This is a genomic window from Streptomyces sp. NPDC005263 (assembly GCF_042872365.1).
Lineage (GTDB): Bacteria > Actinomycetota > Actinomycetes > Streptomycetales > Streptomycetaceae > Streptomyces.
Genome location: NZ_JBIAKJ010000019.1, coordinates 1 through 54,934, shown reverse-complemented (window position 1 = coordinate 54,934; position 54,934 = coordinate 1). Strand labels below are relative to the sequence as shown.

Annotated in this window: 50 protein-coding genes and 18 pseudogenes (1 of these 68 cut by a window edge); 40 read left to right on the top strand and 28 right to left on the bottom strand. The window is 69.1% G+C overall.

All coding sequences use genetic code 11. The annotated features are described in order from the left end of the window. Together ACFYRY_RS41365 and ACFYRY_RS41360 are read left to right on the top strand one after the other, a co-directional pair. Window positions 1–565, top strand: the end of a protein-coding gene (locus tag ACFYRY_RS41365) for a hypothetical protein (protein ID WP_389158190.1). Its footprint begins 575 nt before the window's first position; the window shows 565 of its 1,140 coding nt (coding positions 576–1,140); its start codon lies off the left edge, out of view; it ends in the stop codon at window positions 563–565. Between the two features lie 567 nt (window positions 566–1,132). Next, entirely contained in the window at window positions 1,133–2,140 is a 1,008-nt protein-coding gene (locus tag ACFYRY_RS41360; protein ID WP_389158189.1) for a YdcF family protein, read from the top strand. Window positions 2,141–2,156: 16 nt separating this feature from the next. Here ACFYRY_RS41360 and ACFYRY_RS41355 read toward each other — a convergent pair whose 3' ends face one another. Continuing rightward, window positions 2,157–2,360 (bottom strand): hypothetical protein, encoded by a 204-nt coding sequence (locus ACFYRY_RS41355; RefSeq protein ID WP_389158186.1) that lies wholly within the window; start codon window positions 2,358–2,360, stop codon window positions 2,157–2,159. A 464-nt stretch (window positions 2,361–2,824) separates the two neighbouring features. Between ACFYRY_RS41355 and ACFYRY_RS41350 the strand changes: the two genes are divergently transcribed. The 3 genes from ACFYRY_RS41350 to ACFYRY_RS41340 all read left to right on the top strand — a co-directional run bounded on the left by ACFYRY_RS41350 (window position 2,825) and on the right by ACFYRY_RS41340 (window position 5,806). Then, the gene (locus tag ACFYRY_RS41350) at window positions 2,825–3,034 is read left to right on the top strand and encodes a DUF6207 family protein (protein WP_389158183.1); all 210 of its coding nucleotides are present in this window, start codon (window positions 2,825–2,827) and stop codon (window positions 3,032–3,034) included. Between the two features lie 347 nt (window positions 3,035–3,381). Further along, the gene (locus ACFYRY_RS41345) at window positions 3,382–4,494 is read left to right on the top strand and encodes a DUF5937 family protein (RefSeq protein ID WP_389158180.1); all 1,113 of its coding nucleotides are present in this window, start codon (window positions 3,382–3,384) and stop codon (window positions 4,492–4,494) included. 52 nt (window positions 4,495–4,546) lie between these two features. Beyond that, entirely contained in the window at window positions 4,547–5,806 is a 1,260-nt protein-coding gene (locus tag ACFYRY_RS41340) for an MFS transporter (RefSeq protein WP_389158177.1), read from the top strand. Window positions 5,807–6,264: 458 nt separating this feature from the next. Here the strand turns inward: ACFYRY_RS41340 and ACFYRY_RS41335 are convergent, their stop codons facing one another. Next, the gene (locus tag ACFYRY_RS41335) at window positions 6,265–6,735 is read right to left on the bottom strand and encodes a phosphatase PAP2 family protein (RefSeq protein ID WP_389158174.1); all 471 of its coding nucleotides are present in this window, start codon (window positions 6,733–6,735) and stop codon (window positions 6,265–6,267) included. Window positions 6,736–6,790: 55 nt separating this feature from the next. After that, window positions 6,791–7,087: pseudogene (locus ACFYRY_RS41330) on the bottom strand (YihY/virulence factor BrkB family protein); the annotation flags it as partial. On the opposite strand from ACFYRY_RS41330, the pseudogene ACFYRY_RS41325 reads away from it, so the two are divergent. Further along, window positions 7,062–7,383, top strand: a pseudogene (locus ACFYRY_RS41325) (IS630 family transposase); the annotation flags it as partial. The pseudogenes ACFYRY_RS41330 and ACFYRY_RS41325 sit on opposite strands and share 26 nt — an antisense overlap. Before the next feature lie 203 nt (window positions 7,384–7,586). Here the strand turns inward: ACFYRY_RS41325 and ACFYRY_RS41320 are convergent. Further along, complete coding sequence (locus ACFYRY_RS41320) at window positions 7,587–11,648, bottom strand: hypothetical protein (protein WP_389158171.1); 4,062 nt, start codon at window positions 11,646–11,648, stop codon at window positions 7,587–7,589. 9 nt (window positions 11,649–11,657) lie between these two features. After that, window positions 11,658–12,446: a caspase domain-containing protein gene (locus tag ACFYRY_RS41315; RefSeq protein ID WP_389158170.1), complete on the bottom strand. Its 789-nt coding sequence runs from the start codon at window positions 12,444–12,446 to the stop codon at window positions 11,658–11,660. A 226-nt stretch (window positions 12,447–12,672) separates the two neighbouring features. On the opposite strand from ACFYRY_RS41315, the gene ACFYRY_RS41310 reads away from it, so the two are divergent. After that, window positions 12,673–12,981, top strand: coding sequence for a hypothetical protein (locus ACFYRY_RS41310; protein ID WP_389158167.1), 309 nt, complete (start codon window positions 12,673–12,675; stop codon window positions 12,979–12,981). 21 nt (window positions 12,982–13,002) lie between these two features. Next, window positions 13,003–13,650, top strand: coding sequence for a transposase (locus ACFYRY_RS41305; RefSeq protein ID WP_389158229.1), 648 nt, complete (start codon window positions 13,003–13,005; stop codon window positions 13,648–13,650). Here the strand turns inward: ACFYRY_RS41305 and ACFYRY_RS41300 are convergent. Continuing rightward, window positions 13,539–13,778 (bottom strand): annotated as a pseudogene (locus ACFYRY_RS41300) (MerR family transcriptional regulator); the annotation flags it as partial. The gene ACFYRY_RS41305 and the pseudogene ACFYRY_RS41300 sit on opposite strands and share 112 nt — an antisense overlap. Before the next feature lie 54 nt (window positions 13,779–13,832). On the opposite strand from ACFYRY_RS41300, the gene ACFYRY_RS41295 reads away from it, so the two are divergent. Continuing rightward, window positions 13,833–14,717 (top strand): alpha/beta fold hydrolase, encoded by an 885-nt coding sequence (locus tag ACFYRY_RS41295; RefSeq protein WP_389158164.1) that lies wholly within the window; start codon window positions 13,833–13,835, stop codon window positions 14,715–14,717. Beyond that, window positions 14,714–15,717: pseudogene (locus ACFYRY_RS41290) on the top strand (IS481 family transposase). The gene ACFYRY_RS41295 and the pseudogene ACFYRY_RS41290 overlap by 4 nt, the downstream one beginning before the upstream one ends. Before the next feature lie 15 nt (window positions 15,718–15,732). Here the strand turns inward: ACFYRY_RS41290 and ACFYRY_RS41285 are convergent. Both ACFYRY_RS41285 and ACFYRY_RS41280 read right to left on the bottom strand, forming a co-directional pair. Further along, window positions 15,733–16,538 (bottom strand): IS5 family transposase gene (locus ACFYRY_RS41285; RefSeq protein ID WP_389158162.1). Its coding sequence is split into 2 segments (ribosomal slippage): window positions 15,733–16,221 and window positions 16,224–16,538, totalling 804 coding nucleotides; the frame shifts between segments, so codons are not numbered across the junction. A gap of 91 nt (window positions 16,539–16,629) precedes the next feature. After that, window positions 16,630–18,849, bottom strand: a complete 2,220-nt coding sequence (locus ACFYRY_RS41280) for a GDSL-type esterase/lipase family protein (RefSeq protein ID WP_389158226.1) — start codon at window positions 18,847–18,849, stop codon at window positions 16,630–16,632. 266 nt (window positions 18,850–19,115) lie between these two features. On the opposite strand from ACFYRY_RS41280, the pseudogene ACFYRY_RS41275 reads away from it, so the two are divergent. The 4 genes and pseudogenes from ACFYRY_RS41275 to ACFYRY_RS41260 form a co-directional block, all read left to right on the top strand. After that, window positions 19,116–19,267: pseudogene (locus tag ACFYRY_RS41275) on the top strand (IS701 family transposase); the annotation flags it as partial. Beyond that, window positions 19,241–19,444: a transposase gene (locus ACFYRY_RS41270; protein ID WP_389158223.1), complete on the top strand. Its 204-nt coding sequence runs from the start codon at window positions 19,241–19,243 to the stop codon at window positions 19,442–19,444. The pseudogene ACFYRY_RS41275 and the gene ACFYRY_RS41270, both read left to right, overlap by 27 nt. 30 nt (window positions 19,445–19,474) lie before the next feature. Continuing rightward, window positions 19,475–19,666 carry a hypothetical protein gene (locus ACFYRY_RS41265; protein WP_389158159.1) on the top strand — a complete coding sequence of 64 codons (192 nt, stop codon included), beginning with the start codon at window positions 19,475–19,477 and terminating at the stop codon, window positions 19,664–19,666. 86 nt (window positions 19,667–19,752) lie between these two features. After that, window positions 19,753–20,207, top strand: a pseudogene (locus ACFYRY_RS41260) (nuclear transport factor 2 family protein). Between the two features lie 21 nt (window positions 20,208–20,228). On the opposite strand, the gene ACFYRY_RS41255 reads toward ACFYRY_RS41260, so the two are convergent. The 6 genes from ACFYRY_RS41255 to ACFYRY_RS41230 form a co-directional block, all read right to left on the bottom strand. Next, window positions 20,229–21,100, bottom strand: a protein-coding gene (locus ACFYRY_RS41255; RefSeq protein ID WP_389158157.1) for an IS5 family transposase whose coding sequence is annotated in 2 segments (ribosomal slippage) — window positions 20,229–20,753 and window positions 20,756–21,100 — 870 coding nt in all. Because the reading frame shifts where the segments join, the coding sequence is not laid out codon by codon here. Window positions 21,101–21,144: 44 nt separating this feature from the next. Continuing rightward, window positions 21,145–21,312, bottom strand: coding sequence for a hypothetical protein (locus ACFYRY_RS41250; RefSeq protein WP_389158154.1), 168 nt, complete (start codon window positions 21,310–21,312; stop codon window positions 21,145–21,147). Window positions 21,313–21,383: 71 nt separating this feature from the next. Further along, entirely contained in the window at window positions 21,384–22,094 is a 711-nt protein-coding gene (locus ACFYRY_RS41245; protein WP_389158151.1) for a hypothetical protein, read from the bottom strand. After that, window positions 22,091–22,642 carry an RNA polymerase sigma factor gene (locus ACFYRY_RS41240; RefSeq protein WP_389158148.1) on the bottom strand — a complete coding sequence of 184 codons (552 nt, stop codon included), beginning with the start codon at window positions 22,640–22,642 and terminating at the stop codon, window positions 22,091–22,093. The genes ACFYRY_RS41245 and ACFYRY_RS41240 overlap by 4 nt, the downstream gene beginning before the upstream one ends. A 37-nt stretch (window positions 22,643–22,679) precedes the next feature. After that, window positions 22,680–23,708 (bottom strand): serine/threonine-protein kinase, encoded by a 1,029-nt coding sequence (locus tag ACFYRY_RS41235; RefSeq protein ID WP_389158145.1) that lies wholly within the window; start codon window positions 23,706–23,708, stop codon window positions 22,680–22,682. After that, entirely contained in the window at window positions 23,705–25,579 is a 1,875-nt protein-coding gene (locus tag ACFYRY_RS41230) for an ABC transporter ATP-binding protein (RefSeq protein WP_389158142.1), read from the bottom strand. Before ACFYRY_RS41230 ends, ACFYRY_RS41235 begins: the two co-directional genes overlap by 4 nt. Before the next feature lie 442 nt (window positions 25,580–26,021). On the opposite strand from ACFYRY_RS41230, the gene ACFYRY_RS41225 reads away from it, so the two are divergent. Continuing rightward, window positions 26,022–26,384: an STAS domain-containing protein gene (locus ACFYRY_RS41225; protein WP_389158139.1), complete on the top strand. Its 363-nt coding sequence runs from the start codon at window positions 26,022–26,024 to the stop codon at window positions 26,382–26,384. A gap of 55 nt (window positions 26,385–26,439) precedes the next feature. Here ACFYRY_RS41225 and ACFYRY_RS41220 read toward each other — a convergent pair whose 3' ends face one another. After that, on the bottom strand, window positions 26,440–26,628 hold the full coding sequence (locus tag ACFYRY_RS41220) for a hypothetical protein (RefSeq protein ID WP_389158136.1): 189 nt from the start codon (window positions 26,626–26,628) through the stop codon (window positions 26,440–26,442). Between the two features lie 1,005 nt (window positions 26,629–27,633). Next, window positions 27,634–28,700 (bottom strand): annotated as a pseudogene (locus ACFYRY_RS41215) (sensor histidine kinase). Between ACFYRY_RS41215 and ACFYRY_RS41210 the strand changes: the two are divergent. The 7 genes and pseudogenes from ACFYRY_RS41210 to ACFYRY_RS41180 all read left to right on the top strand — a co-directional run. Continuing rightward, window positions 28,701–29,162: pseudogene (locus ACFYRY_RS41210) on the top strand (IS5 family transposase); the annotation flags it as partial. A 587-nt stretch (window positions 29,163–29,749) separates the two neighbouring features. Further along, complete coding sequence (locus ACFYRY_RS41205) at window positions 29,750–31,333, top strand: ABC transporter substrate-binding protein (protein ID WP_389158134.1); 1,584 nt, start codon at window positions 29,750–29,752, stop codon at window positions 31,331–31,333. 2 nt (window positions 31,334–31,335) lie between these two features. Beyond that, window positions 31,336–32,292: an ABC transporter permease gene (locus ACFYRY_RS41200; RefSeq protein WP_389158131.1), complete on the top strand. Its 957-nt coding sequence runs from the start codon at window positions 31,336–31,338 to the stop codon at window positions 32,290–32,292. After that, window positions 32,289–33,173 carry an ABC transporter permease gene (locus ACFYRY_RS41195; protein ID WP_389158128.1) on the top strand — a complete coding sequence of 295 codons (885 nt, stop codon included), beginning with the start codon at window positions 32,289–32,291 and terminating at the stop codon, window positions 33,171–33,173. Before ACFYRY_RS41200 ends, ACFYRY_RS41195 begins: the two co-directional genes overlap by 4 nt. Further along, the gene (locus ACFYRY_RS41190; protein WP_389158125.1) at window positions 33,173–34,921 is read left to right on the top strand and encodes a dipeptide ABC transporter ATP-binding protein; all 1,749 of its coding nucleotides are present in this window, start codon (window positions 33,173–33,175) and stop codon (window positions 34,919–34,921) included. The genes ACFYRY_RS41195 and ACFYRY_RS41190 overlap by 1 nt, the downstream gene beginning before the upstream one ends. Beyond that, complete coding sequence (locus tag ACFYRY_RS41185) at window positions 34,918–36,924, top strand: CocE/NonD family hydrolase (protein WP_389158123.1); 2,007 nt, start codon at window positions 34,918–34,920, stop codon at window positions 36,922–36,924. The genes ACFYRY_RS41190 and ACFYRY_RS41185 overlap by 4 nt, the downstream gene beginning before the upstream one ends. Beyond that, window positions 36,891–37,592 (top strand): TetR/AcrR family transcriptional regulator, encoded by a 702-nt coding sequence (locus ACFYRY_RS41180; protein ID WP_389158120.1) that lies wholly within the window; start codon window positions 36,891–36,893, stop codon window positions 37,590–37,592. Before ACFYRY_RS41185 ends, ACFYRY_RS41180 begins: the two co-directional genes overlap by 34 nt. Before the next feature lie 244 nt (window positions 37,593–37,836). Here ACFYRY_RS41180 and ACFYRY_RS41175 read toward each other — a convergent pair whose 3' ends face one another. Further along, a complete protein-coding gene (locus ACFYRY_RS41175; RefSeq protein WP_389158117.1) occupies window positions 37,837–38,814 on the bottom strand; it encodes a macrolide 2'-phosphotransferase in 978 nt (325 codons plus the stop codon). 98 nt (window positions 38,815–38,912) lie between these two features. Here ACFYRY_RS41175 and ACFYRY_RS41170 point away from each other — a divergent pair, with 98 nt between their 5' ends. Next, window positions 38,913–39,116 carry a cold-shock protein gene (locus ACFYRY_RS41170; RefSeq protein WP_151476138.1) on the top strand — a complete coding sequence of 68 codons (204 nt, stop codon included), beginning with the start codon at window positions 38,913–38,915 and terminating at the stop codon, window positions 39,114–39,116. A gap of 694 nt (window positions 39,117–39,810) precedes the next feature. Here ACFYRY_RS41170 and ACFYRY_RS41165 read toward each other — a convergent pair. Continuing rightward, window positions 39,811–40,377 carry a TetR/AcrR family transcriptional regulator gene (locus ACFYRY_RS41165; protein ID WP_389158114.1) on the bottom strand — a complete coding sequence of 189 codons (567 nt, stop codon included), beginning with the start codon at window positions 40,375–40,377 and terminating at the stop codon, window positions 39,811–39,813. A gap of 173 nt (window positions 40,378–40,550) precedes the next feature. Here ACFYRY_RS41165 and ACFYRY_RS41160 point away from each other — a divergent pair. The 3 genes and pseudogenes from ACFYRY_RS41160 to ACFYRY_RS41150 form a co-directional block, all read left to right on the top strand. Further along, window positions 40,551–41,214: pseudogene (locus ACFYRY_RS41160) on the top strand (SDR family NAD(P)-dependent oxidoreductase). A 71-nt stretch (window positions 41,215–41,285) separates the two neighbouring features. Then, entirely contained in the window at window positions 41,286–42,350 is a 1,065-nt protein-coding gene (locus tag ACFYRY_RS41155) for an aldo/keto reductase (protein WP_389158111.1), read from the top strand. Window positions 42,351–42,647: 297 nt separating this feature from the next. Further along, window positions 42,648–42,998, top strand: a pseudogene (locus tag ACFYRY_RS41150) (aldo/keto reductase); the annotation flags it as partial. Here ACFYRY_RS41150 and ACFYRY_RS41145 read toward each other — a convergent pair. Beyond that, window positions 42,930–43,904 (bottom strand): helix-turn-helix transcriptional regulator, encoded by a 975-nt coding sequence (locus ACFYRY_RS41145; protein WP_389158108.1) that lies wholly within the window; start codon window positions 43,902–43,904, stop codon window positions 42,930–42,932. The pseudogene ACFYRY_RS41150 and the gene ACFYRY_RS41145 overlap by 69 nt on opposite strands. 105 nt (window positions 43,905–44,009) lie before the next feature. Here ACFYRY_RS41145 and ACFYRY_RS41140 point away from each other — a divergent pair, with 105 nt between their 5' ends. Continuing rightward, on the top strand, window positions 44,010–44,477 hold the full coding sequence (locus ACFYRY_RS41140) for a VOC family protein (protein WP_389158105.1): 468 nt from the start codon (window positions 44,010–44,012) through the stop codon (window positions 44,475–44,477). Window positions 44,478–44,579: 102 nt separating this feature from the next. Continuing rightward, complete coding sequence (locus ACFYRY_RS41135) at window positions 44,580–44,999, top strand: DUF1761 domain-containing protein (RefSeq protein WP_389158102.1); 420 nt, start codon at window positions 44,580–44,582, stop codon at window positions 44,997–44,999. 198 nt (window positions 45,000–45,197) lie between these two features. Here ACFYRY_RS41135 and ACFYRY_RS41130 read toward each other — a convergent pair whose 3' ends face one another. Then, window positions 45,198–45,794, bottom strand: coding sequence for a TetR/AcrR family transcriptional regulator (locus tag ACFYRY_RS41130; protein ID WP_389158099.1), 597 nt, complete (start codon window positions 45,792–45,794; stop codon window positions 45,198–45,200). Between the two features lie 87 nt (window positions 45,795–45,881). Between ACFYRY_RS41130 and ACFYRY_RS41125 the strand changes: the two genes are divergently transcribed. The 3 genes and pseudogenes from ACFYRY_RS41125 to ACFYRY_RS41115 form a co-directional block, all read left to right on the top strand. Further along, window positions 45,882–46,613 (top strand): SDR family NAD(P)-dependent oxidoreductase, encoded by a 732-nt coding sequence (locus ACFYRY_RS41125; protein ID WP_389158096.1) that lies wholly within the window; start codon window positions 45,882–45,884, stop codon window positions 46,611–46,613. Window positions 46,614–46,669: 56 nt separating this feature from the next. Next, window positions 46,670–47,128: a nuclear transport factor 2 family protein gene (locus tag ACFYRY_RS41120; protein WP_389158093.1), complete on the top strand. Its 459-nt coding sequence runs from the start codon at window positions 46,670–46,672 to the stop codon at window positions 47,126–47,128. 89 nt (window positions 47,129–47,217) lie between these two features. Continuing rightward, window positions 47,218–47,319, top strand: a pseudogene (locus ACFYRY_RS41115) (IS5/IS1182 family transposase); the annotation flags it as partial. A gap of 6 nt (window positions 47,320–47,325) precedes the next feature. Here the strand turns inward: ACFYRY_RS41115 and ACFYRY_RS41110 are convergent. Further along, a pseudogene (locus ACFYRY_RS41110) lies at window positions 47,326–47,538 on the bottom strand (hypothetical protein); the annotation flags it as partial. A 48-nt stretch (window positions 47,539–47,586) separates the two neighbouring features. Here ACFYRY_RS41110 and ACFYRY_RS41105 point away from each other — a divergent pair. Beyond that, a complete protein-coding gene (locus tag ACFYRY_RS41105) occupies window positions 47,587–48,030 on the top strand; it encodes a hypothetical protein (protein WP_389158090.1) in 444 nt (147 codons plus the stop codon). 330 nt (window positions 48,031–48,360) lie between these two features. Here the strand turns inward: ACFYRY_RS41105 and ACFYRY_RS41100 are convergent, their stop codons facing one another. Then, complete coding sequence (locus ACFYRY_RS41100) at window positions 48,361–48,543, bottom strand: hypothetical protein (protein WP_389158220.1); 183 nt, start codon at window positions 48,541–48,543, stop codon at window positions 48,361–48,363. Here ACFYRY_RS41100 and ACFYRY_RS41095 point away from each other — a divergent pair. The 4 genes and pseudogenes from ACFYRY_RS41095 to ACFYRY_RS41080 form a co-directional block, all read left to right on the top strand. After that, window positions 48,475–49,075, top strand: a pseudogene (locus tag ACFYRY_RS41095) (transposase); the annotation flags it as partial. The gene ACFYRY_RS41100 and the pseudogene ACFYRY_RS41095 sit on opposite strands and share 69 nt — an antisense overlap. Before the next feature lie 96 nt (window positions 49,076–49,171). Beyond that, window positions 49,172–49,279, top strand: a pseudogene (locus ACFYRY_RS41090) (IS5/IS1182 family transposase); the annotation flags it as partial. Further along, window positions 49,277–49,501, top strand: coding sequence for an alpha-L-fucosidase C-terminal domain-containing protein (locus ACFYRY_RS41085; RefSeq protein ID WP_389158217.1), 225 nt, complete (start codon window positions 49,277–49,279; stop codon window positions 49,499–49,501). The pseudogene ACFYRY_RS41090 and the gene ACFYRY_RS41085, both read left to right, overlap by 3 nt. Before the next feature lie 108 nt (window positions 49,502–49,609). Next, complete coding sequence (locus ACFYRY_RS41080; RefSeq protein WP_389158088.1) at window positions 49,610–50,158, top strand: carboxymuconolactone decarboxylase family protein; 549 nt, start codon at window positions 49,610–49,612, stop codon at window positions 50,156–50,158. 76 nt (window positions 50,159–50,234) lie between these two features. Here ACFYRY_RS41080 and ACFYRY_RS41075 read toward each other — a convergent pair. Beyond that, window positions 50,235–50,312: pseudogene (locus ACFYRY_RS41075) on the bottom strand (PPOX class F420-dependent oxidoreductase); the annotation flags it as partial. A gap of 372 nt (window positions 50,313–50,684) precedes the next feature. Here ACFYRY_RS41075 and ACFYRY_RS41070 point away from each other — a divergent pair. Then, window positions 50,685–50,945: a DUF6233 domain-containing protein gene (locus tag ACFYRY_RS41070; RefSeq protein WP_389158085.1), complete on the top strand. Its 261-nt coding sequence runs from the start codon at window positions 50,685–50,687 to the stop codon at window positions 50,943–50,945. Between the two features lie 306 nt (window positions 50,946–51,251). Here ACFYRY_RS41070 and ACFYRY_RS41065 read toward each other — a convergent pair whose 3' ends face one another. Beyond that, entirely contained in the window at window positions 51,252–51,989 is a 738-nt protein-coding gene (locus ACFYRY_RS41065) for a transposase (RefSeq protein WP_389158214.1), read from the bottom strand. 240 nt (window positions 51,990–52,229) lie between these two features. On the opposite strand from ACFYRY_RS41065, the gene ACFYRY_RS41060 reads away from it, so the two are divergent. From ACFYRY_RS41060 to ACFYRY_RS41050, 3 genes and pseudogenes are all read left to right on the top strand, one after another. Beyond that, window positions 52,230–52,595 (top strand): hypothetical protein, encoded by a 366-nt coding sequence (locus ACFYRY_RS41060; protein WP_329296748.1) that lies wholly within the window; start codon window positions 52,230–52,232, stop codon window positions 52,593–52,595. Between the two features lie 31 nt (window positions 52,596–52,626). Further along, a pseudogene (locus tag ACFYRY_RS41055) lies at window positions 52,627–52,722 on the top strand (IS5/IS1182 family transposase); the annotation flags it as partial. An 88-nt stretch (window positions 52,723–52,810) separates the two neighbouring features. Then, window positions 52,811–52,918, top strand: a pseudogene (locus ACFYRY_RS41050) (TetR/AcrR family transcriptional regulator); the annotation flags it as partial. A 389-nt stretch (window positions 52,919–53,307) separates the two neighbouring features. Here the strand turns inward: ACFYRY_RS41050 and ACFYRY_RS41045 are convergent. From ACFYRY_RS41045 to ACFYRY_RS41030, 4 genes and pseudogenes are all read right to left on the bottom strand, one after another. Then, window positions 53,308–53,700, bottom strand: a complete 393-nt coding sequence (locus tag ACFYRY_RS41045) for a hypothetical protein (protein ID WP_389158082.1) — start codon at window positions 53,698–53,700, stop codon at window positions 53,308–53,310. 453 nt (window positions 53,701–54,153) lie between these two features. Continuing rightward, window positions 54,154–54,609 (bottom strand): hypothetical protein, encoded by a 456-nt coding sequence (locus ACFYRY_RS41040; RefSeq protein ID WP_389158080.1) that lies wholly within the window; start codon window positions 54,607–54,609, stop codon window positions 54,154–54,156. Between the two features lie 15 nt (window positions 54,610–54,624). Beyond that, window positions 54,625–54,798, bottom strand: a complete 174-nt coding sequence (locus ACFYRY_RS41035) for a restriction endonuclease fold toxin-2 domain-containing protein (protein ID WP_389158077.1) — start codon at window positions 54,796–54,798, stop codon at window positions 54,625–54,627. A gap of 34 nt (window positions 54,799–54,832) precedes the next feature. Then, a pseudogene (locus ACFYRY_RS41030) lies at window positions 54,833–54,934 on the bottom strand (IS5/IS1182 family transposase); the annotation flags it as partial.

Genomic DNA, 54,934 nt, shown 5'->3' with positions numbered 1-54,934 from the left:
GGAGGGCCAGTGCAGCCAGAACGGCGCTCTCACACGGTGCCCGGAGAAGCCCTACGACCCGGAGAACCCCACCGACGCCGGGTATTGCGGGGGCTGGCACCGCGTCCTCATGCCCGCCCATCAGTCGAGCGCCTTCACAGGGGAAGGTGGCCTGACCCTTACCCGGTTCATCGTGGAAGCTGCGGCCGGTGAGCGGGTCCCGTTCCAGCGGGGCGGCCACCACGGTTGGCTCCCCGCTCAGCAATGGCAGCAGTACCTCGAGGCGAACGGGCCCGCACTGGACGACAGGGAGCGCCAGCCATCCGTACGACAGGGGGGCCGGCGCGACAGGTGCACCGAGGACCGTCCGGCTTCAGAGGTGCGGGCTGAACCGAAGCAGAGACGTGGCAGCCGCGCGATCGTCCTTGAGTCCCGCCCCCGAGAAACCGAGACCGCCAGGGTTCCGGTCGACGCGTCGGGTCAAGCGATCCCGCTCTGCCGCTTCGGCTGCGGTCAGCCCGCAAGCCTTCAAGGACCCGAAGGGCTGCCCGAACACTTCTCGTGCCGCAGGAAGCATGAGGCGTGATCTATCGGCCACCGCTGACCGCCCTCGCTGCGTCACCTGATGCCAGAGCCCACTGCCCGGTTCGGGTGGGGGGATGCCGTGTTTCCGCCTGACACGTCAGTCCCCGGCGCCACAGGACGACGCCTACCGGTCCTCGGTGCGGGGCTGAATACAAGGTCCGCGAGAGGAGCGGTGCGGGCGGCCCCCCCCCCCCCCGGACAGGTGGCCGCCCGCGCGCTGTCACAAGCTGAGGTAAAGCGCACGGCGCACCAGGTCGGCCACGTAGTGGACCAGCATCAGGCCCCGGCCGCCCAACTAGCCGCGCTCCGGCGGGCGGCGGCCGGCCAGCGGATCGGCCAGCCGGCCCGCATCGCGGACCTCACACACCAGCTGCCCCTGGGCGGCCGCCGGGCAGCACACCGGCACGACATGCCGGTCCCGCCGAACGCACCACTGCCCGCCCGCGTTCGGCGCACCACAGCATGTCTGGGAGGATGGCCGGCAGCCGTCCATACCGGGTGCAGAACCTGCGGGCGGCGAGAGGCGGGCGGGTACGGGCAGCGGCCCGGCGGGCGGGAGAGCGGAGCGGTGCGGCACATACCGGAGTACCCGGAGTACCTCGCCGCGGTCGTGTTCGCCGCGGGCGGCGTCGTCAACGCCCTGCTGGCACCGCACCGGTTCTCCACCGCCGTCCTGTTCTGCCTCGCGGTGACCTCTGCCGGACTCGGCGTGGCCGGTCGCAGTGCGGCAGCCCACCCGACCATCACCACCGTCCTCGCCGTCGCCGCCCTGCTCCTGGCACTCGCGCTGGGCCTGCTGCTGCTGGCCGACGGCGTCCTCCTGACCCGGCGCCACGGACCGCAGGCAGCCCTGCTGGCGACCGGGGCCGCCGGCTGCGCGGTGCTGGCGGTGCTCGGCCTCGACGCGGTCTTCCACGCGGTCGGCGGCGAGGCGTTCGGTGCCCTCGTGGTCGCGGTGAACGCGGCCGCGGGATACCTCACTCTGCTCTTCCTCGTCTTCGCCGGCTACGTGTTCGTCCGGGGCCGTAGCACCCCCCTGCCGGAAACCACCCATGTCGTCATCCTGGGTGCCGGGCTCGACGGCGACCGGCCCGGCCCGCTGCTGACCCGCAGGCTGGAGCGCGCCCTCGCGATCGACGCCGCCCGCGCACCGGACACGCCTCGTGTGGTGTTCGTCGTCTCGGGCGGCCAAGGCGACGACGAGATCCACTCCGAGGCGGACACGATGGCCGACTATCTGCGCGGACGCGGAGTTCCCGCCGACCAGATCGTGCGGGAAGACCGCTCCGTCAATACCGGTCAGAACCTCCGCTTCAGCGCGGCCCTCGTGGACGGCACCGCTCCCGGCCACCGTGCCACGGTGGTCACCAGCTGCTTCCACGTCTACCGCACCACCCTGCTGGCCCGCCGCATCGGCGTGCCCGTGCACGTCGTGGGCACGCCGACCTCCCCCGCCTACTGGCTGGCCGCGACACTGCGCGAATTCGCCGCCATCCTGTGGCTGGACCGCCTCCCCCTGGTCGGACTCAGCCTGCTGCTGGCAGTGCCGGTGGCGACGGCGGTCTTCGATCACTGAAGCGCCGGCGCCCCGATCAGGCGCCGGCCCAGCGGTTCGCCGCCGTCGAGGTCCGTTCCCGGAGTCTTGCTCGCGTCAGGACGCCTCGGCGTGCGCGGCGATCGTCGACAGCCTCGATCAGCACCGCGTCGGTCAGCCCTAGGTGCCGCTTCAACTCGCCGTCACCGGCCCGCCCCAGCACGCGACCGGCGAGCGGGCCACCCAGGAGTCGGACGATCACAGCGGCACTTCCAGCCGGCGAGACCTTCCAGCCAATGATGGGGCTCGGCACCGGAAGGACAGCACCGGGGCGTCGGCAACTTCCGTCCCTGCCTCCGCGGCCGGGCTGACGGCGGCCAGGCGCGGCGGTCCCGGCCGACGGGCAACCGGCTGAGCGCGCCCCGATCCCCGGCCGCGTCCGCCCACCCACTCCTGCCATCCCTCTCCTCCCACTCCAGCAAGGTCATGGGCAAAAGCGGCCGCAACGGGGATGTCAGAGGCCCGACCATGCCCGTACGGCGGGGGGTGACCTGCACGAATGCGGCGGCGTCGGTAAGGCTCGCACAAGAGATGTCGCGAGAGTTGTTGTGAGGGTTGTTGCAAGGGATGTTGCCGCGCGGCAGAGCGGAGGGCGGGGCCCTACTCGGTCGGGTGAAGACGCCGGGATCGGAGAACTTCTGTGGGCGCCGGTGCGTAGTGCCGGGCATGAGGCAGATTACTGACGCGCATGTGGCAGAGCCGGGGCTGGCCGTGGTGGAGGTCGCGGCCGCTGATGACGAGACCGCTTTCGCCATCCAGGAGCTGCTCGCCGCACAGTGCGCGATCGCAGCGGCGGACCGTACGACCCGGGAGCCCGGCGAGCCCGGTGTACGGCTGTGCTGCTCCCTGGACCTGCGCCAGGAACCCGGCTCGTAGCGCTGCAGGCGGGGCGGTCGCGTCCCAGCTGACCAGCCGTGGTCGGGCCGGTGGTCGGGTGTGCCCGCGCCGCCCGGTTTGCGGACGGATGGGCCGGGTGGAAGGCATGGGGCTGTGACGTGGACGCTGCCGGAACCGATGCTCGCCGCCCCCGTGTCCGACCCGACGCTGCGGCCCGGGTGGGTGGCAGAGCCGAAGTTATGGACAGGGTTTGTTGTTGTCCGTTGTCCAGTGCTAACGGCCCACGGCGAGAACGACGCACAGGTCTTCGTCAAGTCAGCATCACCGACCACCGTCTCGCGCGGCAGGCTCCCTCCGGGGACGCCGGACGGCGAGGATGACGAGTCATGACGATCGTGTTCCGGGTGCCCGCTGGTGGTGCTGATCGGGTGGGGTTCGCCTACTCGCCGACGATGGAAGCCGTACTGAGCCTTCATGTGCTGGTGGAGCCCAAGCACCACCCCGTCCAGCACGGCTGGGTACGCGCGATGCGCAAGCTGTCGCCGGCGCTGAAGCGGGAGATCGAGGCGTTCTCCTACGCGGTGCGCTCGTACTTTCCCGAGTTCCTCTTCCCGCGGCCGACCGGCGGCCTGGCGGACTTCGGCAGCGAGCTGGCCGGCCTGCGTACGGCGGACCCGGAGCTGGTCCGGCTGGAGTTCGCCGTCCCGCTGCTTGCGCCGTGGCCGGGCGGCGGCGAGGGCAGGGATCCACACGCGCTGCGGGAACCGGAGGTACGCGCCCTGCTGCGGGAGCGTGTCACACGTGAGAGCGACGAAGCGATGGCCGCGATGCTCCTGGACGACCCCCGCGCACTCCTCGAAAGGTTCCTGAGCATGCTGGAACGCTACTGGCGGGAAGCGTTCGAGGAGGAATGGGCCCGGATCGAACCGGAACTGGCCGCCGGGGTGAGCGAGGCCGGGCACCAGATCGAACAGCGCGGACTGTACGGCATGCTCCGCGGCCTGTGGCCGGAGGTGCGCAGCGACCGGCAGGCCGAACGCTTCTGGCTGGAGCGCCCGCACGACCACGAGGTCGCCATCGGCCCGGACGACACCCTGCTGCTCGCCCCCAGCGCCTACGTGTGGCCGCACGTACGGGTCAACTGCGACGGCCCCTGGCCGCTTGGCCTCGTCTTTCCCGTCTCGTCGATCGCCCGGGAAGCCCGCCCCAGGATTCCTCCCACACAGCTCCTCGCCATGCTCCGCGCGCTCGCCGACGACACCCGCCTGCGCGCCCTCCGACTGATCGCCGAACGCCCGCGCAGCACCCAGGAGTTGGCCCCGCTCGTCGGCGTCAGCGAGGCCGCCCTGTCCAAACACTTGCGGGTCCTGGCGGACGCGGGCCTGCTCGAACGCCGCCGTGAGGGCTACTACGTCCTCTACCGGCTCCTGCCCGGACAGGTGGCAAGTCTCGCTCCCAGCCTGGAGAGCTTCCTGCACGCCAGCGACCCCATTGATTAGCCATCTGCCTAATAAGTGGATCAGGTGTGGGAGGGGATCCGACAGTGGCGGCATGTCACTGCTCAGGGACCGCGATTTCCTGCTTCTCTTCGTCGGCCAGGCCGTCTCACGCTTCGGCGACGGCCTGTACACCGCCGCGACCGCCTGGCTGGCCTGGTCGCTGACGAAAAACCCGACGGCCGTCGCCGTGGTCAGCGTTTCCGCGTTCGCGCCCGCGTTCCTGGCCACGTTCGTGTCCGCCTCGTACGCCGACCGTTACGACCGCCGCAAGCTGATGATCGCCTCCGATCTGGCCCGGGTCGCCGTGGTGGCGGTAGCCGCGGTGCTGCTGTCCTTCGGCCTGCTGGACCTGCCCCTGCTCGTGGCGACCACGGCGCTGCTGGCCCTGATCGGCGCCCCGTTCGCCCCGGCCCGCAACGCCATCGTCACGCAGATCGTCCCGGCCGACCGTCTGCAGCAGGCCAACGGGCTGCTGCAAGTCGCCTTCCGGGCCGCCTTCTTCGTCGGCCCGCTCATGCTCGCGCCGCTGCTGGCCTACGGCTCCATGCGGGCGGCGCTGGTGGTCAACGGACTGACCTTCCTCGGTTCGGCGGGCGCCGTGGCCGCCCTCCGCGTGACCCGCCCCGTCCCGGCCGCCGGCCAGGCGGGCCTGTGGGCCGATCTCGCCGCCGGGCTCAAGGCCGTGCGGGCCGCTCCCGACGTCCTCGTGGTCATCGTGACCTTCGTGCTCGCCCTCGCTCTGACCAGCGGTTTCCTGACGGTGGGGCTGGTCGCCGTCGTGGGGCAGGGCGGCCGCTACGGCCTGCTGCTGGGCGTCGCCGGGGTCGCCGAAGTGGCGGGGGCGCTCCTGCTGGCCGGCCTGCGGATGCGCAGACTCGCCCTGGCGGCGGTGCTGGCCTGGGCCCTGCTCGGAATCTTCCGTGCGCCGCTCGGAATCGTCACCTCCACAGCCGGGGCCGCAGTGCTCCTGATCGCCACCGGGCTGGCCTCAGCCCTCACAGACATCCCGCTGATCGCGCTGGTGCAGCAGCGCATACCGAGCCACCATCTGGCGAAGGCGTTGGGTCTGTGGGAGGCCGGAGTGGCAGGAGCCCTGGCCGTTTCCCCCTTCGTGGCCTCGACCACCATCGCACTCACCGGAGTCCAGGACGCCTTCCTCCTCTCGGGCGCCGCCCTCGTCGTTCTGGCCATGAGTGCCGCGCTCACCCTGGCCCGCACAGCCAGAGCACAGCGGCCCGGGCATTTGCGCATCGGCGTCCCGTCTGGTTCCGAGGCCGAACAACCGGCAGTCGCGCCGGAGTCCGCCCAGTGACTGACCCCCTGCTGTCCTCCAACCAGCCCCGATCCCGGACGGAGCGCCGTGAGCGAGGCTCGCCGCACCCGTCGTGAGCCGCCCGCGCTGAACCAGACTTCCGCGCCGCCGCCTTTTCTGGTGCATGCGAAGACGGTGCCGCCGTGCGACGTCGCGACATCCCGCACGATGGCCAGGCCGAGGCCAGAGCCCGCCCGACCTCCTGGCAGACCCGCACATCCCCTGCCGTCAGCAGTTTTCGGATCACGGTGCCGGGGACAGGGACCGGCCTGGGCCTGACGATCGCGGCCGGCCAGACACGCCTCCTGGGCGCCCGCCTGACCGTCACCGCCCTCGCCAAGCGGCCGACGACACTCGCCGGCTGCTGGACGATCTTGAAAGGAGCCAGTGGCGGCGGATCAGGCGGGGGGCGTGGCGGGTGAGCCAGGCGCTGGCCAGGCCGATGGCGGCGCCGGTGGCTACGTCACTTGGGTAGTGGGCGCCGCTTTGCACGCGCCCTCGAGCGCCACCATGGCGGCGAATACGGCGCACGCTGCTCCGGCGGCCGGCCACGCGGGTGCGACAGCGGCGGTGAATGCCACTGCCGCGGCGGTGTGTCCGGAGGGGAAGGAGGAGGAGTCGGGGCGGTCCTCGACCTCGTCGTGGGGGAACCACTCCTTCGGCGGCCGGGGCCGGTCGGCCAGCTGCTTGCACAGACCGTTCGAGATCAGCTGTGCCATCACCAGGGCACCCAGTCCGGCCACCGCCGCCTTACGGCCGCGCCACCCGCCCGCCCACGCCATCGCGGCACCGGCGCCACACCACAGCTTCGTGCTCTCAGCCGTCTCCTCCACCGCCGAGAGCACCTTGCCGACGCCGGGCGGGACGCGGAAGGCCGCCTGTTTGGTCAGCGACCGATCAGCGTCACGCAACCCCGCCAGAAGCCTCATGGGAGGCGAGTATCCCGAGGTCACCGACCCACACCCAAGATCATCAGGTGGCGGGTCACGTCTCGCCCAGGCGGCGCCGATCCTCCTCGTCCCATTTCCGGGTGTCGCGGGGCTGGGTGTACGGCTCCGCCTCGGCCGGGTGGCCGCCCGCGATGGCCCGCTGGCGTACGGTCTCGGCGTCGAACTCCAGCCCCAGCAGAATGGCCAGGTTGGTGATCCACAGCCACAGGAGGAAGACGATGACGCCGGACATGGTGCCGTAGGTCTTGTTGTAGGAGGCGAAGTTCGCGACGTAGAACGCGAAGGCGGCGGAGGCGATCATCCAGATGACCAGGGCGAGGAAGCTGCCCGGGATACGGGTCCGTGAGATCGACAGCTATGAGGGGCGGCGCCTGCTGAGGATCGTCCGCAAGGGCACCCGGCTCGGTGGTGACCTGGCGGCCAGCCCAGATGATTTTGCTCTCCGCGCAGGGCATGCCCGCTGCGAGGATCGCCGAGGTGACGTTCACCAGAGACGACCGGGTCCGCAATGTGATCCACAACTTCAACACCGACGGCTTCAATGTCCTCCATCCGAAGGGCAGAGGCGGCAGGCCGAAGACGTTCACGCTGCCCGAACGCCGCGAGATCAAGAAGATCGCGAGTGCTGCGGGAGACGCCCAGGTCCACGGCCAGGGCATTCGTGGAGCCCTGGCGCGCGTGCGAAGGAATTTCATCTGGGCTCGGTAGCCGAGACCAGCACGGTTATCGATGGACGTCTTCACAGAGGCGGAACGCGACCGGCTGGTGACGGCCGCGGTGGAACGGATCGTGGCGGCGCAGTAGATGCGCGGCGGTGCGGAGCCGTGCCGTTATGAGGCCGGGCCGCTGCCATCATCGACTGCCACGCTGATGTGGGACAGCCACGGGCGTTCGGCGGTCACGTAAACGCGGGTGCCGGTCGGCTCCCTCACCTTACGGACCTGCGGATCGGCTCCCGCGACACGGAAGCAGCGGACATCGATTGCCCCGATGGGGGCCGGGACGGTGATGACGAGGCTGTACGTGAAGATCCGGCTTCCCCACAGGCCCCGATAGAGGGAGCCGCCGTGCACGCCGGATACAACGGCCTCGACCCCGTGCTCCGACACCGCCGCGTATTCCCCCGGCCCGAGGCGGAAGACGACGCCCCTGCCGACCTGCCGGACGTTGTCCGTGCCCGCCAGGCGTCCCGTGCCGTGCAACGGCATCGTCGCGTACACCCCGGGACGTCCGGAGGACGGGGAGTCGGACCTGCGCGTCACCGTTGACACGGTGGCGTGCGGCCCCGGCCCCAATCGCACGGTGGCGTCCCTGCGCAGCAGACCCTGGGCGGCGAGCTCGTGCACGGTGACGACGTTGCGGCGATGGAAGGCGTGCGCGAGCGTCTCCCACGACTCGTGCACCTCACCGTCGGGCCACGCTCTCTGCGCCTCGTACGCGAGCAGCGCCAGCCGACGCAGGCCCAGGCTCTGCAACTGGCACCAGATTCCACGGGTGTTCTCCAGAGTTTGACCGAGCCGTTCCTCCTCGCTGCGGGCTACCTCCGGATCAATCCGGGAGAGCTCCCCCAGCCTCCGCGAGCACTGCAGGAAGCGCCGCAGGTACCGCTTCCGCCATACATTGCCAGGCGCCAGCAGCACGCAGTTCGCGACCTGGAGATAGGAGAGCGCGGCCTCCACCGGCAGCTTCGCCCGGTCCAGGGCCTGGGCGGTGCGGAAGCCCTGCTCCACGCCTCGGGCGTGGTCGTCCTGCTGGTAATACCACTCGGCCAGGTCATTGAGGTGGCACACGGTCTCCCGCTGGGACCGGTTCAGCAGGGGGACCAGATCGGCGTACACCTCGGCGGCCCGCGCGTGGTCGCCGACCGAGGCGTGGTAGACGGAAAGGGCGCCCAGCACAGCTGATCTGTGCGCCGTGCGCAGTACCGGCGATGCGATGCGCTCGGTCAGCGGCAGGATTCGGGCGAGGAACGCCTCGTCGACCCGGCGGCCGCCCAGCGCCGCGTGGAGCAGCAGATTGGTTGCGGTGACAAGCGCGTTGTCCACGTCTCCCGCGGCCAGTTGGACGGTGAAGGAGCGACTGTGCTGGTCCGTGACGGACCGGTCACCGGTGAGCCCGCGTGCCGTGGCGAGATTGGACGCCGCGTTGACCGCGACAGGCGATCCCGCCGTCGCGAGTTCGCCCGCGGCCTCGAAGAATGCGACGGCGGCGTCGAATTCCTGGAGTCGGAGACGGACGACCCCGAACCTGTTGGCGAGTTCACCCTTGTCCTGGACCGCGAAGGCAAGTAGATCGACGGTCTCATGGCCGGTGCCGCTGCCGTCCCGGCTCCATACCGTCGTGCTGTGCATGGGATTTCCGGTGCGGATCCGCTGGATGAGGGCCTTGTCGGTGACAGAGCCGTCCGGCTCCAGATCGCTCGGAACGGTCACCAGCTTGGCCGCCAGTTCGAACATGGTCACGGCGTCGCGGCACGGCTCCGGCTCCGCGACCTGGGCCAGGGAAGCGGCCAGCGGCAGAAGGTCGTTGAGGGCGAACTTGGAGCCGAGATTGTAGAATCCGTGATCGCCGAGGGCGGCGAGCTGAATCGGAGAGGCAGCCTGCTCGGCCTCGGTGAAAGGGCGCCCCCGATGCCGGTCGTGCCTCTCCTCCCATTCGAGTAGTTCTCGCAACACCCCCATGGCCAGACCGGTCATCTGCGCGAGCACGGGCCGCTGCCGGGATCTGGGCAATGCCTGCAACAGGTGCCTGCCGAAGTCGAGATGGGCCAGTCCGATCAGGAAGCCGACGTCCAGCGTCGTGAGCTGGGTCCACGGCGAGGGAAGATGCAACGGCATCTCGCCAGGCCGGACGAGCGCGGAGAACCGGCGGTGGAGACTGGCCGTGACAACCGGGTGGAGTTCCAGTGCCGTGCCGGTGTCGCCCTCGACCAGGAGCTGCTTCAGGCAGTCGAAAAGGGTATTGAACATGTTGGCCAGGAGCTCGATCGTCTCCTGGTCGTTCAGTGCCGGCACCGCGAGAGAAGTGACACCGGGAAGGCCTACATAGACGTAGGCGGCGGCTGCCTCGAAGGAGCGCTCCGGCGCTTCCCGGATCGCGGTGGCGAGCAGATCGGGAACCGGCGTCTCGGGCCGGGAGTGCAGCAGTTCGCCTAAACCGCCACCGACGGACGCCGCGTCGGCGTTGGTGACCGGCCAGAGCGTGGCGATCACGGCCCGGGCGCCCGCCGTGATAAACGCTTCGCCCGAAGTAGCCCAGCTGGAACAGGAGTTGTTGAAGACCACGGGCATTCCGCGCAGTTTCCAGGTTTTGATCAGCCCGCTGGAGATCTCGTCGTTGTCGTGATCGTCGAAGTGATCGCCCTCGCCGTGGGCGATGAGCACCACCAGGTCGGTCTCCACTCGGCGGAGGATCTCTTCGAGCACCTTCCGGCGTGCCCGCGGTCCGGCGAGCACCAGGGGATGTGACAGCCCCTCGGCGAGCCGGCGCGAATAGACCTCGCCTTCGGTCGAGGCGCAGGCTTGCAGAGCGTCGAACACGACGCTGACGGGGGCGTCCGGGGCGCGCTCGGTCGGCCCGCGCAGGGCACGTGGCACGAGAACGGCACCCGTGCGCCCCGGAAGGTGCGCGATCGTGTGGTGATCCTTCCAGTGCCCCAGGCCGGGATCGGTGTCCGACACGGGTGTCAGGTGGAGGGGCAGGTCCCGCGTGAAGATCGTGAGGGTGTGGGCGTGGGGACGCCGGAGCGAGCCGGGTACCACGCGTGCCGCCCGGCGTACCAGTTCCGCCGGGTCGCCGACGGCTCCGGCGAACCCGATACCCGGTTCGAACGGCGGTAGGAATGCCACCGGATGTGCGCAAGCGTCCGCGTAGCCGACCGCTTGACAGACCAGGAGGTCCTCCAAGGTGCTCTCGCATACGACGAGTTCGGGCCCCTCTCCTGGTCCCGGGAGCGGCACCCCCGTGAGTTCACCGGGCTGCCACTCCGCCAGAACGGTGCCGTCGTCGTGGGCAAGGTGCAGACCGGGGCCGGTACTCGGGTCGAGGACCAGACGCGCCCCGTGCTGTATCGCGAGATACAGCGCAGGACCGTGCGTGTCCGGCCGGTCGGGTGCCGTCAGCGTCGCCGTGAGCGGCGGACAGCCGGGCCAGGTACCGGTGCTGGGGTCCGCCGCCACGAAGCGTGGTTCGTTCCCAGGGTCGGCCAGTCCCACGCCGATCACGAGAGAACACTCGACGCCGTCGAGCAGGCGCCGCCGCGTGGCGGGGTCCGCCCACTCCTCCGCGCCGACCACGAAGGCGGGAACCATTCCCCGGCCGCACATGGCCCGTGCCCGGAGTGCTGCGCGCTCGTACCCGCGGGCCACGACGATGACCCGGTCCTGGACACCCCTGTCCGGTGCTCGGCTGTCGACGACGAAGACGACCTCTCCTTCGGCCCCGGCGGTTTCCACGGAGAAGCAGCCGTCTCGGTAGTCCCAGTCGAGGGCGGTGTGCACGGTCAGGGTGATGCCCTGCCCGAGTCCGAACACCGCGCCGTGCCGGTCCGTGCTCTGCCAGCGGACGCGGTAGCGTGCCAGGGCGGGCAGGGAGATCCGGAGCAGTACCGAAGCGTGCCCCGGCTCCGTGGAACCCTGGCGCGAGTACGCCAGCCCTCGCCCGAAGCCGCCCGGCATCTGGTGGTGCACACCGTCCATGACGATCTGGGAAACGAGGCGCCGCTCGTACGAGGACCCTGGCTCCTCCCTTGGTTCAGGCGCGAGATCCTCCAGGGGCTCCTCGGCGAAGGCGACCGTGGCGCCACGGCGCGCGCGGTCGCGGATGCCGCACAGCCCGTCGGCTCCCTCGAGGAAGTAGATGTGGTTGTACTCGCCGAAGTACGCCTGAGCCACGCCGCTCACCTACCACAGGTACGGAAGCCGGGCGAACTCCGACCGCCCGTTGATGACCGGGGTCTGCCGTCCGTCGGTGTGCGCCCGCACGGATCGGGCTAGTTCCTCGTAGAGCGTGTGGATCCCGACGGTGGTCGGCTCCCCGTCGGCGGCGGGCCCCCGCAACAGGTAGTGGGTGAAGACGCCGTGTCCGATGGCCGCGTCCTCCCGTGCCACCTGCAGGTCTGTGCAGGCGGACAGCATGAGCCTGCCTTCGCCGAGATCGAGCCGGCTCAGCACCACCGGTTCCTGGCCACGTATCTCTGCCCGGTTCCGGCGCAGTGCGGGCCCCTCGAAAGTGCGGCCCCCGGCGCGTCCGCTGAAGCAGGCGTCGACGACGAGCAGCAACAACCGTGCGTGCCCGAGCCGTTCGAACCATCTGGGCAGATCGCGTTCCATGTCGATGCCAGTGGCGTAGACGTTGTCGTAGTCGGTGTCGTGCACGACCAGATAGCGTCCGGCATCGTCCTGGAACCCGTCCGTCTCGGGACTGCCGTGGCCCGCGAAGTAGAGCAGGACGACGTCGTCCTCGCCGACGATGCGAGGGAGTGTCTCACCGATCGCGACCATGACGTTCTTCTTGGTGGCGTCCTCGTCGAGGAGCAGGTGGACGCTGCGTTCGTCCGGGAGGACCTTCTCCACGAGTTGGGCCACGGCCTCGGCGTCCGCGCGGGCGCAAGACAAATCCCTGATCCGGGCGTCGCGGTAGCGGTCGACTCCGACGGCGACGAGATGCAGCTTCGTCGCTCTCGGGCCCACGCGCGCTGCCGACGTCCCGCATTCCCCGCGCCGGCGCGGGGCCGCGTGCCTCATGTGTGCACCCACCTCCGATGTCAACACCCACACGGTCCCGGGTGCTTCGTCAGGTTAGCGGGGCGCTCACACCATCTGCGGTGCATTTACCGACTTTCAGCCCCTCTTTGGAAAGGGGCCCGCTAACTGCGCTCCAGCACGGTCACCAGTTGCGGGAGGCTTGCCGCCGACGATGGCGAGCCGCGGCTGCCTGGAGGGGCAGACCCTGCCCGGCCGGTTCCACGTCGACATCGTCCAGAAGCATCTGGAGTCGACCGAGCGGCACCGCCTCCGCAGCCGCCCCTGCCGACGCAAGCCGTGGGCCTCGCACATGGAACTCGCCCACGGGGCACACCGCTTCGAGCTGGAATGCTGCCAGCACAACACCACGTGGACGAAGGACGTCACCGTGCCCTACGCTCTGGCGCTCTTGCGCGCCTTCGTCGACCAAGCGCTCGCCGCGCATCCGGGCACCGTAGCCGTGTCCGTGCAAACGGAGTAGGGCACACAGACGCGTGCATGAATGTCCCGCCCCTCGCGGATACGCGTGTGGGAGGCCCCAGACCGGCGCTGCAGCGCGGTGCGAGGCCTCACATTGTCAATCCTTTCGAAGCGCGTAGACGATCTATGCGGCCAGTCCCTCGGCGAGGGTGGCTCGCTAGCCACGGGGCGGCCGCGGATAGAGGATAGGCAGGTCATCAACGGCATGGTCTACAAGATCCGTACGGGGATCTCCTGGCGTGAGCTGCCGGAGCCCTACGGGTCGTGGAAGACGGTCTACACCCACTTCCGGCGTTACGCCCTGGACGGGGTGTTCACGCGAGCCCTTCAGCAGGTCCAGGACCACGCGGACGCGGCCGGCGACATCGACTGGCTAGTTGTTGCGGGTCAGGGCGTTGTTGACGGCGTCACGTGCTCGTCCTCGTTCAGGGGGACGCTTGCGGCATATCTCGTGCACGCATCGCACCTTGTGAGTAGGTCGTGCTCGCAGTTGATCACGTGCACGAGGAATCGTTCGGCATCCTCGAGTTGTGCTCGCTGCGTCCGGATCCTGTGGAGTTGCCGCTCGATCACGCCCGTTCTCTCGGGTTCACCTCGGTGCAGAACCTGCCGGATCTCCGGCAGGCTCATGCCGACGCCCTGGCATGCCCGCAGAACCCGCAAGCGGTGAAGGTGCTCCTCGCTGTAGTCGCGCTGGCCTGACGGTGTGCGGTCGGGCACGACGACACCTACGTCGTCCCAGTGCCTCAGCACATGCACCGCTACTCCAAGACGGTGAGCGACCTCTCCGATCTTCATGGGGCCATTATCCCTGCTTGACCTCAGGTCGACCTGAGGTTCTAGCTTCATCCCATGAGTACGAGGGAATCGCGGCTGCCGGATCCTGTCCACGTCACCGTCGACGGGGCAAGCGTCGCAACATACGTACTGGTCCCCGAGCGGGGGACTCCGCTGGGAGATGTGGTGTTCTGCCATGGCACGCCGTGGTCGTCACAGGTATGGGCGGAGGCTGCACGGCACCTGAGCAGCAGGTATCGGGTGTTCCTGTGGGACATGCCCGGCTACGGCAGATCACCGAAGGATCCGGCAGTACCGATCGATCTTGCCTCCCAGATGTCACGATTCGCTCAGCTGCTCCCGTACTGGCGCCTGGACAGACCATACGTCGTCGCGCACGACATCGGAGGAGCCGTGACACTGGGGGCTCACCTGCTTCACGACAGTGAGTACGCGGGTCTGTTCCTCTGGGACGTGGTGACACTCGATCCGTGGGGATCGCCCTTCTTCCGGCTGGTCGCCGACCATGCCGACGTGTTCGCGGAACTCCCAGCCACGCTCCACACGGCCTTGGTCAAGGAGTACATCGCCGGTGCGGCACGCCACCAGTTGACAACCGGTTGGGTAGGTACTTTGAGTCAGCCGTGGTTGGGGACGTCGGGTCAGCCGGCCTTCTACCGTCAGATCGCTGCGCTCCGGCCTGAAGACACCAGGCCGGTCGCGGAACGCCTGCAACAGGTGAGCTGCGCGGTGACGATCGGCTGGGGCGAGCAGGACCCCTGGATTCCTGTCAACCAGGCAGCTCAACTGCAAGACCAGCTCCCCGGGAATCCACGCGTGACCGTGCTGGGCGAGGTTGGGCACCTTGCCCCTGTCGAAACGCCGTCGCGTGTGTCTCGCGCTCTCAGCGACTGGCTCGCCCAATCCGTAACGTGCCACGGCAAGGGTACGGACAGGTGAGAACTCATGCCAATGCATCGCTGTCTATCGAGGGGCGTCGCCGTCTGATCGAACGGTGCAAGACTCGTCCGATCTCGCACGTCGCAGGGGAGATGGGTATCTCGCGGGCGTGCGCGTCGAAGTGGGTGAACCGGTGGCGCAAGCACGGCGACATCGGCCTCCTCGACCGTTCGTCGACCCCGCACCACCAACCGACCGCGACGCCGCCCGATGTCGTGGAGCAGATTGAGTCGATGCGGCGGGAGCACAAATGGTCCGCGGCGCGGATCGCGTTCGAACTCAACCAGACTGGCGTCACGATCAGCCGCCGTACTGTCACTCGGGTACTGGGGCAGCTCGGGTTGAACCAGCGAAGATTCATCGACCCCGACGGTGACTCCAACCGCAAACCACGCGCGATCATTGCAAAGCGGCCCGGGCACATGGTGCACGTCGACGTCAAGAAAGTCGGGCGCATCCCCGACGGCGGCGGCTGGCGCGCCCAGGGCCACGACTCCGACCGAGCCCGCGCCGCAGCCCGCACCAAGACCAGGACCGGAAAACGTGGATACGTGTACCTGCACTCCGTCGTCGACGGGCGCACCCGTCTCGCGTACACCGAACCACTGCCGGACGAGAAAGCCGCAACAGCAGTCGGATTCCTGCACCGCGCACGGGCGTGGTTCGCCATGCACGGCATCACCCACATCGAACGAATCGTCACCGACAACGGTGCCTGCTGCCGCGCCGACGCCTTCACCAGAGCCTTGCTCGGTGCCAAACACAAGCGCACCAAGCCCTACACACCGAAGCACAACGGGAAGGTGGAGAGGTACAACCGCATCCTGGCCGAAGAGTTCCTCTATGCCCGCACCTGGACCTCCGAACAACAACGCTCCGCGCTCTCGCCACCTGGAACGTTCACTACAACTACCACCGCCCTCACGGAGCAATCGGCGGTCGACCACCCGCCGCAGCCCTCGACCGAGGTGTCACCAACGTCACGGCCTCATACAGCTAGGTTCTGTCTCTTTGGTCAGCGCCGGATCCATATGAGGATGCCCGCGAGGTGAAGTGCGGCCTGGTAGTCGATCGCCAGCTTGTCGGTGCGGGTGGCCAGGCCGCGCCACTGCTTCAGGCGGTTGATGCACCGCTCGACGGTGTTCCGCTGCTTGTAGGCCTCGCTGTCGAAGGCCGGCGGACGGCCACCGAGTCGGCCTCGCCGCAGTCGGTGGCCGACCTGGTCGTAAGGCTGGGGGATGACCGCACGGATGCCCCGGCGCCGCAGGTGACTGCGGATGGCGCGTGAGGAATAAGCCCGGTCGGCCAGAACCGTCAGGGGTCGGGTCCTGGGCCGGCCCGGGCCGGTGCGGGGCACGCGGATGCGGGACATCACCGTCTCGAAGGCGGGTGCATCACCTGCCTGGCCTGCGGTGACGGTGAAGGCCAGGGGCCGAGCGCGGCCGTCTGCGGCCAGGTGGACCTTGGTGCTCAGCCCGCCGCGGGAGCGTCCCAGCGCGTGATCGGCGGGCTCTTCCGGGCGGGCCGCCCCCCTTTGCGTGCTCCGGCAGCGTGCTGGTGGGCCCGGACGACCGTGGAGTCCACTGACACCGTCCAGTCGAGGTCGTCGTCGGCGTCCGCTGCCGCCAGGACGGCGGCGAGGATCATCTCCCAAGTGCCGTCGACCGCCCATCTGATCAGCCGTTCGTGAGCGGTCTGGAAGGAGCCGAGCTCGTCGGGAAGGTCTCGCCAGGGCGAGTTGGTGCGGTACTTCCACGCGATGGCCTCGAGCGTGCGACGGTGGTCGGCCCATCGCCGTCCGCGGACCGGATCGGCCGGCATTTGCGGCTCGATCCGGTCCCACCTCGCATCGGTGATCACTAATCGGACAGACACATCCGATCAACGGATCAACCCGTCAAAGAGACACGCTCTAGTCGAAGGTGATGGTGTCGCTGAGGGCGATCTTGCCCTCGCCCGACTGGTTCCACGCCGCGACCATCACGATGTAGTCACCCGCTGGCATCCTCGGGAAGCCGGCGATGGTCGCGGTCCCGGAGACGCTGAAGTTTTTGACGATGCCGATCGTCGCGTCCTGGCTCCACAGGTAGATCGCGTATGCGGTGATCCCGTCGCTGTGGTCCCCGGTTGGCGGGTCCCACTGCACGACGCCACCGCCGGGACCTGCCCCGGCATCCACGTTCCTCGGATAACCGGGCGTTGTCGGCCGGGCGGTGCCACCGGTGATGGCCGACCAGGCCGACTTGACGGTGTCCCCGGAGGCCGCGCGGACGCGTAGTTCGTACCGGTGGCCCGCGAAGATCTGGCCGTAGTACTGGCGGCTCATGTCCCACCGGTTGGTCACCGGGAAGGCCCACCGCCACTCCCCGTCCGGGGCCGCGGTGATGTCGCGCCACTGCACCTGGTAGCCGTGCACGCCGAACACCTTGTCCCAGGTGAGGGTGACGCCCTGCTGGGTGCCGTCGAACTTCAGGTTCTCCGGGGTGTCGACGACCCGCTCGGCCACCTCGACCGGGTCGGCCGGCAGTGCGGTGCCGATACCGAACTCGCGGTGCAGAGTGGTGGCGAAGGCACGCGCGATGCGGTACTCCCCCAGGTTGTTGGGGTGCAGCCCGTCGTAGGCGGTGTCACAGGAGGTGGCGGAGGGGTCACAGCCCATCGCTTTGTCGATGTCGGCGATGGCCACCGGGGAGGCGGGGGTACTCCACTCCTTCACCTGCTCGCTGAGCGCGGCGTTGTAGGCGCGGGTCCGCTTCCCGAGTTCCGGGTTGGCGCTGCCCAGGGTGGTGCGCTGAGGGACGTTGGCGAGCACGAGATGGACGTCGGGGTTGGCCTTGCGGGCATTGTCGATGAATTGCTTCATCCTCTCGGTCAGGTCGGCTCCCGCGCCGAGCCAGCCGATGTCATTGAAGCCCAGCTCGACCAGGAGTACATCTGGGAGCTGCCCTCGGGCCTTCATGTCCTCCATGACCGGTTTGATGGTCGGGACGTTCTGCTCCAGCCGACGGCCCCACATCGCGTAGTGCCCCGTACCGCTGTTCAGGAAGGCCGCCTCCACGCCCCGGGCATACTCACCCCGGGGGGCCCTTGGGGCCGTACCTGAGGGCGGCTCGTCCTCCAGTGGTGGGGGCGGCTTGGGTGCCTCGGGTTTGTCCGGCTCCGTGGTGCCGTTCAGCGGCCCGACGAACTGCGCGCCCCAGTCCTGGTCCCGGGACCACTGCCACAGGCGGTAGCGCCAGGTGTAGTCGCCCTCGAAGCCGTTGCTGATCGAGTCGCCGACCACCATGACCGTGCTCAGCGCGCTCACCGGCGGCGGACCCCACTCGGCGATGCCGTCCGGCAGCAGTGAGGCGATCTCCTCCGCCCGATCGGCGACCCAGTTGGCGGCGGTCCGCGCCCAGGAGATCACCACGTTCCGCAGCGCGGTCTTGTAGGCGTTCAGGAGACCGGGGACTGCCTTATCGAGCCACGCCAGCATCCGGGCCTGGGCATGCGACCAGAACGCCTTCTTCAGGGCGTCCAGGAAGGTCTTGGTGTACGCCTTGGAGTCCCCGAGTTCATGGTTGAAGGCCTGGGTGATCAGACCCCGGATCAGACCTCCGGTGAAACTGCCGAGAGTGGGGCAGGCGATGGCCAGCTCCGGGAAGAACACCAGGCAGTAGCCGGTGGTCTGGTAGGTCACCAGATAGCCCATGCCCCAGGCGAAGAAGTACTGCTTCCAGCTCTCAGCGGTCTGCACCTCGGAAGCCGGGACGGTGAGGGAGAGGCCGGTGGCGCCCTCGATCCGCACCGTGCCGTCGAAGTCCAGGCGCTCCGCCTCCGGGTCATCGGAGATGCCCACCGGGTACTTCTCCAACTGGTCCCGGATTGTGTCGCTGAGGAGAGGGTTGCGCTCCGCGTCCTCATCGATCTGCCGCTGCACCTCCTTCCGGTCGAAGCCGATCCCCGCGTCAAGTTCGAGCCGGAGGTCCCCGTCCGCCTCGGTCACCATCGAGGCCCCGGGCGCACCGGAAGCGTTCAGCGCCGGAAGCCCGGGCTGCCCTGCCTGTTTCGCCGCCGCCCGCGCCTCGCCGAGCCCGGCGGCCGGCCCGGCCACCCCGCCGACCAGTAGCACCAGCGCGGCTGCGAGCATCACGAGCGCATCCGCCCCGAAGCCCCGCGTCCCGCTTGGGCGCAGTCCTTTTCTCCGTAATCGTCGTCGCATGCCGCCGTCTGCTCCGTCCGGTTCACCACCCGCCGGGTGCAGGTGTGCGCGCGGCCTGAAGACCCTTTACTGGCCGCGCACCCCAGACCCGGCAGGCGGCGGGAAGGTTGCGCAGCCGGGCGGAGAAAGATTTTTCCCAGATGCAGTGATGGTGCTTGCCGTGGCTGCTGACCAGCTTGGTCGGTGATGTGTTGATGGGTGGGGACCTGCTGATGCCAGATCATGGGCGGGTGAACTCGAGGCGGTTCATGATCGGTTCGTGCACCGGTTCAGCCGGGAGGAGCAGGTGGCCGCAGACGGCTATGCACGGCCCCTGGCTCTGGCCGTCACGGCGGGCCAGGCCGGTGACGCGCCAGCCTTCGAGGCGGTCATGGCCCGGATCCGGGTGCCGAGAAGCGGCCCGGGCCGGCCCCGAACCCGACCCACCGTGGTGCTGGCCGACCGCGCGTACTCATCCCGCGCGATCCGTGGCCACCTGCGCCGCCGGCAGATCCGCGCGGTCATCCCGCAGCCGTCCGACTAGGTCGGCCACCGTCTGCGGCGGGGACGCCAGGTGGACGCCCCACCCGGCTTTGACGCCGATGCCTACAAGCAGCGCAACACCGTCGAGCGGTGCATCAACCGCCTCAAGCAGTGGCGCGGCCTGGCCACCCGAACCGACAAACTCGCCATCGCCTACCAGGCCGCACTCCACCTCGCCGCCATCCTATCTGGGCACGACGCTGACCAAAGAGACAGAACCTAGGTCGTGTTGTGGAAGTGCCCACCGCGCCGCACGACGATGTCTGATTGCCGCCAGCAAGATCCTGCTGTGGTGATCTTGCTGGCAGCATGACGATGTCATCCACTGCGGACTCAGTGACAGTCCTCTCCGGCATGTATGCGGCTGAGGCGGAGTACTTGGCGGCAGGAGGCCCTGGCGAGGCTTCGTTCGACCTGCTCGCCCCCTTCTTTGCGCCGGATGTCCAGCTGCATCAAGCAGATGCCCTGCCCTACGGGGGCACTTGGCGTGGGCACAACGGCATGGCGCAGTTCTTCCTCGCGATGGGAGAGGTGTGGGAGTCGTTCGACATGGTGGAGCAGGAGTTTCTTGCCACCGGTGACACTGCGGTCGTGCTCACACAGGTCCGTGCTCGTGCTCGTGCTCGTGCGACCGGCCGTGAACTCAGCTTCCCGATTCTGCAAGCGATCACGGTCAAGGACGGGCGGATCACCAAGTCCGTCCCTTCTACTGGGACACGCGGGCTATCGCCGACGCCTGCGCCGTGTCGGCACCGACAGACTGAGGTCGACGGCAAACCCGCTGGTCATAGCCATTCGTTGAGGACTGCCACCTGTACGGTCGCCTCGTAGCGGACGGCAAGCTTGTCGTATCTCGTGGCCACGGCCCGGTGGCGCTTGAGGCGGTTGATCCCGCACTCGACCGCGTGGCGCTCGCGGTAGTCCGTCCTGTCGAACTTCGGCGGCCGACCACCCCGGGAGCCGAGTATCTGGCGGTGACGGACTCGGTCCGCCGGGACCGGAATGGTCGCCTTGATACCGCGTCTGCGCAGGTAGGACCGGTTGCGGCGGGAGTCGTACGCCTTATCGGCCCGCACCCGGTCCGGTCTCCTGCGGGGCCGACCAGAACCGATCCGCGGCACCCGGATCGCGTCCATGACCGACTCGAACTGCGGAGAGTCGCCTCGTCGCCCGGCCGTCAGCACCGACAGAGGCTTCTGCCCCTGCTCGACAGCAAGGTGGATCTTGGTCGTCAGCCCGCCTCGGGAGCGTCCGATGCCGTGGTCGGCCGGCTCGACGGCAATGCCTCCGGGCGGCTCCTTTTGCAGGTCCCCCTTTTCGCCGCCCCGGCCGCGTGCTGGTGGGCCCGGCAGACGGTGGAGTCGACGTTCACGTCCCAGGTGATCAGGCCCTTCGCATCCGCCTCGGCCTGGAGCTGGGTGACGATCCTGGCCCAGGTGCCATCGCGCTGCCAGCGGCGGAACAGGTCATAGACCCGGTCCCAGGGCCCGTAGCGTTCCGGCACAACGCGCCAGGGCGCACCGGTCCGGGTCCGCCACCGTATACCGTCCATCAGCTGCCGCCGCGTCCACACCGGCGGACGGCCCGGCTTGATGCCCCGCGGCAACAGCGGCGCCAGCCGGGCCCACTGGTCATTCGTCAGATCACCACGCCCCACAGAACGTGATCATTCACGGCCAAGATCCACTTTCGCACCATGCCCTAGCAGCAAGTGGGCGCCGAGGATGGGGGCGCCGCCTTGCCAGCGGCGATGTCGCCGATATCGGCGTGGACGCGTTCGGCGACGGTGTCGCGATAGACGGTGAGCCGTTGGATCGTGGGCAGCGCGCCGCGGAACTTCTCCGGGTTCAGGGCCGCTGACCCGCTCACGCGAGACCCTGCGGCAGGGCACGCGGCGGCCGGCGCTGCTCGTGCCCTGCGTGCAGGCGGCGACGGCCTGCTCAGGCGGACACGTGGAGGGTGGCGGTGGCCACGACCGAGTTGTCGGCAGCGAGCAGATAGACGCCGGTCGCAGGTGCCGAGCCGGCGGGGTAGGGCGCGACCCAGTGGGCGTACCCGTTGGCCAGGGAGAAGGTGCCGATGTCGGTCTTGGAGCCGTCCGCGCGTTCGATCAGGCAGGTGACCTTGCCATGGAGGGCTGACCGGTGGCCGGCGGAAAGGTCGTCGGCGTCCACCGACATGTACACCCAGGACGGTCGGCCCGTGTAGGCGAAGACTCGTCCCACGTCCTGGCTGTGGGAGGTGAGGTCGGCGCTGAGCAGCCGGTCGGGCCGGGCCGGGCTGGTGGCGGACGGTGCGGAAGCGGAGGTGAAGCCGAGCGCCCATCCGCCCACGGACAACGCCGCGGCTGCCGCGGCGGCTGCGGCAGCCAGGCCGAGCCGCCGGCGCAGTGTCGGGCGTCGGCGTCGGAGCGGCAGTCCGATGCGCTGGAGCACGCGGGCCTCGAACCCGACGGGCGGCTCGCGTCCCGGGATCAGGTTCAGCAGTTCGTCGGCCGTGCGCGCCAGCTCCCGGACGTTCTCCGAGCACCCGGGGCAGCGCTGCAGGTGGGCCAGGGCCGCGGCGCGCTCCTTGGCGGGCAGCACTCCCAGTGCCGCTTCGGCCGCGATGTCCCGCAGCTGCGGGCATGCGAACGCGTCGTCGCCGGTCATGATGTCGTGTCCTGCCTGTGCGTCAGTGCCTCGCGCAGCTTGCCCAGCGCTGTCCTGATCCGGCTCTTGGCGGTGCCGAGGGGCACGTGCTCCAGGTCCGCCACCTGCTGCGCGGTCATTCCGTAGACGCCCGCCATGACGATGGCGCGGGCCTGGCCCGGTGGCAGATCCGCTATCGCCCGCCGAAGCTCAGCCGACTCCTCGTCAGCCATCGCCAGTCGCTCGGGGGTGTCGGTGGCCGCTTCCAGCAGGGGTGCCATCCGGGTGGGCTCCACGGGGACCGCCCTGCGGGAGCGCACGGCGTCGATCGCCAGGTTGTGGGCGATGGCCGTCAACCAGGTGCGAACCGATCCGCGGCGCGAGTCGTAGACCTGGGCGTGCCGCCAGGCCTGCTCGAAGGTCTGCTGGGCCACGTCCTCCGCGAGCTGGGCGTCGCCGGTGACGGTCATGGCCACGCCGAAGACCTTGTGCTGGAACCGGCGGACGAACGCCACCGCCAACTCTGGGTCGTCGGTCGTCAACCCCGCCAGCAGCGCGTCATCGGGCATCCGCTCCACAGAAATACCCAAATGGTGCATATCTCTACTACGTACCATCTTCCCGGAGGGATTGTCCGGTGCCAGGTCCGAGTGCCGTCGCTTCCACGTCCTTGCGGCGTGAGGGCAGCAACGCGTCGAACGCCTCAGCGAGAGAGCCGATACCGGGCCGGGCAGCCGGGTCCGGTTCCAGGCACGCGTCGATCGCGACGGCGAGCTCACGCGGCAGGCGGCGCCGGGTGCCCACGGGCGGCGCCCTGCCGTCCAGCTGCGGGTACGAGTGCCGCCGACCGTAGGTGTCGCTGGGGCTTGCGGGTGTCGGTACGGCGCCGGATTCGCCAGCCGGCTCCGCGTCCGTGGTGGTGAAGTCCGTGGTGGACGTGCTGTCGGTCGGAACGTCCTCGGGGAATGGCAGGTCGCCGGTGGCGGCCTCGTACAGGGTGATGCCCACCCCCCAGACGTCCGCGGCGGCGGTGAGGCATCCGCCGAGCGCCTGCTCGGGGGCGAGGTAGCAGGGGGTGCCGACGCCGGCGTCCGCGGGTCCGGGCGGGCGGGCGACGCTGAGGTCGAGCAGTTTGGCGCGCCGGCAGTCGATGGTCACGTTGGAGGGCTTCACGTCCAGGTGCAGCAGGTCCCGGCCGTGCAGGTAGTGCAGCGCGGAGCACAGGTGTACGCCGAGGAAGGCCAGGTCATGGGCGGCCATCCGGTGCCGCAGACGGTCGATGAGGTGGGCGACGGTCTCGCCGGTCAGCGTCTCCAGGACGACGAGGGGCTCGGGCATCTCGACCGTCTCGTACGCGCGCACCAGGTGCGGGTGGTTGAACGCCTGGAGCCAGCGGCCCTCGCGCAGGAGCCGTGCACGCAGCCTCGGTTCGTGCCGGCGGTCGGGACGCAGCATCTTCACGAGGCAGCGGCAGTCCCGCTCGTAGCTCCAGGCGTCGTACACATCGAGCCATCCGGTCCGGGTCAGGTGGGCCAGGATCTCGTAGCCGGCGACCGGGGCCGGCCCCGGAGGCAGGGGCGGGGCCGGCCGGTGCGTGGGGGCCGCCGGCTGCGCTGGAAGGTTCAGAGGGCTCATCGGAAGGTCTTCATCGGGGCGGCCGTGGCCACCGGGGCGTGCAGTCGGTGCAGCCGGGCGTAGGTCATGCCGCTTGCCAGCAGGTCGTGGTGTGCTCCCCGTTCGACGACCCGGCCGTGGTCGAGCACCAGGATCTCGGTGGCGTCGCGGACGGTGAGCAGGTTGTGGGAGATGACGATCGTGGTGCGTCCGGCCATCAGCCGACGCAGCGGTTCCATGACACGCCGGCCCGACTCGGCGTCCAGGCCGGTGGTCGGTTCGTCCAGGATGAGGACGGGCGCGTCGCGGATCATGGCCCGGGCGATCGCCAGGCGCTGGCGCTGGCCTCCGGAGAGCAGCCTTCCGCGCTGGCCCACAACGGTGTCGTAGCCCTCCGGCAGGGCGGTGACGAAGTCGTGCGCGTCCGCGGCGCGTGCCGCCTCGACGACCTCGCGCTCACTCGCGTCCGGACGGCCGTAGAGGATGTTCTCGCGCACGGTGCCATGCAGGACGAGCGTCTCCTGGAGCACCACGGCCACGTTGTCCCGGACATCGGCCAGTCGCAGGGTCCTCAGGTCCCTTCCGTCCAGCCGGACAGCGCCGTGACCGGGGTCGTAGAAGCGCAGCAGGAGTTTGGCGAGGGTGGACTTCCCCGCGCCGCTGGCCCCGACCACCGCCAGGGTCTGGCCGGGCCCCGCGTCCAACGACACGTCGCACAGCGCGGGCCGGTCGGTTCCCGGATAGGTGAAGCCGACACCGTCGAACTCGACCCGCCCATGAGCACGCCCGAACGGCACGCGGGCGGGCACCTCGCGCACCTGCGGGCGCTGGTCGAGCAGCTCGATGATCCGCTCCGCGGCGGCGGAGGCCGCGTAGAAGGTGCTGTTCAGGTGGGACAGACCCCGGATCGGGCTGTAGAGCTTGCTCAGCAGGGCCAGGAAGACCAGCAGCTCCCCCAGGGTGAGACGGCCGTTTGCCAGTTGCCAGGTGCCCAGCCCCATCACCAGCAGGGCCCCACTCATCTCGACGAGGTCGACGAGCGGCCCGAAGACGGCCCGGATCCTGGTCGAGGCCATGGTGGCGCGGTACCTGCCGAGGCTCTCGCGCTGGAACCTGCCCTGCTCCCACTCCTGGCGGTTGTACGCCTGCACCAGAGCGATGTTGCCCAGGACCTCCTCGGCGACCGCGCTGAGCGAACCACTGCGCCGGCGGCGTTCCCGCGAGGCGGCCTTCACCAGCCTGGAGAAGTACCGGGCCGCGTAATAGAACAGCGGCACGATGACGAGGGCGAAGAGCGTCAGGTCCCAGCTCAGGTAGAACAGCAGGCCCAGGAAGATGCCCAGCCGCATCACGTACCAGAGCGCCTGGGCCACCCCCGAGAGCAGGAACGTCTCGACCGCGTCGACATCGCCGGTGACCCGGGCCATCACGTCGCCGAGCCGACGCCGCTCGAAGAAGCCGAGCGAGAGGTGCTGCACGTGCCGGAACACATCCGCCCGCAGGGCCAGCAGAAACCGCTCACCGACCCAGGTGCTGGTCACGTCGTCGGCGAACGACAGGATGCCCGAAGCGAGGCTGAGCCCGACATACGCCAGCGCGATCGGCAGGAACGGGCTCAGGTCGCGCTGGACGAGCACGTCGTCCACCACGACCTTGAACAGCCATATCTCGGCCGCGTCGATGGCGGGACCGACTACACAGAACGCGACGAGCAGCACTATCCAACGCCGCCCGCCGCGTGTGTAGGGCCAGAAGCGCCGGAAGACCTGCCTGACGGCCAGCGGCGGCGCGGCGGCTACGATCTGCTCGCTCGACGGCTCGGCGACGGTGAGGAGCCGTCGCAGTGCCGGGGTCCGCGCTGCGCCGCGGGCGGAGTGCCGGTGAGGTTTCACGGAACGCGGCTCACAAGACGTCGTCCCACGGCGGCCGGAACATCGACCCGACCGGTCACCGAGGGCACACCGGCATCACTTGTGCGTGCCGGTGCTGCTGGTGCGACGGTGGTGCCTGCGGTGGTGGCTCGTCCTTCCCTTCGAGGTCGTGGTGGTCTTGCCCTTGTGGTGCCTCTTGGCAGGTACCAGGTGGCCGAAGAGCGACATGATCCTTTCCCTTCCATCTCGCTTACTTCACTAGGACATACGTGAGATATCGCTCGCGGGATGGCGATTCCGCCAAGATTTTTCGCCTACGGCCCCGACCCGCCGCCTCCCATTCCCGTGAGCGCGGCACGGGTGCAGGGCCGAACGGGTGTTCACCGTAATATCGGGGCAGGCTGCCCGCGCACAACGTGTCGGGGGCCCCGAGCCCCATCAGCGAGAAGCAGTCGAGGAAACGGTGACAGACACCCACGGAGCATCCCAGCCCGGCCTGTCGATCGAGCACACCGCCGTCGACGACATCCGGGTGCTCACTCTGCGCGGCGAGATCGACCACGCCGTCACGAAGGAGCTCACCGACTACCTGCTGTCATACGGCAGCATGACGCGGCCGCGGACCGTGGTGGACCTCAGCGGTGTGACCTTCATGGACTCCAGCGGCATCAACGCCCTCATCACCGCCCACCAGAGCATGAATGACGCCCAGGGATGGCTGCGCATAGCCGGCGTCCAGGACTCGGTACTGCGAGTCCTCGAGCTCGTCGGACTGGACCAGGTCATCCCCCGCCACCCCACCGTCGAACAGGCCCTGGCCACCTGACCCACACCCTGCCCGGCCACGGCGCTCCACCCCACTTCCGCGCCCGGGCATTCCGCTAGGCCGAGCGCCGCTGCACAGCCGCGTCCAGCTCCTGCCCCACCGGCTGAGGCAGCGGCTGCCCCAGCACCCAGGCGATGACTATCTGAGCCACCAGATGCAGTTTGGTGTCGGTGTGCTGGGAGACCTCACGCAGCACGTCGAATCCGGCGGCCGGCGCGAGCCGGTGGATCGCGATGAGAGCCAAGGCTGCAAGACACCCTCCGTGCAACGTGAAGATCACACAGGAGGCAAGGCACCTCGCCGTCCATAGGACACGGCGAACAGCTCCAAGGTGGCGCCAGGTGTGCGTCACGCGCGGGACAGACTCCCTGTTCGCCCACCAAGTCATCCTGCCGTTCTTGGTCCGCGGGCGAGCCTGGCAAGGCCGGTGTCCCTCCTGCTCCGGCTCAACCGGTAGGCCCGTGCTGCTTCAGCACCAGTGCGTGCCCGGCGGCGCCGTTGCTGGCGTGGCTGCACGAAAGGCAGCACGCTGTTCGAGCTGGACGTAGACGATGTGAAGCCGTCGTGGCCGTGCTCAGCACACAAGAACTCCGCGCAGGCCGTTTCCTCGCCCTCGCGCCGTCGCTGGACCTGCTCGCCCAGACGGAGTCCGCGACGCGAGACCGGGCACAGGGCCAGTGATCGGGGTCTCGTCCCTGCCCGCGAAGGAGGCGGCCTTCCCCAACATCACGGACGTGGGCGAGCTGGTCCACTGGCAAAACCCAACTCCACGATGCGGCGGAGGCTGTGACCGCGACAACGCAGCAGGAACAGAGCCGGCGCATCGTGAGGAGCGCCTGACCACAGCGACGGCGCAGTGGCATGCCCGGCAGGCTGCGTGAGCATAGGACGGGAGTCCGCGGGTAACTGAGGTGGGCTGGCAGGAAGCGGCGCAACGCCTGGGGAGGTCTAGCGCCGCTTCCCTGCCCGATCCTCCCGCCCCAAGGACGAGACCTTCGGCCTGAGCATGTCAGGGTGGCCCGGGCGCCCTGGTCGTACGGGACGGAGCGAATACGAGGTGCGGAGCACATCGTCTCCGTCGGATTGGCGGACACGTACATCTTCAGTTGTCCCTTGGCAGGGAAGTCAGTCGCTCGGCTCACGCTGACCTGCGTCGACCGAGTTGGATGGCAAGCGATCACGGTGGCCCGGCCGAAGAGGTGGAAGAGGTAGAGGCCCCCACCGTCGAGTCGGGCCGCCGTCAGACATGTCAGTCGCCGGGCGGGAGGCGGAGCGTGGCGACGGCCCCGTCGTCGGGCGCGTTGGCGAAGGACAGCGACGCTCCGATGACCTGCGCCTGGCCGAGCGCGATGGTCAGCCCGAGGCCGTGGCCGCGGCCGCGTTCGGACGCGCCGGTGCGGAACCGTTGGGTCCGTCGGCGAGCAGCCGGCGGGGGAAGCCCGGGCCGTGGTCCCGTACGGTGACGTAGGTCCCCGCCACGTCGACCTCGACGGGTGCGCGACCGTGCCGGTGGGCGTTGACGACCAGGTTGGTGATGATCCTTTCGAGCCGACGCGGGTCGGTCCGGGCGGTCAGGGTGCCGGACGTGGTGAGCTGTGTCTGCAAGCCGGTGCGCCGTACGGATTCCGTCACCAGCTCGCCGAGCGGTACCGGCTGGGTGTCGGCCTGTTCGGCGCCCGCGTCGAGCCGGGAAATCTCCAGCAGGTTCTCCACCAGGGTCCGCAGCACCCCCACCCGGTCCCTGACCAGATCCGTGGCCTCCCCCTCGGGGAGCAACCCGCTCGCTGTGACCAGACCCATCAGCGGGGTGCGCAATGCGTGGGCGACGTCGGCGGTGAAGTGCTGCTCGGCCAGGAGTCGCCCGAGCAGGCTGTCAGCCATCGAATCGACGGTGGCGGAGATCTCGGCGATCTCGTCGCTGCCGCGGCCGGCCGCGGTCCTGGCGGCCAGGTCACCGGACGTGATCCGACGTGCGGTCCGTGCCACCCGCCGCAGTCTGCGGTTGGGCAGTTCCGCGGCGAGCGCCGACAGCGGTACGACGACGGCAAGCGCGACCAGGGAGTACTTCCACATGTGCCAGTCCAGGGCCCGCCGGGTGAGCAGGTCGGGCGTCATGTCGACCTCCACCGCCACGGGGCTGCCCCGGTACGTCTGTGCCGCCCACATCGAGGGGTGGTCCCCGGGTCCGTCACCGTCGTACCAGGTGGCACACCCGTCCCTCAGCCCCTGCGGGCCGCGGAGTCGGCGCAACAGTTCGACGGGCATGGCCCCGGGCGACATCCGAAGCGAGGGCTCGGACACTGACCGAGCCCTCAAAGGGGGCAGCTGACGGGACCGAATCCGACCGACCGTGGCAAGAAGGGATCGAAAATCCACCTCATCGTCGACCGCCAGGGACTGCCCCTGTCGATCGGCATCTCCGCCGCCAATCTCCACGACAGCCAAGCCCTCATCCTGCTGGTCTGCGGCATCCCACCCATCCGCTCGCGTCGCGGCCCTCGACGCCGGCGGCCCGGCAAGCTGCACGGTTACAAGGGCTACGACTATCGGCACCTGCGGCAATGGCTCGCTTCCCGCGGCATCCGGCACCGCCTCGCCCGCAAGGGCATCGAGTCGTCCCAGCGGCTGGGCCGGCACCGCTGGGTGGTGGAGCGGACCATGTCCTGGCTGTCCGGCTGCCGCCGCCTGCACCGCCGCTACGAGCGCAAGCCGGAACAATTCCTTGCCTTCACAGCCATCGCCGCGACGCTCATACGCCACCGCCGACTAGCCAAGTGAAATGACGTCTCAGTCACCCGGCGCCGCTCGGCGGCCTCCCAGCGAGGCCTCAGTAGCCGGTGCGTCCCATATCCCTCAGGCCGTCGATGCGGCTTCGCGGCATACGGATTCAGCGGTCCGTCCACATCCACCAACAGCGCAGGGCGCACCAGCTCACCCTCCTTGACCCTTCCTCGCACAGTACCGGCCGAGGACGACACCGCCCAGCGAAAATCCGGCAGGCAGGCCGCGCTGAACGAGTCCGTGCAACAGGCCACGGACTCACGCGGCGAGGACGCCGAGGTCCACGAGCTGCCGAAGAAGAAAAACGTCTGTTCCGCGATCACCGGGGACACCCATGAGCCAGGTGGGCTGCCGTGGAGGGCCCTCACCCATCGGACCAGCGTGCGTCAGGCGTACGGAGAGGGCGAGGCGGCCGGGCGGAGCAGCGGCGTCGGCCCCCGGTCCTCACTCCGACCGGGGCGGCAGGTTGTGTATGTGTCGACTTCTTCACAGCCTGGGGGTTGGCCTGAAACCGCCTGCTCGCTATCGTTCACGGACTTCACTCAATCGTTCAGCGAACGAATAGCGACAGGGAAGGTCGGTTCATGTCCGACATCCACCAGCCGGGGCGCCGCTCGGTGCTCGCCGCGGGCACCGCCTGTGCGGCCTCGCTCGGCGCGTCCTGGCTGCTGTCCGGCTGTTCGGGCGCCACCGCCGCCCCCGTCCTGCCGACCGCCGCCCGACCCGGAGCGCCCGACCGCGGCGGCACCCTGCGGATCGCCCGTCCCCCCGCCTCCGACGCCGAGACCCTCGACCCGGCGAGCTCCCTGTCCGCCTACGAGTACCTGGGCGCCCTCTACAACCGGCTGGTCCGCATCGGCCCGGACGGCCAGGTGGCTTCCGATCTCGCCGAGTCCTGGGAACCGGACAGCACGGCGCGCACCTGGACCTTCCGGCTCCGCAAGGGCGTCACCTTCCACAACGGCCGGGCCTTCACCTCCGCCGACGCCGCCTACACGCTGCGCCACATCCTCGACAAGGCGACGGCATCGCCGCAGGCCGGCGTCCTCGCCCCGCTCGTCGACCCCGGGCGGCTGCGCACGCCCGACGCCCACACCCTCGTGGTGCCGCTGAAGACCCCGAACGCCGAGTTCCCGAGCCTGCTCACGCACTACAACTGCTACGTCGTCCCGGAGGGCAGCGGGAAGTCGATCGGCCGCACCGGCATCGGCACCGGCCCCTTCAAGCTGGAGTCCTTCGCACCGGCCGGCCCCGGCCGCGTCACCGCCTACCAGGATCACTGGGCGGGCCGCCCCGTGCTCGACGCGATCGCCTTCTACTCGGTCGCGGACATGTCCGCCCGCTCGAGCGCCCTGCTCGCCGGGCAGGTGGACCTGCTGTCCCAGACCAACCTGGACTTCGCCACCGCCCGTGTCGTGGCCGCCTCCGATCGCGCCACCATCGCCCGGGTGAAGAACGGCCAGTGGTACGTGCTGCCGATGCTCACCACCGACAAGCCCTTCACCGACGTCCGCGTCCGCCGGGCCATGAAGCTCGCCTACGACCCCGAGCACATCGTGAAGGCCGCGCTGCAGGGCGCGGGCAAGGCCGGCTGGGACAACCCGGTACCCCCGGACGACCCGGCGCACATCGCCGCGCACCCCGAGCACGACCCGGAGCAGGCGCGTTTCCTGCTGAAGAAGGCGGGCCACCAGGATCTGGCCGTCGACCTGTACACCTCCGCGTACGACCCCCTCTTCACGCCCATGGCCCTCGCCTACCAGGAGTCGGCGAAGCGGGCGGGCATCCGGATCCGCGTCAAGACGGCGTCGGCGGACTCGTACTACACACAGATCTGGATGAAGCAGCCGCTGATGGCCACCTACTGGTACACCGGCCGGCCCGTCGACCAGCTCTTCAACCAGGTCTTCCGCAGCGGCTCGTCGTACAACGAGACCGCCTGGTCCGACAAGGGCTTCGACGCCCTCCTCGACCGGGCGCGGGCCGAGACCGACGACACCAGACGCCGTGAGCTCTACGGCGAGGCCCAGACCTGGGTGATCGACAAGGGCGGCGCGATGACCCCGATGTTCGCCGACCGGCTCGTGGGCATCTCGCGCAAGGTGCGCGGTTACGCCGAGCACGGCTTCGAGTTCGACTACCTCGGCATCGGCCTGAAGGGGGCCTGACCATGCTCTCCTTCATCGCCCGCCGGACCGTGGCAGCGCTCGGCACGCTCCTGCTCTCCTCGTTGCTGGTCTTCCTCGCCGTCCAGGCCCTGCCCGGCGACGTCGCCACCCAGGTTCTCGGCAAGGACGCGACCCCGCAGGCGGTGGCCGAGCTGCGCGGCAGCCTCGGCCTCGACCGGCCCGCCTGGGAGCGGTACACCGACTGGATCCGGGGCGCCCTGCACGGCGACTTCGGCACCTCCCTCGTCTCCGGGAAGTCGGTCGGCGGTGAAGTCGCCCAGTATCTGGGCAACTCCGCGCTGATCGCCCTGATCACGATCCTGTTCGCGGTGAGCGGTTCACTGCTGCTGGGCATCGTCGCCGGGCTCTACCGCGACCGCTGGCCCGACCACCTCATCTCGACGGTCAGCCTCGTCGGCATGAGCGTCCCCGAGTTCGTCGTGGCCACCGTTCTCGTGCTGTGCTTCTCGGTCGCGCTGCCGTGGTTCCCCGCGGTCGTTCTCTATGGCCCCGACGCCACGGTGGGCCAGCTCCTGCCCGCCGTATGGCTCCCGGCCCTTGCCCTGGCGGTGGTCATGGCCGCCTACATCGTCCGCATGGCCCGCACCTCGGTGATCGACGTGATGGCGAGCGAGTACGTCACCACCGCCCGCCTCAAGGGCCTGTCCACCTGGCGGGTCGTCACCCGGCACGCCCTGCCCAGCGCCCTGCTGCCCGTACTGCACGTGATCGCGCTCAACGTGGCCTGGCTGCTGGGCGGCGTCGCCGTCGTCGAGAACGTCTTCAACTACCCGGGCATCGGCAAGCTGATGCTGTCCTCGGTGCAGAACCGGGACCTGCCCGTCATCCAGGCCATCGCCCTGATCAGCGCCGTCGTCTACGTCGTGTGCAACCTCGCCGCCGACCTCGGCGCCATGGCCCTCAACCCCAGGCTCCGCACCCGAGGGAGGACCCGATGACCACGGTCGACACCGCCCGGGCCGACGCCCCGGCCCCGCGCGCCGCCCGTGCGTGGCGCACCCTGCGCTCCTCGCGCGCGGCCGTCGTCGGGCTCGCGATCGTCGCCGTCCACGTCGTGATCGCGCTGCTGGCCCCGCTGCTCACCTCCTACGACCCGATCGCGGGCAACACCTCGCAGGCCCTGCTCGGTCCGGGCGGGGAACACTGGGCGGGCACCGACCAGTACGGCCGTGACGTCCTCGCGCGTGTGCTGTACGGCGGCCGGTACGCCCTCGGGGTGTCCGTCGCCGCCACCGTCGTGAGCGTCGCCCTCGGCACGGTCATCGGCTGCGCGACCGCCCTGCGCGGCGGCTGGTTCGACGACCTGATCGGGCGGGTGCTGGACGCCGTGCTGGCCATTCCGGCGGTGCTGGCGCTGCTCGTGGTCGTGACCGCGCTCGGCACCGGACCGGCCGTCATCGTGCTCGCCGTCGCCGTCGTCTTCGTCCCGCAGGTGGTGCGGGTCGTGCGCGGGGCCGCCCTGGCGGTGGTGCCGGCCGACTACGTGACCGCCGCCCGGGCCCGTGGAGAGGGCACCTGGTCGATCCTGCGGCGGGAGGTCCTGCCGAATATCGTCGACGTGGTGTGCGTCGAGTTCGCCATGCGCGCCTCCTGGGTCGTGCTGCTGATCTCCTCGCTGTCCTTCCTCGGCTTCGGCGCCGACCCGCCGACACCCGACTGGGGCCTGATGGTCGCCGAGAACCGCACCGCCATCACCGTCGTGCCGATGGCGAGCGTCGCGCCGATCATCGCCCTGGCGACGCTCGTGATCGGACTCAACCTCGCGGCCGACGGCCTCTCCAAGGCCTGGGGCGTCGACCGGATCAGGGAGGGTTTCTGATGACCCCGCTCGTCTCCGTCAACTCCCTGTCCGTGGCCTACCGCTCCGGCGGTCGTCAGATACCCGTGGTGCACGAGGTGTCGCTGGAGGCCGCCGCGGGGCAGACACTGGCGCTGGTCGGCGAGTCCGGCAGCGGCAAGTCGACCCTCGCCGCGGCCCTGCTCGGGCATCTGCGGCACGGCTCCCACGTCACCGGCGGCTCGGTGGCGGTGGACGGCCGGGACGTCTTCGCGCTGTCGGCGCCCGAGCTGCGGCGGCTGCGCGGCCGGACGGTCGCCATGGTCGCCCAGAACGCGGGCCAGGCGCTGACCCCCTCCATGCGCGTCGGCCGGCAGATCGCGGAGGCGGGCGGCGACATCCCCGTCACCGACCTGCTCGCCCAGGTCCGGCTGCCGCGCCCCGCAGAGCTGGCCCGCCGCTATCCGCACGAGCTGTCCGGCGGCCAGCAGCAGCGCGTCGCCCTCGCCATGGCCATCGCCGCCCGCCCCAAGGTGCTGGTCCTCGACGAGCCGACGACCGGCCTGGACGTCGTCACCCAGCGGGGCGTGCTGGACCTGATCGCCGCCCTGCGCGACGAACTCGGCCTGGCGGCCGTGCTGGTGAGCCACGATCTGGGCGTCGTCGCGCACCTGGCCGACGAGGTGTGTGTGCTGAAGTCGGGCCGGGTGGTGGAGTCGGCGCCCACCCGGCGGTTGTTCGCGACGCCCCGGGAGCCGTACACGAAGCGGCTGCTGGCGAGCGTGCCGCGGCTGGACGACGCCGGTCTCGCTCTCGTGCGGGAGACGGGCGAGCGCGAGATCCGCCCGAGGGCCGTCGTGCCCGAGGACGCGCCGGTCACCGTCTCGGCCCGTGACGTCACCGTCGACTACGGCAGCTCCCGTGCCGTGCACGGTGTCTCCTTCGAGGTCCGGCGAGGCGAGGTCCTCGCCCTCGTCGGCGAGTCGGGCAGCGGCAAGTCCACGCTGGCCTGGACCCTCGCGGGGCTGCGCACACCGTCCGGCGGCGCCATGGCCCACGAGTCGGGCGACCTGGCCCGCCCCGCGCAGCGGCGGCCGATGTCCCTGCGGCGACGGGTGCAGCTGGTCTTCCAGAACGCGGACACCTCGCTCAACCCCCGGCGCTCGGTCGGCGACGCCATCCGCCGCCCGCTGCGGTTCTTCGGCACGGCCTCCGGCCGGGCGGATTCGGCCGAGCGCGCCCGGCGGATCATCGCCGACGTACGCCTGGACCCGGCCCTCGCCGACCGGCTGCCCGCCCAGCTCTCCGGCGGCCAGCGGCAGCGCATCGGCATCGCCCGGGCGCTGGCGGGCGAGCCGGACGTCCTCATCGCCGACGAGATCACCACCGCGCTGGACGTCTCGGTCCAGGCCGACGTGCTGCGCCTGGTCGACGACCTGCGCCGGGAACGCGACCTGGCGTGTCTGTTCATCAGCCATGACCTGGCAGTCGTCCGCGGCATCGCGGACCGCGTCGTCGTCCTGCGCGGCGGTGTCGTGGTCGAGGAAGGCCCGACGGAAGCCGTCTTCTCGGATCCCCGGCACCCCTACACGCGCCAGTTGATGGCGGCCGCCCTCGAACCCGACCCCGACGCACAGCCTCCCGTGGAGGCGGCCCCCGACTGGGCCGACGCGGCCCGGGAGGGCGAGGTGTGGACCGAGCACGGCGACGGCCACCGCGTGCGCCGCTGGCGGGCCGCCGGCACCCCCGACGACAACCCGACCACTCCCGTCGCAGAAGGAGTTTCGTGAAGTACCGCGACCGGTTCGAACGCCAGGTCGTCCGCGAGGACGTGTGGATCCCCACCCGGGACGGCAGGACCCGCCTGCACGCCCGGATCTGGCGCCCGTCCGACGCCGAGTCGGACCCCGTCCCCGCGCTGCTCGAGTACCTGCCGTACCGCAAGAGCGACTGGACCGCTCCGCGCGACGCCCAGCGCCACCCCTGGTACGCCGGTCACGGCTACGCCTCCGTCCGGGTCGACGTCCGCGGCCACGGCGACAGCGAGGGCATGCCCGGGGACGAGTACGACGCCCAGGAGCTCGCCGACGGCGTCGATGTCGTCAACTGGCTCGCCGCACAACCCTGGTGCACCGGCAAGGTCGGCATGTTCGGCATCTCCTGGGGCGGCTTCAACTCCCTCCAGATCGCCGCCCTCGCCCCCGAACCGCTCAAGGCAGTCGTGACGGTGTGTTCCACCGACGACCGCTACGACAACGACGTGCACTACACGGGCGGTGCGGTCCTCGGCATAGACATGCTCGCGTGGGCCGGCACCATGCTCGCCTTCACCGCACGCCCGCCGGACCCCGCGAACGTCGGCGCGGACCGCTGGCTTCCCATGTGGCGCGAGCGCCTCGACGCGCTCGAACCCTTCCTGCACACCTGGCTGGAGCACCAACAGCGGGACGACTACTGGCGGCACGGCAGCGTCTGCGAGGACTACACGGCGATCGGCGCGGCCGTCCTCGCGGTCGGCGGCTGGAACGACCCGTACCGAGACACCGTGCTGCGGCTCGTGGAAAACCTCCCCACCGAACAGGTGCGGGGCATCATCGGCCCCTGGTCGCACCAGTACCCCGATCGCGGACTGCCGCCCGGCCCGGCCATCGGGTTCCTCCAGGAGACCCTGCGCTGGTGGGACCAGCACCTCAAGGGCATCGACACCGGGGTCATGACGGAGCCGCTGCTGCGCGCCTGGCTGGGCGACCCCGTACCGCCCGCCCCGTCGCACGAGGAACTGCCCGGCCGCTGGGTGAGCGACGCCGAGTGGCCCAGCCCGGACGTCACCTGGGACACCCGTCCGCTCGGCGAGAGCCACGACCCGGTCCTCGTGCGCTCTCCGCTCCACACCGGCCTCGACGCCGGCCGCTTCTTCCCGTTCGGCAACGCCGCCGACCTGCCGCCCGACCAGCGCGAGGAGGACGGGCGGTCCGTCTGCTTCGACTCCGCGCCCCTGGACCGGCGCGTGGAGATCCTCGGCCGGCCGCGCGTCCGGCTCCGCCTCGACAGCGACACCCCACGGGCCCATGTCATCGCCCGCGTGTGCGACGTCGCGCCCGACGGCTCGTCCACGCTCGTCACCCGGGGCGTGCTCAACCTGCTCAGCAGGAAGGGCCGTGAACACGCCGTCGAATGGACTCCGGGGACGTACGAGGACGTCGAGTTCGAGCTCAACGGCATCGGCTACGCCTTCCCGCCCGGCCACCGCGTCCGTGTCGCCGTCTCCGACGCGTACTGGCCCTGGGTGTGGCCGCACGGCGAACGCGGGGCGCTGCACGTCGTCCCGGCCGACAGCGCGGTCCTGCTGCCCGTGCGCGAGGCCGCCGACGAGGCCTCCGTCCGCTTCGAGGAACCGGAGCAGGCGCTACCGATGCCGGTCACCTACGACACTCCCCCGGACCCCCGCCCCGAGCGGCTGGTCACGCACGACGTCGCCAAGAGCGAGTGGACGCTGGAGGTCGACCCCGGATACGGGGGGTCCCGGACGTACCCGGACGGGCTGCGCTACGAGGAGAGCGCCCGCGAGACGTACACCATCCGCACCGACGACCCGCTGTCGGCGCGTGCCGTCTCCGAGTGGCGCATCCGGCTGCGGCGCGGGGACGACTGGGACGCTGAGATCATGACGCGGACGGAGCTGCGCGCCACGGCCGCGGAGTTCATCATGGACAGCCGTATCGAAGCGCGGGGGAACGGAGAGACAGTGGCCGAGCGCTCATGGCACCGCACCACCCCGAGGACGTCGGGATGACGGCCGCCGAGCAGTCGCGACAGGGCCCGAAGACCCCGCGCCGGGCCGTCGCCGCCCGCGACCGGACCCGGCAGCCCACCGAGGTGCGCCGGCGCCTCATCGTCGACGCTGCCGTCCCGCTGATCGCGGAACGCGGTTACAAGTCGGTCGGCGTGCGCGACGTGGCAGCCGCGGCCGGGGTGTCCGTCGGCACGGTCACCTACCACTTCGACAGCGTGCAGGAGGTCCTCTCCGAGGCCATGGTGCTGCACATCGAGCAGTACTACGCGGCGCTCAGCGAGGCCGCCGAGCACGCGACCAGCGGCGCCGAAGCGCTCAGGCTACTCGTCGACGCGCTGTTCACCGAGGACACCGACCGGCACTGGCGGATGTGGTTCGACTTCTGGCACGCGGGCGAGCAGAGCACGGACGAGACCTTCGCACGGGGGCAGGCCGCCCGGTACGCGGCCTGGCACCGGCAGATCCGTGCCCTGGCCGAACGGGGCGCCACCGACGGCGAGTTCAGCGGCGACGACCTCGACGGCTTCACGGCCCGCTTCGCCGCCCTCGCCGACGGCCTCGCCCTGCAACGCCTGCGGCAGGCACCTCCCCTGACGACACAAGAGGCACGGCACCATCTCAACCGGTTCATCGAGCGGGAGCTCGTTTTGCGATCACCCGCGGGATGATGCTCGCGGCCGTGGTGGTGCGGTCGAGGCGCGGACGACGAGTTCGACCGCCGGCCTTCCCGTGCCACCGCGTCCGTCCGTGGGGATGAGGCTCGTCAGGCGCAAGCTACAGCCACAGGCCGACCACCGGCAGGAACATGGCTTTCCTGGCATGCGCTCACTGCCACACCCTCACTGACGCGAAGCCGACACATCGCAATCACGGCCAGGACTGCCAGCGCGAGCACGAAAACCGGGCGGGGCATCAGGCCTCGGGGTTCAGCATCGCCGCCGCGGTGGCCAGGTCGGTCTCGGCGCCGGTGGTCAGCGCGTACAGGGCGTACCCGATCGGGGAGGTATCCCACAGGTGCTTCGCCTGGGCTGCCAGGCCGGGGGGGACGTTCCCGCCCGCCCGCTCGTACGCGGTGAGGGTGGTCTGCAGCATCTCCTCGCCTGCGGCGCCGTACTGGGCGGACAGGTCACGGGCGGGGTCGTCCACGCGGGCGGTGGTCCAGTCCAGGACCCCGGTGATCGTGCCCTCCTCGTCGAACAGCACGTGCGCGGGGTAGATCTCGCCGTGAGTCATCACGGTCTGCTCGGGCCGGCAGGTGTCGTCCTCGAGCCATGACTGCCAGGCCTCGGTCAGGGCGGGGGAGACAGTGAAGGCCTCGCTCACGCGGGCGACGTCGTCCCGCCATGCCTGACGTACCTGGGCCGGAGTGCGAACCTCGACGCCCGCGGCCTCGGCCTGCTCCGGGGTGATGGAGTGCAGACAGGCCAGCAAGCGCCCCAGGCGCTCGGCGTAGTCCGGGCTGGCAGGGTCCATGTGCCAGTTGGGCTCCCCGGCGTCGGTCAGGGTCAGACCCGGGGCGCCAGGCAGGGCCGGGTAGGCGATCAGCTCGGGGGAGCAGACCTGCCAGTCGGGGACCGCGACGCCGTCCTCGGCCAGGACGGGGGCGACCAGGTCGAGGATGCGCGTCTCGGCGGCCATGCCCTCGGAGACATCGGCGCGGCGCGGTACGCGCAGCACCCACCTCTGGTCGGTCGTGTCGGAGGCCATGACGACGCGGTAGTCCAGGCCCGCCTCGTTCACGGTGGCGTCCTGCGCGGACAGGCGCGGGCCGTGGGTGGCGGCCAGGGCGATGACGTCACCAGCGCTTCGTGGCGAGGGTGGAACTGCCGGTGTAGCGTTGGAGCCAGCTGTCGTGGTTCCGAAGTACCGGTCGCCCGTGAGCGTGTGCACGGGCGATTTTTCTGTTCAGAGTCTCTGAGGGCCAGGACGATCACCTCCGGTTTCCCGCACGGTGCGGGAACCGATTTCGAGTCCCCTTGGAGGGCAAAATGGCCACCGGAACCGTCAAGTGGTTCAACTCGGAAAAGGGCTTCGGCTTCATCGAACAGGACGGCGGAGGCCCAGACGTCTTCGCCCACTACTCCAACATCGCCAGCTCCGGCTTCCGTGAGCTCCAGGAAGGCCAGAAGGTGAACTTCGACGTCACCCAGGGCCAGAAGGGCCCCCAGGCGGAGAACATCACCCCCGCCTGACCCTGCACCTGCACGCCACCCGCCCCGCGGCGCTCGCTGGGCGGGTGCCGTGCGTTCTGGAACTGGTCAAGGTCCGCTGGGTCAGCTCGAAGGAGCGGCGCGCGAGGGCCCACTGGTGACTCACGCTCTTCCAGGTGCGGACAGGTCGTCGAGCAGCCGACCGAGGATGAGGCCACGCGGGCTGTCGCCCGCGTCGTGATCGCCTGCTGGGAATCCATCACCCAAGAGCAGATCGGCAAACCGATCACGACACCATGCTCCTGCAGTGCAAGCCGGCCAAGACCCCGACCGGCGGGCCGGCATCGCGGACGACGGCACCAGCCGACGGCGAGGCTGCCGCGGAGGTGCCCGGTCAGCGCTCGCCGGGCAACTACACGCACCGATGGACGGTCCAGGAACACAGCCGCTCCCACCGCATGAACCCGCGCGGACACGCTGACTGACGCTCTGCCGGGCCCTGCAGGTGAATCCGGCTGCGTTCCCCTGCGAGCACCGGCCTGAGCCCTTCACCCTGTGGCCCGGCGCCCGCGATGCAGTCGCCCGGATCGCTCGCCCCGTGCCCGTGGTCACCCTGTCGAACGTCACGTACTGGGACGAACACGGTTGCGACCTGGCGGCGCTGCTGGCGCCGCATCTCACCGGCCACTGCCGGTCCGGGCGACTCGGGTTCGCCCCACCTGATCCGCAGGCTGTACTAGTAGCGGGGCTTGAGTCCGTCGACGACGACGTCCAGCATGCGGTTTAGTTGGGGGCGCTGCTCGGGTGCGCCGGCCACAGAGAGCAAACCGGCGAGGATGCTGCCTACGTCGGTCGGGTCGATGTCGCTGCGCAGTTCTCCTGCTGTGGCGCCGGCCTCGAGCACCATCGCCAGGACCTGCTGGACCTCGTCGCAGACCGGTCCGGTACCGAAGCGGCCGGAAGCGCTCATGGCGACCAGGGCCTCGCAGATGCCGCGTCGTTCGCCGGCCCAGTCGGCGAATCGGAGCATCCACGCGTGGAGGGCCTGTGCGGGCGGCTCGGTAGTCAGCAGAGTGCGCGCGTCCTCGCGCAAGGGGCGGATCTGGTCCCGGTAGACCTCTTCGACCAAGTCCTCTCGGGTGGGGAAGTGCCGGTACAGGGTGGCGTTCCCCACTCCCGCGCGCTTGGCGATCGCGTCCAGCGAGATCGCGCGTCCGGATGCGAAGGCTTCGGCGGCCGTGGCGATCAACTGCTCGCGGTTGCGCTGCGCGTCGGCGCGCAGGGTGCTGCGTGGAGGTGTCATGACCTTCGCGATCGTGAGTGTCAGATGAGGTTCGGGAACGAATCGGGGATCTCCCCGGTCAGTGTACGGCGAAACAAGTGGGGAGGTCCCCGTTCAGTGTACGGTGAGGTAAACAGGGAGGTCCCCGTTTATGGACGGTCTCGCCCACTGCTTCAGCGACGAAAGGTTTTGCCATGCCTACAGCGCTCATCACCGGGGGGACGACCGGGATCGGCAGCGCTACGGCCGACCTGCTGCACTCCTGCGGCTACCAGGTCGCGGTCACCGGACGGGCACGGTCCGAGCTTCCCGACGACGTGCTCGTCGTCCGATCCGATGCGCGCGTGCTCTCCGACACCGACGCTCTGATGTCAGCGGTGTCGGCACGGTTGGGGTCACTGGACCTGCTCTTCCTCAACGCCGGGATATTCCGTCCGGCACCGGTTGCCGATGTGACGGAGGAATCGTTCGACGAGCACGCCGACCTCAACTTCAAGGGACGGCGGTTCGATCGTGCTGACCGTGGGCATCGGATCCCGTCGCGGCAGCCCTGGCGCCACGGTGGGAGCGGCGACGCGGAGGGCACTGCTGGCGATGGTGCCCTCGCTCGCGCTCGAACTGGCTCCGCGCAGGATTCGCGTCAACGCCGTGAGCCCCGGGATCACCGACACCCCGCTGATCGACAAGTTGGGAATCCCCCAGAGCGGCCGGGACGCGATGCGCTCGAAGATCCCCTTCGAGCGCTTCGGATCCAGCCAGGAGGTCGCGGAAGTCGTCGCCTTCCTCGCCTCGGACGCCGCCGGCTACATCACCGGCCAGGACGTCACCGTGGCCGGCGGCTACAGGCTCGGCGCCTGATGAGTATCCACGGGCCCTCGACCGGTTCGCACGCAGCACACGCCAGGAACCACACTTCACAGGAGAACACGATGGTGCTCACGCTCGACACCTACCGGCAGCTGGGACGTTCCGGCCTGCGGGTCTCACCGCTCGCGCTCGGCGCGGCCACCTTCGGCAACGACTGGGGCTGGGGCGCGGAGCAGGACGAGGCGCGGAAACTGTTCGACCTCTACGTCGAGCGGGGTGGGAATTTCATCGACACCGCGGTCACCTACACCAACGGCACCTCGGAGCGCATGCTCGGCGAGTTCGCCCGTGACCGGCGTGACAGTCTGGTCCTTGCGACCAAGTACACGACGCTGCGTCGGCCCGATGACCCCAACTCCGGCGGCGCCAGCCGGAAGAGTCTGTTCGGCGCGGTCGAAACCAGCCTGCGGCAGCTGAACACCGACTACATCGACCTGCTCTACCTGCACGTATGGGACTCCACCACTCCCGTGGAGGAGATCCTGCGTGGCCTGGACGACCTGGTACGCCAGGGCAAGATCCTCTACGTAGCCATCTCCAACACCCCGGCCTGGCAGATCTCACGCATGCAGACGATCGCTGACCTGCGCGGCTGGTCGCCACTGACGGCGCTACAGCTGGAGTACAACCTGGTGGAACGCACCGGGGAGCGTGACCTTCTGCCGATGGCCCAGGAGCTGGGACTGGGAACCGTGCTGTGGTCCCCCTTGGCGGGTGGGGTCCTCACCGGCAAGTACAGCCGCCAGGACTTGACGGCCCCGGCGTCTGACCAGACTGAGAGCGCCCGCAAGAGCTTCAACCTGGCCCTGGGCGGAGTGACCGAGCGCAACCTCGCCATCGTGGATGTCGTCAAGGAGCTCGCCGCGGAACTGGGCCGGACCCCTGCACAGGTCGGACTGGCCTGGACCTTGCACAACCCAGGGGTGACTGCGCCCATCATCGGTGCGCGAACTGTCGGACAGCTGCAGGAGAACCTGGGAGCCCTCGAGGTCGACCTCACCTCGTCCCAGATGGCGCGCCTGGACGAGGTCAGCGCGATCGATCTCGGCTTCCCCCACGCCATGCTCGCCAGTGACCACATCCGCGTACAGACCCGCGGCGACCTGAAGATCCAGGCCCGCCACTGACGGACGCGCACGGGGGCGGCCTCCCGCCGTTCGCGTGCGCTCGGGCGCGACGACGGCTTCGGCCTTGAGGACCTCGGCGTGGGTGTTACAGCCGTCCTTGTCCGCATCGGTCCAGTGCTTGAAGGCGTCATGCTGGCAGCCGGTGCGATCCTCATCGAGAACGGTCAGGCGGGCCAGGGCGTCGCGCACGGGCAAGCTGATGGTGGTCTGCCCCGGCCCTCGTCCAGCGGCGCCGATGGCCGGGACGGCGTGAGCCGTGGCGGGGATAAGCAAGGCCGCTCACTGCGGAGAACCAGCATGAAGATGCGCACACTCGGCCGAACCGGCATCCGTGTCAGCCCCTACTGCCTCGGCACCATGATGTTCGGTCCCGCCGGGAACCCGGACCCTGACGACTGCCGACGCATCGTGGACCGGGCCCTGGAAAGCGGGATCAACTTCATCGACACGTCGGACGTCTATGGCGGCGGCGAGACGGAGACGGTCGTGGGGACCGCCATCAGAGGCCGTCGGGACGAGGTCGTGCTGGCCACCAAGTTCACCGGTCCGATGGGCGACGACCCGAACCGCCGGGGCGCGTCACGTCGATGGATCGTGACTGCCGTCGAGGAGTCCCTGCGCCGACTCGACGTGGATCACGGCGAGCTTCGCCGCGGCCTTGGCCAAGGCGTCCGGGCCCACCACGGTGAAGGGAGCGTCGTACCGGAGCACGGATGCGAGCAGACCGGCCCAGGACCACGACCCGATCGTGACACGACAGGACCGCTCGGTGAGCTCTTCGACCTCACCGTCACCGATCCAGGGTGTGATGTCACGCGCAGGAAGCTCGATGACGACGTCGCCCACGCAAGGCCAGCGATCCTCACTCTGCGATCCCCTGGACCGGGCGGCGAGAAAGGAGCGCGCATCTGCCGCGGGAAGCGTGCGGGGCGTAAACGCCGGCCCCGTCGGGGTGCGTGGTGCCATACGGTCCATGCGGAAGACACGCCAGTCGTGCCGGTCCAGATCCCACGCGATCAGATACCAGCGGCTGTGCCGGGCGACGACCGCGTGCGGCTGCACGCTCCGTGGAGGGGCGTTGCTCCCGCCGTAGTCGAATCGGAGAGTGTGCCGGTCCCGGACGGCGACGCTGACACTCTCCAGCACGGACGGATCGACACGGGCGGAGGTCTCGGTTCCGGTGAAGCGGATGCCGTCGATGCGGTGACGGAGCCTCGACGGCATCAACTGGCGGACGGTGGCCAACGCGCGGGCTGCCGCCTCGTCAATGTCGACCCCGGTGGAGGGCACACTCTGGAGCGCGACCGCGATCGCGACCGCCTGATCGTCGTCGAACAGCAGCGGTGGCAGCTCTGAACCGGCCTCAAGCCGGTACCCGCCGTCGGGTCCCTTCATCGACCCGATCCGGTAGCCGAGTTCCCGCAAGCGGTCCACGTCACGGCGGACCGTGCGCGGGCTCACCTCCAGGCGCTCCGCAAGGACCTGCCCCGGCCAGTCCCGTCGCGTCTGCAGGAGGGACAGCAGAGCGAGCATCCGCGAAGTACTTCCGATCATGAATCCAGTGTGCTTCGAGTAGAGGACCGTTATTGACCTCTTCTTTCGTGATGCTCATCCCTGACGGCACCCGCCGGTCGCATCCATCGAGGAGAAGAGCAGATCATGACTATCAGCACGGCCACCCACCTGAATTTCCGCGGCACCGCTCGCCAGGCGCTCGACTTCTACGCGACCGTGTTCGGCGGCCGGACCGTCATCGCCACCTACGGCGACCTCGGCATGCCGAAAGAGGTTCCCGGCGCTGACAAGGTCGTGTTCGGGCAGGTCGAGAACGAGGACGGGTTCCGTGTCATGGCCTACGACATCCCCGGTCAGGACGACACCGACATCACGGTGACGGCCGGCTCCACGCGCCGGGAGAACGGTGCCACGATCACCGACCGGACATTCTTCCAGTCCGTTCGCGCCGACACTCTTGACGAGATCACCGGCTACTGGAGCGCCCTCGCCGAGGGCGGCACCGTCATCGAGCCCCTCGCCAAGTCGGCGTGGACTCCCGGTTTCGGCATGCTCACCGACCGGTTCGGCGTCACCTGGGTCCTTGACGTCCAGGCCCCCTACGCCGGCTGACTCCCCCGCACCGGTGCAGGGCCTCACGGCACCGTGTGAACCCTGCACCGGTGCGGCCCCTCCTTGTCACACGAACATCAGTACCAAGCCAGAAAGCAGCACGTGATCCTCGACGCATTCGCGCACATCCACTGGTGGGGTGTGCTCGCGGGCACCGCCCTCTTCGCGCTCCTCGGCGGTGTCTGGTTCACCGCCGTCGTCAGCAAGCCCTATGCGAGGGCCGTTGGCCGCGACACGGACACGCCCGCTCCAGCGTCACCGCTGTTCATCGCCGGTCCGCTCGTCTGTTCCCTCGCCAACGTCCTGACCAGTGCGATCCTTCTCAGCGCCCTCGACGTCGACACGGTCGGAACCGCCATCTTGTTCGGCCTCCTGACGAGCGTCGGCTACCTCACCACCATGGCGTTCAACATCGCGATCAACCCCGTCTTCGCCCGCCCCCTCCTCTACGGACTCATCAACGCGCCCTATTTCACCATCGCTGGCGCAGGAGCAGCAGTGCTCCTCGTCCTGCTTCCCTGACCCGGCCACAAGCCTCGCCAGACAACGCGGACAGCTCCCCGAGCCAGCACGAATGCGCGGCGTGAGTGGCGAGAGGGGCGACCCTCCCAAAGTGTTCTCACACGGGACAACACCGTCAGTCAGCAATCTCGCCTACCAGGGCGCCGGTCTGTGGCCGGTAGCGCCGTCCCCACCCTGGAGCGGCAACGCTGAGGGAGTTCAGTGAGTGGGGCGGGGCAGTACAGCAAGGGCTGTCCTGGCGATATCGGTCAGCGTCTCCTCACTCGCTCCGGCCTTGCCCAGCGCTTCAATGCCGCGCAGTACGGCGAGCACCAGCGCAGCCAGCTTTCCCGGATCCGCGTCCGAGGCGATATCGCCATTGCGCTGACAGGCCGCGATGTCGTCCTCCAGCAGGGCCTGCAGCGCCTCGATGGCCGCCCGTGCCCGCTTGGCCACCGTCTCGTCGTGTTCGGCCAGCTCGGCGGCACCCTTGGCCAACAGACATCCGCGGCGGGCGGTGTCTGCGGCAGTCGCCGCCGCCACCGCGTACACGTGGGCGGACAGCCGCGCGTAGGCGTCCGCGTCGTTGCCGCGCAGCTGCCGACTCACAGCGTCGACGACGGAGCCGCAGTAGTCGTCGAACACGCGGTGGAACAGTTCCTGCTTTCCGCCGAACGCACCGTAGAGGCTGCCTTTGCCGAGCCCTGTCGCCTCGGCGATGTCGTCCATGCGCGTGGCGGCGTACCCACCCGACCAGAACTGCTCCCGGGCAGTGTCCAGCACCTGCTGCTCGTCGAACTTCCTGGGTCGCGCCATGGGGTCAGCCTACCCATTCTTGACTTGTTCGTCCATAACGCTTAGCGTTATGGACGAACAAGTCAAGAATCGAGGAGTGGGCGCGCCATGACGGAAGTACTCGCAGGCAAGGTGGCGGTGGTCACCGGAGCCGGCAGTGGCATTGGGCTTGCCATCGCCAGGCGGTTCGCCGCGGAGGGGGCACGGGTGTTCCTGGCTGGTCGCCGCCAGGAACCGCTCGACGCGGCCGTCGCTGAGATCGGGCCAAAGGCCACCGGCGTGAGGACCGACGTTTCGGTACAGACGGACCTCGACGACCTCTACTCGGTCGTGCGCGAGGAGGCGGGCCGCATCGACGTGCTTGTCGCCAACGCCGGCAGCGCTGTCCCTCAGCGTCTCGGTGAGATAACGGAGGAAGCCATCGACGCCACCTTCGGCACGAACGTGAAGGGCACGATCTTCACCGTGCAGAAGGCGCTGCCCCTGTTGTCGGACGGTGCCTCGATCGTGGTGACAGGATCGACCAACTCCCTGCGCACCGAACCGGGCCTGGAAATCTACGGCGCATCGAAGGCGGCGGTGCGCAACCTGGTGCGCAGCTGGGCGCTCAGCGCGCAGGAACGGAAGTTCCGGGTGAATATGCTGAGCCCCGGTCCGACCGAGACGCCGGGCCTGATCGGCGCCGTGGGCCCGGACCACCGGCTCGCCTCGCAGGTGCCGCTCGGCAGGATCGGCCGCCCGGACGAGATCGCCGCCGTGGCGACGTTCCTGGCCTCGGACGCCTCCAGCTTCGTCAACGGTGCCGACTGGTTCGTCGATGGAGGCCAGGCGCAGGTCTGACCGTACCCCTCAACCAGCGCGAGAGCGCAACCACGCACCCCGTAGCAGGAGCAAAAGTGAACGCCACCAGCGATATCCAGAAGCGTCGTGAAGAGATTGCTGTCAACTACTTCCGCATGGTGGACGCGGGTGACCCCGCGGTCATCGACGTCTTCACTGAAGATGCTCACATGTTCTATCCGAAGTTCGGCATCGCGCGCGGGAAGGCGCAGATCGGAGCGTTCGCTCAGGGCCTCGGCCGGGGGATCGCGTCGCTCGAGCACGAGATCGAGCGCTTCACCGTCTTGACGTCCGGGAATTACGTGATCGTCGAGGGTGCGGAAAGGGGAACAACGATGTCAGGCGTGGACTTCCCTGACGGCGATTCCTCTTTCGGGCTGTTCTGCAATGTGTTCGAGTTCGAGGATGAACTCATCAAGAGGATCCACATCTACGTGGACCCGGACTTCGCCAACACGCACGCTGAGGGTGTGGCTTGGGGTAAGTCGGTGCAGGACAGCATCGCCAGCCTGTAGTCAGCGGCCTACATCGTGGTGTCGCCACTGGACCACTGGTACGGGGGCGCGGCGCCGAGTCGCAGTGCTCAAAATCCTGCCGCCTCGGTGCCTATCTTGGGTCCTGGCAGCTCTTTCGTCACGCCCGCTGCGGCCCGAACCGCATGACGTCAATCGCCAACGCCGTACTCACCCTGGAGCGGCACCGCTGAAGAAGCTCAGTGATCGGGCGAGTGCAGTCCCGCCAGAAGCAGACCCAGCAAGGTACGGATCGCGTCGGGCCGTCGATTGGCCTGTGTGGGGCGCAGCGAGGAGATCGCCATCAGGCCTACGCGGACGTCTGTGACGGAGGTCCCTCGCCGCAGGACCCGTTGCTGCTGTGCGCGGGCGACGAGTTGCTCCAGTGCTGCGGCGTGGGCCTGCCGGTCGTTGCGGAACGCGTCGCCAACCCGAAAAACTCAGTAGTTCAGAGAAACTGGATGGACCAGCCGGCCGTACTGTCACTCCTCAACGGCTGCACGATCAAGGACGCCACCGTCGTCGTCATGGGAGACGGCAGCCTCTGGACGGCCCGCTCGGCATGGACGGACGCCCTGCGGCCCCTGATCCAGGAATACACCGGCAGCCAACGCCGGGCAGGCAAGGACAAGACCTACGCGGCGCACGACCGCCCCTACCGCGAGATCCTCGCCGAGTCCGCCTTCGCCGACGTCAAGGAACACACCATCGACGTCGAGCGGCCCTGGACCCCGCAGACGGTCATCGGCTACCCGTACTCGACGTCCTTCGCCTCCCGTCCCCTGTTCGGAGCCCGGCTGCAGGAGTTCGAGGAGCGGGCCCACGCCCTGCTGACCGAACACGCCGACGCGGACGGCCTGATCGAGCACGCGCGCTTCGACGTCCTGATCGCCCGCCGCCCCTGACCCCGCACGACGCCCTGCGGGCGGGGACCCCCACCGTGCGAAGCGGCACAGGTAGTAGGCCATGCGGTTGCTGTGGACCGCCATCTCCAGCGAGGCGCTGGACGATGCAAAAGACGGTGATGCCACGGATGTGGCCATTGCTGCAATCCGCGCTGGTGTTCGTCCAGGTGCGAGCGGGTGAACCCGTCCGCTCTTCCGCGCGTCCCGCTGTCGGCGCGCCCGGGGCGAAGGCGCCCTTCAGCTCGTCAACGGCGAGACCTGGCTTTCCGTTGTCGACTTCCTGCAACCGGTCTGACGGTCAAGGGCGTCACTGCGGGAGTAGCCAGTTGCTCATGGGCGTGGGCCGTCCTGCTCCTGCTGCACAACGGCAGCGTCCAGCATCTGTGCAACGCACCTCAGGCGCTCCCGCAGTGCGCTACGGTCCGCACCGCGCGTCTTGTTCGCATGGCAGTTGGGGCACAACGCGATCATGGCGCCCGGGTGGTCGCGGCCGCCCTGGGCGTGATCGTCGATGTGATCGATCTCCAGCAGAGGCTGTCCCGCTGCAGTGCGGTAGGGCAGGACGGCGAGCAGGCAGTCGGGGTTCTCGCACCGGCCATGGCTGCGCAGGAGGACCGCCTCGCGGCGGCGCCGCTACGGACCCGGCGTTCGTGGGCCGAGCCGGGCGTGTTCGGCCCGGTGGCTTCCGTTCCGACGGTCTCCTGGTTGATCGACACCCTCGCCACTTCGGGCGAGAGGGCGCTGACCGCGATTCGCGCCGCACGTTCCGAAGTACGCAAAAGAGTCTGGGAGTTGGCCGCAGGCTCCGGATGCCGGCGGGCAGGCGACCGTGGACCTGGACGGGGTCCTGGTCGTCGCGCACTCGGACAAGCAGGACGCCGCCCCGACCTGGAAGAAAACCTACGGCCACCACCCGCTCATGAGGTTCGTCGACCGCGGCCCCGGAGGAACCGGAGAACCCGTCGCGGCTCTCCTGCGCCCAGGCAACGCAGGCTCGAACACGACAGCCGACCACATCACCGCCACCCGCCTCGCCCTGGTGCGGGCTGCCGCACAATGCGTGGGCGATGCGGACCGGGTCATGGTCAGCGTCGACCAGCGGGCTCTTGTCGCGGTCGATCGCCGGGAATGCAGCGGTCATGCTTTCGCTCCGCGCCGCTGGCGCGTCGAACGCACCCTGGGATGGATCATGAACGCTCGCCGTAACGCGCGAGACTACCCACGCCTCCCGCAGCATTCCGAATGCATGCCCGAACCAGCCTTCTACATCCACTGGCTGACACAGCCGGGCTCACGGCTCGCCATCGCGGCGCCGGTGCCGATCTGCCGCGGGGACACGGTGACCATGCTGGGCCACGACCGTCCACTGACCTGGACCGTCAGCAAAGGAGCGTTGGTGATCGATGTGCCCGCGGCAGCCCGCAAGGCGGGACAGCACGTGTGGGTCTTCAAGGTGAAGTGGAGCTCCTGACCGAAGACGCCGCAGCGACAGCCGTCACTTCACGTCACATGGTGTTCGACGCGGGCTCCGTGGGGATTCCCGTCCTGTGCAGTCAAACGCCCAGCGAATGGAGTGGACATGGAGTACCCGGACCTTTCCGCACTGCCCGCGGAGCTGCAGGATGAGGTGAGCTCTCGCGGTTCGCTCAACGTGTTCCGGATGATGATGCACTCCCCCGCGCTGGCACCCGGTGTGCTGGCGCTGGGGGACGCGATCCTGCGGCGCAGCTCGCTGCCCGACCCCTTGCGCGAACTCGCCATCGTCCGGGTGGGCCACGCCTACCGGGCGGCGTACGAGATCCACCATCACGAGAACATCGCCCGTCTCGTCGGACTCGGTGAGGAGGCGATCGCCGCCGCCGCGACTGGTTCCCCCGACAGCCTGTCCGCGCCCGAGGCAGCCGTCCTCACCTCCACCGACCGACTGCTTGCCCGGCACTCCCTCGACGCCGCCGCGCGGAAGGAACTTCTCGCGTTCCTGACGGTGAACCAGCTCGCTGATCTCGTCATCACCGTCGGCTTCTACCAACTGGTCTGCGACTTCCTCAACACCTTCGAGGTGACGACTGCGGGTGAGGCCCCGCCGCCCTATGGCGATGTACAGCCTGGGAGCGACGAGGGCCGGTGAAGCGGGCGTTCCGCCGCGGGCGTCGCGTTCTCAGGTGGGTGACTGGTTGCTGTACTTGCTCGCTCCCCAGCCGCTGGGTGTACCAGTCGTCGCGATCGAACACGGTCAGTGTGACCCGCGGGTCGCGCCGCAGGTGCTCCGACCGGACTCGGCCAGAGGCCCCACCGGGTGCGGTCCCGCGGCGGGCGCCCGCGCGGTGGGCGTCGTGGGCGCCAGCGCGATGTTGGCCAACGTCGTCGGCGTGCCGCTCGGCCCCTTTCGCCGGACAGTTCGTGGGCTGGCGCGGACAGGCACCCTCCGCCCTCCCACTGGATGCCCGTGTGCAGCACGAACAAGATCCCGCACAAAGCCTGCCGGTCCGGGATCCGCGGTCTGCCCTCGACGCGCGTTGGCTCCGCCCAGGGCGCTGGCGGGAGGGACGCCGGATTGATGCCGTGCTGCCGCAGTCTTCCGGCGCACATGCGCTCCGCGATGGCCTCCCATGCCCCTGTGCGTGCGCCCGTCACCCTAGCCCGTAGAATCGAACATGAGAACGATTCAGTCCCGTCGAGACTCGCGCTGCTCCGCTTCCTGGAACGCACCCGCCGGTGGATCTCGGACGAGGAGCGCCGAGAAGCCGAGGCAGCACCGCATCGAGGCCCGGCCGCCCGCACCGCAGTGGCTCCTCGAGCGCGGCCTGTCGGCGGACAACGCTGTGTACGTCCACGCCGGGGACTGCTGGAACGCCGGCAAGCGCAGCCGGGGCGTCACCCGGGAGCAGGGCTGCGTGCGCTCGTCGACGGCGTGAAGGCCTGCCCGCAGTGCCGACCGGACACCGCGCTGGGCGTCCTTGACCAGACGATCCAGCTTGGCTCAATGGATAGACCCCGATCGTCTTCCCGGAGTAGCAAGTGTTGCTGTGGCCCGGCATGCGGGATGCGATGAACGGGTGGGAAGGACACCGAGCATCCATAATCTCCGCCGAAGCACTCGTCGTCACCGTCGCGACAGTAGGTCTCGCCGCCATGGTCGTTCGGCCGCGCCCAGGGCCGAGGGCAGGGATCGAGTGCAGATGGTCACTTTGATCGCGGCTAAGGGCTGTCCCGTAAATGATCTACGAGTCGCCTCGGGCGAGGTTGTGCATCCGGGCGATGCCGAGCATGGCATGGTGGACACCATCGCCCTTCAAGCGGCAGTCGCGGAGGATCTTCCAGGTCTTCATGCGGGCGAAGACGTGCTCGACGCGGGCTCGGACCTGCTTGTGGGACTTGTTGTGTTCCTCTTTCCAGCCCGGGAGTTCGGTCTGGCCGCGCTGCCGGCGGTGTGGGATGACGAGTCCGGTGCCCGGGTAGCCGCCGTCGGCGATCGTGGTGGTCTTGCCGACGGCGGCCTTGGTGCCGGATTCCTCCCATGCCTTGCAGTCGTTGCGGTTCCCGGCGAGCGGCCGGCCGACCACGACGACCAGGCGGGTGTCGGCGTCGATGACGACCTGATGGTTGGTGGAGTACCGGTAGTTCTTCGACCGCTCGGCGATGGTGTGGTCCCGGGTGGGGACCAGAGTGCCGTCCACGATGAGCACGGCATCCTTGGCGAACCGCTTGCGCGGCTGGAGCGCGAACATCGGCCCCAGGTGGTCGATGATGCGGTCCGCTGCCGACTTCGAGATCCCGAACAGTGAGGCCAGTTGTCGCATGGTCAGGTTCGTTCGCCAGTACGCGGTGACCAGCAAGATCCGGTCTTCCAATGGGAGGCTCCATGGTCGGCCCTTGCGGACCGAGTCCGCACCTGCGCGACGCAGTACCGTCACCAGCTTCCCGAAGGCTCGCGGGCTCAGCCCGGAGAACGGGGCTATCCAGACGGCTCAAGGCGTCGGCCCGACACCCACGTGACCGCCATCGCGACCAACGCGTCTACTGCTCGAACAGGCCAGCGGGTGTATGTCCCTCAGGACTGTCGCTATCACCGGATTAGGACGGCTCCGACGCCGTGATCACACCAGTCACATCGAGATCATCTCGTCCATGTGACCACTTCTTCAGCGAGCCACCGGGGGCGCTCGGCGGCCGTCCTCCTGAGCTGCGACACTCTGCACGTGATCTATCCCGCGACAGACCAGCTGTCCTCCGCTGAACGCGCCTTCATGATCAACGCCACGGAGATCGACATCCTCCCCGGTGTTTGGGGTGACCTCGACGAACCGCTGGTCTCAGGGCCTGCCTCGGCTCTCGTCCCGATCCTCCTTCCCCTCGTCGACAGAGGATGGATCGAAGTGTGCCGGGTCATTCCCTGGACAGCGCCGGATGGCACTCTCGGAGAGCAGCCCGGTCCCCCCATCCCGAAGCAGGACCTTCCCGCTGTCCTGGCGGACGCCGAGAACTGGGAGTACCCGCAATCCGGCGCATGGCTGGGGTGCCTCACACTGACCCTCACCGAAGCAGGGCAGAGCATTCCCCGCTGACACTCAGTCTCAACGGCACCCCTCCGCTCTCTACAGGATCCTCCGCGACTACCGCCTCAAAGACGAAGGCATTCACCATGCCGTGCTCGGCATCGCCCGCTTGCATAGCCTCACCCTCGCCGGATGAGGCGCAGCGTCGCTGGTCAATCGGCACGCCGTAGATCATTTACGGGACAGCTCTTAGCCAAGTGAAATGACGTCTAAAGTGAGAAGCGATGACCAACCATTTGCCTCGGACTGTGCGCTCCGACGCCCGCGACAACCGGGCCCGCATCCTGGACGCCGCCCGCGCGGTGTTCGGCGAAGAGAGCCTGAGTGCGCCCCCATAAATCCGTCACCTGGAGGTCCGTCAATCCTTGCAGCCCGATATCCTTGTCGGGCCCCTGCCGCAGGCAGGTTGGAAAGGGCTCAGTGGCGGAGGTTCGGCGACTTCTGGCAGCTTGTCGTCCCCGCCCGCCGCACCTTTGTGGCTACGGACGACATCACGCGCTGAGCTGGTCGAACTGGCGCCAACGACACCAAGCGGTAGCCCGCCGCTGCTACTCCTTGCGGCGCTGTCGCGCGATCGAGGGGCGGCCTGTCGAAGGCCACCCCTGACCGCTCCACCGCCCGTTACGCTCCATCCGCTCAGCGAAACCTGCAGGTCAGACAGCAGAACCTGCTGGAGCACTAACGGCCCAGGTCAAGATAAATGCGGCTCATTAAATGCGGTTCAGCAGGCCTTCCAGCCCTTCCACTTGTTGTCCGCGTAGAAAAGGGTGTTGCAGTAGTGGTTGCCCGACGATGTCACGAAATCGACGATCTTGCCCGTCGAGTTGTCACCCCAAGCAGTGAGTCTCAGTGCCCTGCCGTTGCCCGGCATCTCCTTCCAGCCACCTGCACCGTCCCACGCATGCCAAATACTGCCGGAGGGGGCCACGCCGAAACATTCGTCCGGTCCGTTTTCCCACTTGATGAACGTCGCGCCGTATTCGTTGAAGTTCCCCTTGTAGCCGAAGCACGTGGCCTCACCAGCGGATGCGGGTGAGGCGGCCAGGCCTACCGCGCCGATCGCTGCCAGTGAAAGCGCGGCCGCAGCGGCCGACAGGCGGAAACGAGGCTTCATGAGATCTCCTTCGCTATGGCCGACGGCGTCGGCCCACGAACCGCATGTTATGAAGGTGCAAGATCACCTCACAAGAAATGTTTCAGCTGTCCGAGACAGGCGGAACAACACCCTCCGGTCACAGGCAAAGTAAGCGGGATTCAGCTTCACGTAACCCGCTCTTCTCATCCGCGGAGCGCAATGTCGAAAAACAGCCGAAAGGGTGGTGCTTCAAAGTGTGGTCCCCTGTTCATCACGCTCAGGCAGAACAGGGGAAAAGAGGGGCATGATTTATGGCCAGAAAGATGCGAGAGGAGTCGACCTCGGCTACGAAACGTCGGCGACGGCTTCCTCCACCCGCACAAGAAGCCCGCCGGAGGAGAGCTGACGCGGGCGTGGTTCATGGCGTCCAGGTGCAACGCGCCACTGTACGAACAACCTGGAAGCCATGGGCCGCGTCTGCTCGGCTCTGCCCTACGCGGCGCCAGCTGCTGTCAGGTGATCGCGCATCACGGCCTCGATCGCCGCGGCGTCGCCTGTGGCCGGCAGGGGCCAGGGGGCCTCGTCGCCGTTTTCCATGACGAAGCTGCTGAGGAAACGCACGCTGACTGGTGAAGGTACATAGGAATCGCGGAGCCACTGAGCGAACAGTGCCGCCTCGTCAGCGGTGACATCGATGAGGCTGATGTGCGCGTAGTCCGAAGCGGGCATGGCGGCGGTACCCGTAACGAAGACCTCTGGCGCCACCTCGATCTCGAAGTCCAGGACCGGAGCGTTACGCAGCGAGGACGTGCTCATTTCCATGAACGCCTCCGGAAACGCCCTCTCCAGCGCATCTTTGAAGGTCTCCACACTCGCCTGCCACGCGCTCGTGTTGTCCTCGGGCGGAGCGAAGACGAAGTTGGACCTGATGTTGTGCTCGACTGCCACTGAAGTCCCTCGATCTCACGGTACGTATCGCGCGGTGCCGGTGACGCCGTTCATGGCCATCATCGACTCCCAGTACGGTGCGCCGTCCTTGCCGTTGGTCACGATCTCAAGCCCGCGGATCTCGGAGTTCGCCGGGCTGGCCATCGCGCTCTTGTACCGGCGAAGCTCTGCCCTGTCACCGCGGTACATGCCGTCGATGAGCGGATCAAACTTCGGGTTGCCCTTACAAGGGCTGACACAATGAGCCGAGTTGTCGGTGAGTGATGAGACAGCAGGCGAGTTTGAGGAACGCTTCATGGATGTCGGCCCTGCGTTCCCATCGGAT

Excerpts from the sequence above, each read along its gene's own strand:
- ACFYRY_RS41085 (WP_389158217.1), top strand. The coding sequence starts at position 49,277 with ATGCCCGAACCAGCCTTCTACATCCACTGGCTGACACAGCCGGGCTCA.
- ACFYRY_RS41190 (WP_389158125.1), top strand. The coding sequence starts at position 33,173 with ATGACCCCGCTCGTCTCCGTCAACTCCCTGTCCGTGGCCTACCGCTCC.
- ACFYRY_RS41280 (WP_389158226.1), bottom strand. The coding sequence starts at position 18,849 with ATGCTCGCAGCCGCGCTGGTGCTACTGGTCGGCGGGGTGGCCGGGCCG.
- ACFYRY_RS41235 (WP_389158145.1), bottom strand. The coding sequence starts at position 23,708 with ATGAGCCCTCTGAACCTTCCAGCGCAGCCGGCGGCCCCCACGCACCGG.
- ACFYRY_RS41240 (WP_389158148.1), bottom strand. The coding sequence starts at position 22,642 with ATGCCCGATGACGCGCTGCTGGCGGGGTTGACGACCGACGACCCAGAG.
- ACFYRY_RS41340 (WP_389158177.1), top strand. The coding sequence starts at position 4,547 with ATGTCACTGCTCAGGGACCGCGATTTCCTGCTTCTCTTCGTCGGCCAG.
- ACFYRY_RS41200 (WP_389158131.1), top strand. The coding sequence starts at position 31,336 with ATGCTCTCCTTCATCGCCCGCCGGACCGTGGCAGCGCTCGGCACGCTC.
- ACFYRY_RS41105 (WP_389158090.1), top strand. The coding sequence starts at position 47,587 with ATGGACCAGCCGGCCGTACTGTCACTCCTCAACGGCTGCACGATCAAG.
- ACFYRY_RS41295 (WP_389158164.1), top strand. The coding sequence starts at position 13,833 with ATGAGTACGAGGGAATCGCGGCTGCCGGATCCTGTCCACGTCACCGTC.
- ACFYRY_RS41345 (WP_389158180.1), top strand. The coding sequence starts at position 3,382 with ATGACGATCGTGTTCCGGGTGCCCGCTGGTGGTGCTGATCGGGTGGGG.
- ACFYRY_RS41180 (WP_389158120.1), top strand. The coding sequence starts at position 36,891 with ATGGCACCGCACCACCCCGAGGACGTCGGGATGACGGCCGCCGAGCAG.
- ACFYRY_RS41045 (WP_389158082.1), bottom strand. The coding sequence starts at position 53,700 with ATGAAGCCTCGTTTCCGCCTGTCGGCCGCTGCGGCCGCGCTTTCACTG.
- ACFYRY_RS41310 (WP_389158167.1), top strand. The coding sequence starts at position 12,673 with ATGGCGAGCCGCGGCTGCCTGGAGGGGCAGACCCTGCCCGGCCGGTTC.
- ACFYRY_RS41140 (WP_389158105.1), top strand. The coding sequence starts at position 44,010 with ATGACTATCAGCACGGCCACCCACCTGAATTTCCGCGGCACCGCTCGC.
- ACFYRY_RS41070 (WP_389158085.1), top strand. The coding sequence starts at position 50,685 with ATGAGAACGATTCAGTCCCGTCGAGACTCGCGCTGCTCCGCTTCCTGG.
- ACFYRY_RS41155 (WP_389158111.1), top strand. The coding sequence starts at position 41,286 with ATGGTGCTCACGCTCGACACCTACCGGCAGCTGGGACGTTCCGGCCTG.
- ACFYRY_RS41205 (WP_389158134.1), top strand. The coding sequence starts at position 29,750 with ATGTCCGACATCCACCAGCCGGGGCGCCGCTCGGTGCTCGCCGCGGGC.
- ACFYRY_RS41335 (WP_389158174.1), bottom strand. The coding sequence starts at position 6,735 with ATGAGGCTTCTGGCGGGGTTGCGTGACGCTGATCGGTCGCTGACCAAA.
- ACFYRY_RS41170 (WP_151476138.1), top strand. The coding sequence starts at position 38,913 with ATGGCCACCGGAACCGTCAAGTGGTTCAACTCGGAAAAGGGCTTCGGC.
- ACFYRY_RS41145 (WP_389158108.1), bottom strand. The coding sequence starts at position 43,904 with ATGATCGGAAGTACTTCGCGGATGCTCGCTCTGCTGTCCCTCCTGCAG.
- ACFYRY_RS41245 (WP_389158151.1), bottom strand. The coding sequence starts at position 22,094 with ATGACCGGCGACGACGCGTTCGCATGCCCGCAGCTGCGGGACATCGCG.
- ACFYRY_RS41165 (WP_389158114.1), bottom strand. The coding sequence starts at position 40,377 with ATGACACCTCCACGCAGCACCCTGCGCGCCGACGCGCAGCGCAACCGC.
- ACFYRY_RS41195 (WP_389158128.1), top strand. The coding sequence starts at position 32,289 with ATGACCACGGTCGACACCGCCCGGGCCGACGCCCCGGCCCCGCGCGCC.
- ACFYRY_RS41350 (WP_389158183.1), top strand. The coding sequence starts at position 2,825 with ATGAGGCAGATTACTGACGCGCATGTGGCAGAGCCGGGGCTGGCCGTG.
- ACFYRY_RS41130 (WP_389158099.1), bottom strand. The coding sequence starts at position 45,794 with ATGGCGCGACCCAGGAAGTTCGACGAGCAGCAGGTGCTGGACACTGCC.
- ACFYRY_RS41125 (WP_389158096.1), top strand. The coding sequence starts at position 45,882 with ATGACGGAAGTACTCGCAGGCAAGGTGGCGGTGGTCACCGGAGCCGGC.
- ACFYRY_RS41305 (WP_389158229.1), top strand. The coding sequence starts at position 13,003 with ATGTCCCGCCCCTCGCGGATACGCGTGTGGGAGGCCCCAGACCGGCGC.
- ACFYRY_RS41035 (WP_389158077.1), bottom strand. The coding sequence starts at position 54,798 with ATGTACCGCGGTGACAGGGCAGAGCTTCGCCGGTACAAGAGCGCGATG.
- ACFYRY_RS41080 (WP_389158088.1), top strand. The coding sequence starts at position 49,610 with ATGGAGTACCCGGACCTTTCCGCACTGCCCGCGGAGCTGCAGGATGAG.